The organism is Caballeronia sp. NCF2, from assembly GCF_023631205.1.
Taxonomy (GTDB): Bacteria; Pseudomonadota; Gammaproteobacteria; order Burkholderiales; family Burkholderiaceae; genus Caballeronia; species Caballeronia zhejiangensis.
This window is the reverse complement of record NZ_JALQDN010000067.1, coordinates 55,941-113,611: the sequence shown is the minus strand read 5'-3', so window position 1 is coordinate 113,611 and position 57,671 is coordinate 55,941. Positions and strand designations below refer to the sequence as shown.

The window sequence follows — 57,671 nt, the reverse complement described above, 5'->3', positions numbered from 1 at the left end:
TTTACTTGCACGGCGACCGGCCTGCCGCCTCCGCGCTGTACGCGGCGCTGACGCGCCAAGTCGAATCGATCAGCCTGCGCCTGCCTACAGTGCGCGATGGCGAGTTGCAACCGCTCGAAGACGTGCGCTTCGAAGCGGCAGGCTTTGGTCCGTCCGCGCGGCTGTGGCCGGTCACGGAGCCCGAGCGTGACCGCGGGCTGGATCGCGAACAGACGCTGTTGGAATACTTCGTGTTCCCGCAGAAATTCAACTTCGTCGATCTATGCGGCTTCGATGCGTCGATGCTGCCGATGGGTGAATCGCAAATGACCTTCGAGATCGAACTGAACGCTCGCGTGCCTGGCGACTATCCGGTCAGTCGCGACAGCTTTCGTCTCTTCTGCACGCCCGTGATCAATCTGTTCGAAGTGGACGCGTTGCCGCTGCGGCCGACAGACCGGCATGACCGCGAGCATCGCGTACGTCTGCAGCAGGATGTGGCGGGGCACGTCGAGCCGTATCACGTGCTCGCGGTGACGGCGGCCGATCCGGAAGACAGCGCGCGCCACGCCTACGGCGCATTCACGAGCTTCCGCCATCGCGGCTGGACGCTGCGCTACGAGAAGCCTGAGCGGTATTTCCATACCTCGATGCGCTTTGGCGTAACCGGCCGCGAACTCTGGGTGACGCTTTCCGGTTCGCTCTGGGAGCGCTTCCATGCGGATGCCCGACACGATGAGAATCGTCCAAAGCCGGACGGCTACCTGACGGTTCGCGCGCTCGCGAACAACGGACGCCTGCCGCGCATGGCGCTGTCCGAGGCGACGATCAACGAGACCGTGTCGGGTTTTACCGGCATCGCTTCCGTGCGCAATCTGACAGCGCCGACTTTGCCGCTCTATCCTCCGCGCTATCACCCGGAGTACGACTGGCGCGTGCTCGGGCACTACACGGCAGGCGGCGCGAATGAGTTGAACATGATCGGGATGGGCGGCGTGGTGGTGCTCCGTGAGGCGCTGGAGCTCTACGACTGGTCACACGACGAAAGCATCGCGCGACGCATCGATGCGATTCGAGACGTGCGGCTGTCCGAGCATGAAAGCGTGGGAAAGGGGCATATGCGCTTCGAGATTCGCGTTCACGTTCGGCTCGATGCGAGTGCGTTTGACGGACCCGGCGATGCGACGCTCTTCGGCGATGTGCTGAGCCGCTTCGTTGGCCGCTATGCAAGCTTCCATCACGCGACGCGGCTCGTGCTGAATATCGACGGCAAGGACACGCTTTTTCCGCTCATGGAATTCGAGGGTGCGCCTTTCTAATAGCCGCATCGCTCAGGGTTTTCCTGTATCCCTCCACGCCACAGCAACCCCAACCCAATGCCATACTCCCCGGAATAAACTTCCACGGAGCATCCGGTTTTGTTCGATCTCACGTCGCTGGCTCTCTTTCTGCGCGCCGTCGAAATGGGCAGCCTGTCCAAGGCGGCGCAGCAATCGCATATGTCGCTATCGACGGCGAGCCGGCGCATCGCGCTGCTCGAACATCACTTTCGCGTGGGGCTTCTGAATCGCACGTCGGCGGGTGTCGAGCCCACGCCGGCCGGCGAAGCGCTCGCGCGTCACGCCACGGAACTGCTGCTCAGGACCGACGCGATCTATAGCGAGCTATCCGATTACACCAAAGGCTCCGTCGGCCGCGTGCGCGTGTTCGCCAATATCTCCGCGATCAGCCAGGACTTGCCCGATCATCTGCGTGCGTTCTCCCAGCGCTATCAGGACATCAAACTGCATATCAGCGAATTGCGCAGCATGGACATTCTTCAGGCGCTGCGCGAAGGGCGCGCGGATGTCGGCGTGGTGACGTCGCAGAGCGGCATGGAAGGCATTCGCCTCGCGCCGTATTGCACGGATCGCATCAGCGTCGTCGTGCCCGAAGATCACGTTCTGCAAGGCGATCAGATCGATTTCGCCGCGCTGCTCGAGCACGATATCGTCGGTCTGGACGATAAGGCCGAAGTCACGCGCATGCTCGTCAAGGAAGCCGCGCTCGCGGGCCGCGCGATCCGCTTTCGCGTACAGGTGCAGAGCTTCGAAGGCATGTGCAGGCTGATCGCAGCGGGGCAGGGCGTCGGCGTGTTGCCCGAAGGCGCGGTGCGGCTCTTTCGCGAACCCATGCGTCTGCGCTTCATTCGCCTGACGAATCCGTGGGCCGAGCGCGTGATGTCGGTCGGCATACGCGTGGGCGCGGCGCCTTTGCCCGCGCGCAGGCTCTTCGATTATCTGAGCGGACTCGCGCCCGCATCGCTCGTCGCGCCCGGCGGGGAACGCGCCGCAAGCTGAGCCCTTGCGGATATTCGAAGACTCCCGTTTCCGGATTCGCACTTCCGCAGCAACAACGCCTCCGCTAGATTTCCCCTCAGATCAAACGTCGAAAACGAGGAGACAGAGCGCAATGGCAACGACACATCACATCGCCGTCATTCCGGGCGATGGCATCGGCAAGGAAGTCATGGTCGAAGGGCTGCGCGTGCTGAAGGCCGCCGCCGCGCGCTACGACATCGCGCTCGATTTCGACGAGTTCGCATCATGGTGCACCGAGCATTACGTGCAGCACGGCACGATGATGCCCGCCGACTGGGACAAGCAGATCGGCAAGCACGACGCGATCTTCTTCGGCGCGGTCGGCACGCCCGACATCGTGCCGGACCATACGGCGGTGTGGGAATCGATCATCAGGATTCGCCGCGAGTTCGATCAATACGTGAACCTGCGTCCCGTGCGGCTGATGCCCGGCGTGCCTTCGCCGCTCGCCAATCGCAAGCCCGGCGACATCGACTTTCTGGTCGTGCGCGAGAACACCGAAGGCGAGTATTCGTCGGTCGGCGGACGCATGTTCGAAGGCACGGAGCGCGAGTTCGCGACGCAGCAGGCGGTCTTCACGCGCACGGGCGTCGATCGCATTCTCGACTTCGCGTTCAAGCTCGCGCAGAGCCGTCCGAAGCAGCAGCTCACCGCCGCGACCAAATCGAACGGCATCTCCATCACGATGCCGTACTGGGACGAGCGCCTTGCCGAAGCGGCGAAGCGCTATCCGGACATCGCGACGAACAAGTTTCACATCGACATTCTGTGCGCCCATTTCGTGCAGCATCCTGACCGTTTCGATGTCGTGGTCGCGTCGAATCTCTTCGGCGACATTCTTTCCGATCTCGGTCCCGCATGCACGGGCACCATCGGCATCGCGCCTTCGGCGAACCTGAATCCCGAGCGGCGCTTTCCATCGCTCTTCGAGCCGGTACATGGATCGGCACCCGATATCGCGGGCAAGGGCATCGCCAATCCGATCGGGCAGATCTGGTCGGCCGCGCTGATGCTCCAGCATCTCGGACGCGGCGACGCGCGCTACGAAGCGGCGGCTAAGACCATCCTGTCGGCCATCGAAAGCGTGCTCGAAAACGGCCCGCGCACGCCCGACATGGGCGGCACGGCGAACACCATCGAAGTCGGCAAGGCGATCGCCGAAGCCGTCACCGAACATGCACTGATCACGGAGTAAGCATGGAATACCGTCACTTCATCGGCAACGCGTGGAAAGCGGGCGACAACGGCGAATCGCTCGATGTCATCGATCCGAGCACCGGCGAGCCGTTCGCGGCGATTGCACGCGGCAACGCCGCCGATATCGCCACGGCTGTCCACGCAGCGCGCAGCGCAATGGGCGATGCGCTCGACGGTCCGTGGGCGAAGCTCTCGCCTGTCGAGCGCTCGAACCTGCTGTTCGCCTATGCGAACGCCGTTCTCGAACACGCCGACGAACTCGCGCAACTCGAAGCGCGCGACACCGGCAAGGCGCTCAAGACCGCGCGCACCGATGCGGCCGTGCTCGCGCGCTATCTGCAGTATTACGCGGGTTGCGTCGACAAGCTGCACGGCGAAACGCTGCCCTATACGACCGGCTTTACCGTGCTGACGGTACGCGAGCCGATCGGCGTGACGGGCCACATCATTCCGTGGAATTACCCGATGCAGATCTACGGCCGCAGCGTCGGCGCGTCGCTCGCGGCGGGCAACGCGTGCGTCGTGAAGCCCGCGGAGGACGCGAGCCTGTCGATCCTGCGGCTCGCAGAAATCGCCGCCGACGTCGGCTTTCCGGCTGGCGCGATCAACGTCGTCACCGGACTCGGCAGCGAGGCGGGCGCGGCGCTGTCGGCGAACGAAGGCATCGGTCATGTCTCGTTCACCGGCTCGACCGCGACGGGCGCGCTCGTCGGACGCACGGCGGCGGAACGTCATTGCCCGAGCGTGCTCGAACTCGGCGGCAAGTCACCGCAACTCGTTTTCGACGATGCCGATCTCGACGAAGCCGTGCCCGTGATCCAGAACGCGATCGTGCAGAACGCCGGACAAACGTGTTCGGCGGGCAGCCGTCTGCTGGTTCAGCGCGGCATCTACGAAACCGTGATCGAACGTCTCGCGCAGCGTTTCGAAGCGCTGCGTTCCGGGCCGCCCGCGATGGACCTCGACATGGGTCCGCTCGTCAACGCGAAGCAACATGCGCGTGTGCGCAGCATCGTCGAGCAGGCGGAAGGCGAAGGCATACGCGTCGCGGCGCGCGGCAAGATCGTCGTGGAAGCGTCGCGCAATGGCTTCTTCCAGGAAGCGGTGCTGTTTCGCGACGTGCCGCCGCAAAGCCGGCTCGCGCAGGAGGAAGTCTTCGGCCCGGTGCTCGCGGTAATGCCCTTCGACGACGAAGCCGAAGCCGTGAAGCTCGCCAATGGCACGAACTACGGTCTCGTCGCGGGCGTGTGGACGCGCGACGGTTCGCGCGGCCTGCGACTCGCGCGCAAGCTGCAGGCGGGCCAGGTGTTCATCAACAACTATGGCGCGGGCGGCGGCGTCGAGTTGCCGTTCGGCGGCGTGAAGGCGAGCGGGCATGGACGCGAGAAGGGCTTCGAAGCGCTGTACGGCTTCACGAGCCTGAAGACCATCGCGATCAGGCACGGCTGAGTCTCGCGCGGGTTCACATCATCATGGCGACTCTCAACATCATCGGCGCGGGGCGGGTCGGCGCGACGCTCGGCAATCTGATCGTCGCGAACCGCGTGCTCGATATCGGCGATGTATGCGACAGCGATCTCGCGCATGCGCATGAAGCGGTCGATTTCATCGGCGCGGGCCGCGCGCTCGACGACATCGCCGCGATGCATCCCGCCGATATCTGGCTGCTCTCGGTGCCCGATGCACGCATCGCGGACGTAGCGCAAGCGCTTGCGGCGCATCGCAAGCATGATGCGCCGACGATTGCCGTGCATTGCAGCGGCGCGCTCGACGCCGACACGCTCGCGCCCTTGCGCGCGCTCGGCTGGAGCGTGGCGAGCGCGCATCCGATGCTGAGCTTCGCGAAGCCCGGCACGGCCGTGTTCCAGTTCGAAGGCACGCCATGCGGACTCGAAGGCGATCGCGCCGCCCGCGATGCATGGAGCGAGATTCTCGCGGCCATCGGCGCGCGCTGCTTCGATATCGAGCCGGGCAGCAAGGCGCTTTATCACGCGGCGGCGGTCGTCGCATCGAACTTTCTGCCGATACTGGCGGCGATGTCCGTCGAGATGTGGCAGGCGGCCGGCATTCCGCAAGCGCTCATCGAAGACATGATGCACACGCTCACGCGCAATGCCGCCACCAACGTCGTTTCGCTCGGGCCGAAGGATGCGTTGACCGGTCCGGCGGCGCGCGGCGATCGCGCGGTCGTGGAAGTGCAATCGCAGGCGATCGGCGCGTGGGACACGGTATCGCGCGATGCCTACGACGCGCTCTCGACGCTCGCCACGCGCCTCGCGCTGACGGGCAAGGTGCGAGGGTAATTGACGCGATCAAACAGCGAAATCCGTCGAACTCGATGACTCACGCCACGCGTCCGTTTCGGCTTCGACATGCGCGTTCTTCTCCGCGATGGGCTTTAGCGTATCGGTGCCGAGCGCGAGGCGCAGCGGCGGCGTTTGCGCATCGGCGAGCGTGATGAGCGGCGTGCGGTCATTGATCAGGGGATATCGCCGCAAGCCACAGCGCCTGTTGCAGAGCGTCGAACCGGCGCTTGCGATGCTCACGTCTGCCATCGCGGATGCGAAGAGCGCGCAGGAAGACATCGCCCGGCCGTTGCGCATCAGCGCGCCGAAAGCGCTCGGTATTTTTTTCGCGGTCGCGCATATCCGCGAAGGACGTCTCGTACCCTTGCTCACGCGTCAAATGACGCAGCGCGAATCGATCTACATCTACTATCGGCATCGAACGGAGCGGCCGCTTCGCGTGCGAACGTTCATCGACTTCACGATCGCAAAGCTCGCGGGAAACGCCGATTTCTGCCTTACGCCGACGCAATTGCGCGCGCTAGCGAAATGAACGGCCCGATTCCCTGCGATATCGCGAAGCGCCGATTAGAATCCATCTTGCCTTTGCATCCTCCATTTCACGCAAGCTACCGGAGCCACGCAATGAAGATGATCAATGCGCTCAGATTTGCCGCCGTTGCATCAGCGATAGCCTTTTCCGTCAACGTATGGTCGCAGACCAGCGATGCGGGATCGACCCAGTCCGCGACGCCTTCGGCGAGCGCGGGAAGCTCCAAATCGACGGCGCGCAAAGCCAACCGCGCGCTCAGCAAGAAGGTGTCTCAGGCATTGCAAAAAGGCGGCATCGACACGAACGGCATGAATGTGATCGCCAAGAACGGCGCGATCACGCTCGCCGGTCACGCAGCCGATGGCGAGCAGATCGACCAGGCGGCGTCGATCGCGAAAGGCGTGGACGGCGTGAAGTCGGTGAAGAATGTTCTGACGATTCAGGAAGGCGGGCAGTAACACACTGCTTCTGAGCGCGCGCTCGCGCATGTCATGAACTCGTTCCTGGATGTCGGCGATCGCGAACGGCAACGCCTGCCGTTTCGCGAATCGCTGCTCGCGATGCTCGGCATCGCGTTCGTCACGATGCTCGTCGCGCTCGATCAGACCATCGTCGGGACCGCGATGCCGCGCATCGTCGCCGAACTCAAGGGCTTCGATCTGTACGCGTGGGTCGCGACGTCGTACATGCTCGCGTCCGTCATCACGATTCCGATCTTCGGGCGGCTCGGCGACCTTTACGGACGAAAGCCGTTTCTGCTCGCGGCGATCGTGCTGTTCACGCTGGCGTCGGTGCTGTGCGGATTCGCCGACAGCATGCTGTTCCTGGTGATTGCGCGCGGCGTGCAGGGCATCGGCGGCGGCATTCTGCTCGGCACGGTGTTCGCCGCCGTCGCCGATCTCTTTCCCGATCCGAAGCTGCGTCTGCGCTGGCTCGTGCTCGTCACGTCGACGTTCGGCGTCGCCAACGTGATCGGCCCGACGCTCGGCGGCATGCTCACGCAGATGCGCGGCTGGCGGCTCGTGTTTTTCGTCAACGTGCCAATCGGCATCGTCTCGCTAATGTTCGTGCTGATGTTCGTGCCGAACCTGCATCATGCGAAGACGCGTGGACGGATTCAGCTCGACTGGCTCGGCGCGTGCGTCGTCGCGGTGACGCTCGGCGCATTGCAACTGCTGATCGAACTGCTGCCGAAAGAAGGCGTCTCGCGCACGACGATCGTGCTTGCGCTCGTCACGCTCCTGTTCGGCGCGACACTGTACTTCTGGGAAAAGCGCATGGGCTATCCCGTCGTGCCCGTCGACGTGCTGATGGACCGCAAGCTCGCCGCGCTTTTCGCGATCTCCGTGCTCGGCGGCTTCGCGCTCTTCTCGATGGCCTTCTACATTCCGCTGCTGTTTCAGGGCGGCTATGGCATGTCGCCGCACGATTCGGGCATGCTCATCACGCCGCTGCTGCTCGGCACGACCGTCGGCAGCATGATCAACAACCGCATCGTCACGCGCATCCCGCGTGCGAACGTGCTGATGTATGCGGGCTTCGCGCTTTCCGTGGCCGGCTGTCTCGCGCTCGTCTCGCTCGATGGTCACGAACCGCATGCCGTCTGGATGGCGTGCATGGGCGCGAGCGGACTCGGTCTCGGGCTCGTCGCGACGAATCTCACCATCTGCTCGCAACAGATCGTCGCGCGCGAGCAGATCGGCGCGGTCACGGCGTTGCTGCAATCGCTGCGCATTTTCGGCGGCATGCTGGGCACCGCGATCACCGGCGCGCTGCTCGGGCATCTCTATGCGCAAAACGTGCATCGTCCGCTCGATTCGTATCAGGCGACGCAGTGGCTCAAATCGTTCGCGAGCCCGGACCTGCTGATCGACCGTGCGGAACAGTCTGCGCTGATCGAACGCCTCGTCGCGGCGGGCCAAGCGGCCGATGCGATGACGATGATGCACTCGGCGCGCATTGCGCTCGTCGCGTCGATTCACGTCGGGCTCGTGGTCGCCGCGATGGCGGCGTTCGTCGGCCTCTGTCTCGCGTGGTTCGTGCCTGCGGTGCGCGTCGATTATGGCGATGCGAAAGGACAAAGCGCGTGACGTTTGCCGAACGACCATGCGAGAGTCCGATTATGACAAGAGGATGTCGGGCCAAACGGTGTCAGCGTTTGCCGCCGAGCGCCTTCACAATGTGTCTCGTCGGCTCGCTGGTCGCGAGTCGTGAAATTTCCGACATATGAACCCAGCGGCAGCGAGAGATTTCATTGCTCGCGCGCGGCTTTGCGTTCTTCGGCACATCGCAGAAGAAGACGTGATGATGCTTCTGCCTTCCACGATGCTGAAACAGGAATTTCGCCGACTTGCCCGCGAGACGCGTTTCTTCCTTGAGTTCGCGAAGCGCGGCGTCCGAAAGATGCTCGCCTCGCTTGAGCATGCCGCCGGGCAGCGCCCACTTGGTGCGACGTCGCGCCACCAGAAGTATCCGGTTGCCCTTCCGACAAATGACGGTGGCTCGCTTCCTCAAACCGACTCCGTTATCTATAAGCTATGTCCTGTCAACGGACCCAGTGTACCCAACCGTTTTTTCATTGTGGAGCATCCGATGACAGCGGCATTTTCCGTATTGCGCATGAAGCAAGACATGTTCCGCTCGCCCCGCGCAGCGGGTATGCATGTTGCGTAACCGGGTCATTCGGTAACAGGGAGCGATCATGGACGATCGAACGCGCATCACGGCCGAAGCCAGATTCGGCGATCTCGCGTCGCCGCTGATCGACGAGGCGATGCAGCACGCTGCCACGCTCGACGGAAACACGGACCCGGAAGTGCTTCACAAGCTGCGTGTTGCGTTGCGCAGGCTGCGCACTTTGTTCTGGGCATACCGGCCTTTGCTGGACGAAGAATTCGATACGCGTCAGCGCGCGCTGTTCAGGTATCTCGCGACATCGGCGGGCAGCGCGCGGGACTGGGACATTCTGATCGAATTGCTGCATGAACTCGATGTCGAAGGATTCGACGAAACGGTGAAGGCGCATCGGGCTAACGTGCTCGCGACGAGCATCGAAAATCTCGCCAACGCGGACATGAAGCATGTGCTGCTGAGCGGATTGAAGGAAGCGAATCATCAGCTCAACACGGGACCGCAACGCGTGCCGGTCGAACGGTTCGCGAAGAAGCGCATCGGCGCGGCGCGCAGTCAGCTGAAGAAGCGCATCAAGCGGGCGTTGCGCGCGAAACAGTCAGACTATGCTGCGTATCACGAAGTGCGCAAGGCGGGAAAGAAGGTGCGTTATCTGATCGAGTTTTTCGAGCCGGATATCCCGGCGAAACTGCGCGCCGAGGTGAAGAGCCTCAAGCGGCTTCAAAAGCGCTTCGGCGCGTTGAACGATGTCGTTGCGAGCCGCGATTTGCTTTCGAATTCACGAGGCGAATTCGCCGACGATGCCAGCGAAAAGCACGCGTTACGTGCGCTGAAGGCGGAGCAGAAACATCGCTTCAAAGCTGCGAGAAAAGCGATTCGTTGATATCGTCGTGATCGCATATTGGCCGAAAGGATGTTGTCATCATGGCGCGCAACGAATACGTTGTCTTCAAGGGCACGGTCAAGCTAGGCGTCCCCTTTCTTCAGGGCTATAAGGGCGATCCGCATTACGTGATCGTCAGCGAGGACGCGAACGGCAAGCCATTCGACATCGTCACCAACGTGAAATCCGATAGCTCGCTGACGGGGCCAGCGGGTTATCTCGTGCTGTATGTCTGGAATCGATACTTCGATCATCCGATGACGGCCGATCTCGACAAGCTGTCGGCGGGTGTGTCGACAGCGAACTTCCCGAAGCTCGATTACGTGCACGATTCGCGACTCGTCGATCTCGACGCGATGCGCCCGATCCCGCTCGACACCAAGGACGAGAAGAACGATATCAATGCGCTTCTCAACGAGATGCTGCAACTGGACATGTCGGCGAACGGCGTCGATTACGTCTATGAAACGCCGAGCTATAGCGACGATCGCCTCGGATGGAAGCCGACGAAAGACGTGACCGTCTATGGCTTTGGCTTCCTGTTCGAGCCGGGGAAGGACGGCCTGCACGAGACGCATATGAATCAGGGCAACCCGAAGCCGGGCAAGGGCACGCATGTCAAGGACCACTCGAACGAGAACGGCGTGTTTCAGGACGGCGCGGTCATGATCGAAGTGGACGGCAAGTTTCAGGCGCTGTTCGTCGCGTTCCAGACGCAGCTCGTGCCGACGGACAGCCGTGGCCGCCCGATACCGGGCCAGTCGCATCCCATTCTGCATGGCAAGACGTGATCGATCGCGCGGGAAACGCGCAGGTTGACGTACGCGCGACGAGGGCTTTGAGCCGATTCGCGCGATGACAGGCACAATACGATGAATCCCCATCCGGATTCGCCCGCAGAGGCCGCCGGCCTTCGCTCATTCGTCGTTGTCATGAACCACGCTCATCCTTCGAAGAATTCCCCGCAATTCCTGCTGTTTCTGGTTTGCCTGTTCGCGTCGGCGGGGCAGCTCGCCATCGATATCTACGTGCCCGCGTTGCCCGCGATGGCGCGTTACTTCGCCACGTCGCCCCAGGCGATCCAGTCGAGCGTCTCCGGCTACATGGCGGCGTATGCGATCGGTCAACTGGTCTTCGGCCCCATCGCCGATGCGTACGGGCGCAAAAAAGTGCTGGCGTTCGGGCTCGTCGTCTTCACGCTCGGCTGCTTACTGTCGCTCGCGGCGACGAACCTCGAAACCTTCCTGCTCGCGCGGTGCCTGCAAGGCTTCGGCATCGCGGCGACCAACCTGCTCGCGAAGGCGATCATCACCGATTCGTTCAAGGGCCTGGCGCTGCTGCACGCGTTCACCTATATGTCGATCGCGTGGGGGCTCGCGCCGATCGTCGCGCCCGTGATCGGCGCGCACTTGCAGGAATGGTTCGGCTGGAAGTCGTGCCTCGTCTTTCTGCTCATCTATTCGATCGTGATGTGGACGCTCATATGGCGCTATCGCGAGACCTTGCAGAAGCCGGTGCATCTCGCGCCGCGCACGCTGTTCACGAATGCGGGCAAGGTGTTGTCGAGCCGCGTTTTCCAGAGCTGTTTTCTCGCGCAAGGGCTGTGCTACAGCATCCTGCTCGTATTCAACATCGTCGGCCCCTTCATGGTGCAGAACACGCTGCACAAGCCGCCGACGTACTTCGGCTATCTCGCGCTCGCCATCGGCATGATGTATTTCCTCGGCGGGCTGTCGAACCGCGTGCATGGCGCGCGTCTGCCGAGCGCGGAGCAACGGCTGCGCATCGGCGCGCGCGTGATGGCGGGCGCATCGGTCGTCATGCTGCTGCTCTCGCTGACGGTCGGCCTCACCGTATGGACGTTGTCCGCGCCGGTGCTCGTGATGGGCTTCTGCGCCGGCGCGATGTACCCGACGCTGATGGCAAAGGGCAATTCGCTCTTTCCGCATATCGCGGGCCTTACCGCGGCGATTCTCGGCTGCTCGCTCTTGCTCGTGTCGTCGGTGATGATGGGTCTCGCGGGCTTCGTGTCGGTGCAGATTCTCGCGCCCCTCGCGGCGTTCTTCGTGATTCTCGCGTTCACCGTCGTCGCGATGGTGACGTTGCTGCTGCGCCATCTGGAGCAGTCGCAGGCCACGGGCACCGTGCGGGAAGGCGTCGACGCAGCCTGATGCGCCAAAGCGGTGCGGCCTGCAATGCATTGCAGAAAAGCTTGTTTGTCCAAGTCTTTTTGAAGGCTTAGATTCGAGCTGTTCATGCATCGAGGAGGCGAGCCATGCCGCACTTCCTGACTCACTACTGGCAGGCGCTTTCGGGCCCTTCGCAGCGTGCGCGTGAGCGTTCGGCCAACGACGCTCACGCCGCGAGCGAAACCACGCGCGCCGAGCAGCTCGAGCACATTTCCGTCTACGCGCGCGCGGGATATTTCAACATGGGCTATACCGTGGATGCGTTTCAGTTGCCCGGAGAATCGCCGCTGCACTGAAGCGCACGAACGAGGCTCACCGCGCGGCGCGCATCGACAGGCCGGCCAGCAGCCGTTGCAACTCGTCGATATTGAAAGGCTTCGCGAGTATGGTGAAGCCGGTGCGGCGCGCCTCGTCGAGCTGATCGGCGTAACCCGTCATCAGCGTGACCGGCTGATTCGGGCGCGTCGACTTGATCCATTCCGCGAGCTTGATGCCGTCGTAGCTACCGGGCATCTGGATGTCGGATAGCACGAGATCGAATTCATCGCCGGCTTCGAGCATCTGTCTCGCGGCATCGCCTGACGATGCGTGGCGCGCTTGCCAGCCGAGCACGTCGATCACGGCGCACAGGCCCGCCGCGACTTCCTCGTTGTCTTCGACGATCAGCACGGTGGACGATGGCGCTTCGCGATCGACGATCTCCACAGGCGGCGCATCCGCAGGCGCATCGACTTCGCCGGTCCAGTGCGGCAGATAGATGTCGACTGTCGTGCCGAAGCCCCATGCAGAATTCACGCGCGCCGTGCCGCCCGCCTGCTCGGACATCGCGAGCACTTGCGCGAGTCCGAGCCCAGTCCCGGCGCCCGCGCCCTTGGTGGTGAAAAGCGGTTCGAACGCTTGTTTTGCGACGTCGGTGCGCATGCCGACGCCGCTGTCCTTGCACGAGATCACGACGTATTCGCCGGCGCCGAGACCTTCATGCGTCGACGTATAACGCACGTTGTTGCACTCGATGCGAAAGTCGCCGCCGTGAGGCATCGCGTCCTTCGCATTCACGGCGATGTTGATGAGCGCCGAGGTCAGCTCCGTCGCATCGACGCGCACGGTCCACGTCGATGGCGGCACGCGCGAGCCGAACGTGACCTTGTCGCCCACCGACGCGCGCACGAGCGGCTCGGAGTCCATCATCCAGCGATCGAGGCGGATGACCTGCATCTGAAGCGGCTGACGTCGCGCGACGCTCAACAGGCGGCGTGCGAGCGATTGCGCATTCTTCGATGCGCGCTCCACCGCCGCGACTTCCTTTTCGAGGCCGTTGAAGCCCTTGCGCCGTGCCAGTTCCATGTTCGACGTGACGACCATCAGCAGGTTATTGAAGTCGTGCGCGACGCTCGCGACGAGATTGCCGAGCGCGCCCATGCGTTGAAGCCGCCGCGTGGCCGCGACGGCCGAGCGGCGCAGCGCAAGTTCGCCGCGCCAGTTGTGCCATGCCGCTTCTTCCGCTTTGAGGCGTCGCAGCGAGAAGCCGATCAGCACCCACAGCGCGATGCACGGAATCAGTGCGATCGACGCGATCGATACATCGCGCCGCCACCATGCGAGGCGCACGTCATGAATCGAAAAGCCCGCCGCCGCGTAGACGGGATAGTCGCCGACACGCCGCCACGCCGCGAGCTTTTCATCGTTGTCGAGCGGCGATATGTAACGCATCAGACCCGTGGGCTTGCCTTGCGCGAATGCGCTCGCCAGCACCGAATGGCGATCGGGCGCATTGGGCGCGGACGCCGGCGGAAAACGCGCGAGCACGGCGCCGTCGTCGCGATGTAGCGCGAGCGTGAGCGCGGGATCGCTCACAATGAGTTCGCGATAGAAATCGAACAGATAATCGCGCCGCACGGCAATCGCGATTTCGCCGAGAAAGCGGCCGTCTTTCGCATAGCGTGCGCTCAGCGTGTTGACGATGTCCGTGTTCTTCACGCGCCCGCGCTCGGGCATGGAAACATGAAAGCTCGAATGCGTATCGCGCGTCGCGATGAAATCCGCACGATCGCTGACGGACACATCGGGCGCGGGAAAAAAGCGGCTGCTGAGCACGAGCCTGCCGCGACTGTCGAGCACGGAGAGCGCCGCGATCTGTTCATGAGCCGCCGCGAGACGCGCGAGCTTGTCGTGCAGCTCCGACTGGCTGCGCGCGATGAAATCCGCGTCGCCGCTGCCGAGCATCTCGTCGATGCGCGAGATCAGTTCGCGGTTGATGCTGAAAACGGTGTTGGCCTTTTCGTCGACGATACGCACGAGCCGTTCGAGCGACTCGCCGGTTTCGGCGAATGTGCGTCCGTAAGTGTAGTAACCGTACAGGCAGAAAAATGCGAAGGGAATGACGATCGACGCAACGAGTGCAGCGAAGAGCCGTCTGCGCGCCGCGCGAAAGTCGAGCGGTGGCAGAGAGGGCAGGGTCTCTGCGGTGCCTGAAGCGGAGTGTTCTTCAGATTCGTTCATGGCGCGTTGCAAGGCGTGCGCGAGCGCCGAAACGCTCGTTTCGATGGTAGCACGCAGGTCTGTCATCGCCATGCATGAGTGCGCATCGGTCGTCGCGCAATCAGGCTGTGGTATAAGCACCGCATGCGCGCGCCCGCTCGCGGCGCGCAACGAACGTAACAGGAGCATGCAGTGAGAAGGACCGCCGAAAACAAGCTAAAGGTGGTCGCAGTGCGGGTCGATCCACAATTCGAACAACGGCTGCGACTTCTGGCGGAAGTGACGGGGCGCAAGCAATCGTTCTTCCTCCAGCAGATGATCGAGAACGGCATCGGCGCAATGGAAGAAACCTGGTTGCCGCCGGACGTGCTCGAACAAGTGAGGAGCGGTGCGTTGCCGCCGTTGCAGCAGGATCGCGTCTCGACCGCGGACCTCTTCGGCGATCAGGCCGATGAATGATCGATGATGGCGACGCCCCGATCGCGCTTCATCGCGCATGACGCGACATGCGAAGACGATGTGCTCGCGCGCATCGTCTTCGGTGCGGCGAGCGGCGGGCCGTGCATCGAAAGCGGTGTGCCGACGCTGCGCCTCGCGATGTGCGACGACTCTCACGACGGCTTCGCCGAAATCTGGACAGGCAACGGGCCGATCCACAGCGGACGCTTCAATGATCTCGTCTTCGCGCACGACGACGAGTTTCTCTTTTGCGCGGGCTTCATCGCGTCGTCCGGCCGCTATACCGAAGCCACGCGACAAGCCTATGGCGATGCGTTCGCGCTCGTCGGCGAGCGGGACTTCCCGAAGATTTTCCGCATGTGGAATTTCATCCCGCACATCAACGGGGCGAATCGGGAAGGGCTCGAGGTGTATCGCGATTTCTGCCGTGGACGCGCCATCGCGTTCGAGCAGGATTACACGGGCGCATCGGGTATGCCGGCGGCGACCGGCATCGGCACGTCGGGCGATGGCGTCGGCTTCTATTTTCTGGCGTGCCGCGCAAATTCGCCGCGGCATATCGAGAACTCGCGACAGACGCCCGCGTATGAATATCCGCAGCGATACGGTCCGAAGTCGCCGAGCTTCGCGCGCGGCACCTTGTTGGACGATACGTTGTACGTCTCGGGCACCGCGAGCATTCTCGGACACGAGACCGTGCACGAAGGCGATCTCGACAAGCAATGGCATGTCGCGATCGGCAATATCGCGCATCTGATCGGGATCGAGAATCTCGAAGCGCAGGACGTGAGCGGCGGCTATACGCTGCGCGACCTCGATCAGATCAAGGTGTATTACCGTCATGCGGCGGACTTGCCGCGCGTGATGAAACTCGCGCAGACCGCGTTTCATGCGGATGCGAACATCCGCTATGTCAAGGCCGATATCTGCCGCGCCGATTTGCTCGTCGAGATCGAGGGCATTGCTTCATATCGTCGTCGATCAGACTGACGCCGATTGCCTGAGCGTCTTCACGAGGAGGCTATACAGGCCGTCCACCGCTTTGGAGCCGCGCGAATCGCGACTGCGATAGACAGCGACTTCCATCGGTTCGAGCGGACCCAGGCCTTCATCGTTGCCCAGAATGCGGAGATGGTCCGGCGCGCTGCATTGCGTCAGCACCGCGACCGCGAGACCGCTTTCGACGGCGGCAATCTGCCCGGCCAGACTCGAACTGTTGTAGACCACCTTGTAGCGGCGGCCTTGCTGCGCGAGCGAATGAATCGCGCTGCGCCGCGCGAGGCTCGCGCTTTCATAGACGGCGATCGGCAACGGATCGCGTCTCCATAATTCGAATTGCGCCGCGCCGACCCAGACCATCGGCTCATGGAACAGCAGCGTGCCGCGCCGGCCGTGATCGCGCGATACGAGTGCGATATCAAGCTCGCTATTCGCGATGCGCGGAATCAGCGATGTCGATTGCTCGCAGATCAACTCGATCTCGACGCCGCTGTGCCGCGGCGCAAAGCGCTTCAGCACGGGTGTCAGATATTTGGCCGCGTAGTCGTCGGGCACGCCGAGGCGCACGCGGCCGGTGAGTTGCTCGCCCTGAAGCGCGACCTGCGCCTCGGCATGCAGATCGAGAATGCGCCGTGCATAGCCGAGCAGCGTTTGCCCGTCGTGAGTCAGTTCGAGCGCGCGCGAGCCGCGTTCGATGAGCCGCAATCCGAGCGCGCTTTCGAGCTTCTTCAATTGCATGCTCACCGCCGATTGCGAACGATGCACTTCGCCCGCCGCGCTCGACAGCGAACCCGCATCGACGACGGCGACGAAGCACTTGAGCCAGTCCATCTGCAAGTCGTGTTGTTTCATGGGTCTGATCGGCGATTTCGAAAATCGAATGGATGATCTTCGAATTATGCGCTTTTCGTTCTATCGATCGCGGCACACACTTGGGGCATGAACACGAACGCGTCATCCTCTTCCCGTACAACCGCGCGCAGTGAAGCACGATCTGCGGCAGGCGCGTTGCCCTTTATCGTCGGCTGCGCGCTGCTCGGCACGATCGGTGTTTTCCTGCACGAAGCGAATGCCGATCCGCTGACCGCGACATGGTTTCGCTGCGCTTTCGGGCTTCTGGGCATGAGCGCGTGGCTCATCTCGCGCGGACAGACCCGCTTTCTGCGCCTCACGCGCAGCAACGTTCTTTGGGTGCTCGCGGCGAGCCTGCTGATGGTGTCGAGCTGGGCGCTCTTCTTCAGCGCGGTCGAGCGCATATCGGCGGGCGTCGCCATCGTTCTGTTTCATGTGCAGCCGATGTGGGTGCTGCTATTCGCATCGTTGTGGCTCAAAGAGACGATCGGCGGGCAGCGCGTCATGGCCATGGCAGTCGCGATGTGCGGACTCGTGCTCGCGACGGGCATCGCCGGACACGCGTCGGACGGCTCTTTGCAGCCCGCGTACTGGACGGGCGTGGCCGCATGTCTGGCCGGTTCGCTGTGCATGGCGGGCGTGACGATCAACGCGCGACGGCTGCGCAATCTGCCTGCGGGCGTGCTCGCGTGGTGGCAGTGCGCCATCGGCACGCTGTTGTTATGGATCTGGCCGATGCAGCACGGGTGGCCCGCATGGGGCATGTCGTGGGCGTGGCTCGCGGGCCTCGGGCTGATTCACACGGGCTTCGCGTACACACTGATGTATATCGGCATGGCGCGGCTCGACACCGCGCGCGTCGCCGTGCTTCAGTTCGTCTACCCGGCGGTGGCCATCGTCATCGACTGGCTGGTTTTCGATCAGCGTTTGAGCGGCGCGCAGATGACGGGCATTGCGTTGATGTCGGTGGCGATAGGCTTTGCGGAGCGCGTCCGCAAGGCGTGACGCAGATGCTTCAATGACGCCCGCGCCCCGCCATTCGCGCGCGGTCGAGCATGAACTCGATGAACGCCAGCGTCGCGCGCGTGTGATGCCGGTTCGGCATGTAGAGCATGTACATGTGCGTGCCGAAGATGCTGAGCCGCCATTCGTCGAGCGCGGTGACGATCGCGCCGCGCCGCATGTCTTCCGACACGACGTAATCCGGCACGATGCCGACGCCGAGACCCGCGAGGATCGCATCGCGCAAAAACAGGAAGTTCTCGGAGATGAGGCTCGGTTCGAGGAGCACTTCGTGACGTTCATCGTCGAGATAGGCGGCGACGCGCGTCTGCTTGCCGACGACCGTCGCGGTGATCACCGGCACGACGCCCAGTTGCCCCAGCCGCGTGGGCATGCCGTGCGTTTCGGCATACGCGGACGATGCACACGCGACGTACCGCACCGGCCCCATGTCGCGCGCAACGAGACTCGGCGGCGGCTCGGGCATCACGCGCACGGCGATATCGACTTCGTCGCGCAGCAGGTCTTCGACGCGGTTTTCGAACATCACGTCGAGCACGATATCCGGGTACTCGCGCTTGAACGCGATCAGCCATTCCGACATCACGAGCTGTCCATAACCGCTCGGCACCGATAACCTCACGCGCCCCTGCAATCCTTGCCCGAGCGTCGATACCGATTCCTGCGCCGCGAAAAGCGCGTTGCGGATCGAACGGCCGTGCTCATAGAGCTTGAGGCCGAGCTCGGTCGGCTCGACGCGTCGCGTGGTTCGCCGCACGAGCTGCAGGCCGACGGACTTTTCGAGCTGATTCAGGTGATAGCTGACATTCGCGCGCGTCATCTTGAGGCGGCGCGCCGCTTCGCTCAGATTGCCCGCATCGAGGATTTCGACCAGCAGCGTCAGTTCGTTGACGTCCACGGTATGGTTCGATTGTCAAAAGAGATTTGACAGTCTGTCAATCGAGCCTGTGATTGTCAAGGATGCCTGTCCCCGCGAGAATGCTTCCACGTAAAACAGGAACATCGACTCAGGAGACTTCATCCATGACGCTTTCGAGCGCGCCCGAAACCGCATCCGCCGTTCAACACGAATTGCGCGGCAGCGTTATTGTCGTGACGATCGATCATGCGCCCGTCAACGCACTCAACGCTGCCGTGCGGCGCGGTCTCATCGATGCAATCGAAGCCGCCGATGCAGATGCCTCCGTGCGCGCGGTGCTGATCGTCGGCGCGGGCCGGAACTTCATCGCGGGCGCGGACATTCGCGAGTTCGGCAAGCCCGCCGTGCCGCCGTCGTTGCCGGAGGTGTGCAACCGCATCGAGCGTTGCGCGAAGCCCGTCGTCGCGGCGATACACGGCGCGGCGCTTGGCGGCGGACTCGAAGTCGCGCTGGCGTCGCATTACCGGATCGCGGTCGCCGGCGCGAAGCTCGGCCTGCCCGAAGTGCAACTGGGACTCTTGCCGGGCGCGGGCGGCACGCAGCGCTCGGCGCGTCTGATCGGCGCACAGGCCGCGTTGTCGATGATGTTGAGTGGCCGTCACATCGGCGCGGAGGAAGCGCTGCGTCTGGGTCTCGTCGACCGCGTCGGCCAGAGCGACGACGTGTTCGCCGAAGGCCTGGCTTTCGCGCACGAACTCATCGCGACGAAGGCCGCGCCGCGCCGCACGAAGAACGCGCGCGGACTCGCGGACAAGGAAGCGAGCGTGGCAGCGATCGCCGCCGCGCGCGCCGAGACGCAGAAGAAGTCGCGCGGATTGCTGTCGCCGCTGAAGATCGTCGATTGCGTGGAAGCGGCGTTGAATCTGCCCTTCGACGAAGGCTTGCGCTTCGAACGCGAGCAATTCCTCGAATGCCGCGAGAGCCCGCAACGCGCGGGTCTCGTGCATGCGTTCTTCGTCGAACGCGAAACGCAGAAGTCGCCCGAAACGCGCGACGCACAGCCGCGCGCGCTCGATCGCATCGGTGTGATCGGCGGCGGCACGATGGGTGCGGGCATCGCCGTCGCGCTGCTCGACGCGGGTCTCGCGGTGACGATGATCGAGCGCGACGAAGCCTCGCTCGAACGCGGAAGCGCGCATGTCGAGAAGGTGTACGACGCGCTGATCGCGAAGGGCCGCCTGACGCACGAATCGAAAACACGCGCGCTGCAACGCTTTCATGGCGACACGAAATACGACGCGCTCGCCGATGCCGATCTCGTCATCGAAGCCGTGTTCGAGGACATGGCCGCGAAGAAGGCCGTGTTCGCGCAACTCGATCGCGTGTGCAAGCCGGGCGCGGTGCTCGCGACGAACACGTCGTATCTCGACATCGACGAGATCGCGGCGAGCATCTCGCGTCCGCAGGACGTGCTCGGGCTGCACTTCTTTTCGCCCGCGAACATCATGAAGCTGCTCGAAGTGGTCGTGCCCGCGCGCGTGAGCGCCGATGTCGTTGCGACCGGTTTCGAACTCGCGAAGAAGCTGAAGAAGGTGGCGGTGCGTGCGGGCGTGTGCGATGGATTCATCGGCAATCGCATGCTCGCGGTGTATCGCGCGGCGGCGGATCATCTGATGGAAGACGGCGCGTCGCCGTATCAGATCGATCGGGCCGTGCGCGACTTCGGCTTTCCGATGGGACCGTATCAGGTCATCGATCTGGCTGGCGGCGATATCGGCTGGGCCGCGAGAAAGCGCCGCGCCGCGACGCGCGATCCGAACGCGCGTTACGTGCGTATCGGCGATGAACTGTGCGAGCGCGGCTGGTTCGGCCAGAAAACGGGACGCGGTTTCTATCGTTACGAAGACGGTGCGCGCACGGGCACGCCGGATGCGGAAGTCGAGTCGATCATCGATGCCGAGCGCGAGCGTGCGGGCGTCAAGCCGCGACCATTCACCGATGAGCAGATCGTGCGCCGCTACCTGGCCGCGATGATCAACGAGGGCGCGAATATCGTGCACGAAGGCATTGCGCAACGTCCGCTCGATGTCGATGCCACGTTGATGCACGGCTTCGGTTTCCCGCGCTATCGCGGTGGCCCGATGCATTATGCCGATACCGTGGGTCTCGACAACGTGCTCGCAGATATCCGCGCATTCGCGCAGGAAGATCCGCTCTTCTGGCGCGCGTCGCCGTTGATCGTCGATCTCGTGGCGCGCGGGAGGAATTTCGCGAGCCTGAATCAGACGGCCTGACGCGTGGCCTTTCAATCACTCATGGAATCGCAGTCATGGACCTGACATTCAACGCAGACGAAGAAGCCTTTCGCGCCGAAGTCCTAGCGTTTCTGCGCACATCGCTGCCAGAGCATGTTGCGCAGAAGGCGCGCACGGGCGAGCGCCTGACGCGCGACGACATGGCGCAATGGCACGCCACGCTCAACGCGAAGGGCTGGCTCGCGAATCACTGGCCGAAGGAGTATGGCGGCCCGGGCTGGACCGCGGTGCAGAAGTTCATCTTCGAGAACGAATGTGCGATTGCGGGCGCGCCGCGCATCGTGCCTTTCGGTGTGAACATGCTCGGGCCGGTGCTCATCAAATACGGGAGCGAGGCGCAGAAGCGTCACTGGCTGCCGCGTATTCTCGATGGCTCGGACTGGTGGTGTCAGGGCTATTCGGAGCCGGGCGCGGGTTCCGATCTCGCATCGGTGCGTACGACAGCCGTTCGCACGATGGAGAACGGCAGCGAGTATTACATCGTCAACGGACAAAAGACGTGGACCACGCTCGCGCACTTCGCGAACATGATCTTCTGTCTCGTACGGACGTCGCAGGATGCGCGCAAGCAGGAAGGCATCAGCTTTCTGCTCATCGACATGAATACGCCGGGCGTCGACGTGCGTCCGATCATCACGCTCGACGGCGAGCACGAAGTCAACGAAGTGTTCTTCACGGACGTGCGCGTGCCCGTTGCGAATCTCGTCGGAGAGGAGAACAAGGGCTGGACGTATGCGAAGTATCTGCTGACCTACGAGCGCACGAACATCGCGGGCGTGGGCTTTTCAGTGGCCGCGCTGAGCCGGCTGAAGGCTGTTGCGGGCAAGGTGCAATGCAACGGCCGCGCGCTCATCGACGATCCTTTGTTCGCCGCGCGTCTCGCGCGTGTCGAGATCGATCTGGAGAACATGAAGACGACGAACCTGCGCGTGATCGCGGCGGTCGCGGGCGGCGGCGCGCCAGGCGCGGAAAGCTCGATGCTGAAGATTCGCGGCACGGAGATTCGCCAGGAAATCTCTTCGCTGATGCGTCGCGCGATGGGTCCGTACGCGCAGCCGTTGATAGACGAAGCATTCGAAGATGACAAGGATGCCGAAACATTGGATGCGGCGTCGGAGTACTTCAACAATCGCAAGCTGTCGATCTTCGGCGGCTCAAACGAAATACAGAAGAACATCATCTCGAAGATGATCCTCGGTCTTTAAAGGACGCGCACGATGAATTTCCAGCACACGGAAGACCGGCGGATGCTCGCGGATTCGCTGAACCGCTTCATCGCCGAGCAATATGGCTTCGATGTGCGCGACAGGATCGCGCGTTCGCAAGAGGGCTTCAGCCGCGATATGTGGCGACGGTTTTGCGAGCTTGGCATCGTCGGCGCGTTCTTCGATGAATCGATCGGCGGCTTCGGTGGCGACGGGTTCGATGTGTCCGTCGTGTTCGAAGCGCTCGGTCGCGGGCTCGTCGTCGAACCGTTTCTCGATACGTTGATCGTCGGGCGCGCACTTGTTTTCGCGGGCGATGAGCGGCAGCGCGAGATCGTTGCGAGCATGATCGACGGGACGGCGATCGCAGCATTCGCGCATGACGAACCCGGCTCGCACTACGAGCTTGCACGCGTGAACACGCGCGCGACCCGGCATGGCGATGGATGGATGCTCAACGGCGCGAAGGGCGTCGTGCAGCAGGGCGAACATGCGGACGTGCTGCTCGTGTCGGCGCGCACGTCGGGCAACGAGTACGACGAAGCGGGCATTTCGCTCTTTATCGTGCCGCGCGATGTGCAGGGCGTGAAGATGCGCGGCTATCGCAAGATCGATGGCGGACGCGTGGCGGAAGTATCGCTCGAAAATGTGACGCTCGATGCCAATGCGCTCGTCGGCAATGAAGGCGATGCCTACGCGACGCTCACGCATGCGATCGGATATGGTCTCGTCGCGCTCGTGTCGGAAGCGGTCGGCGCGATGGATGTCGCGAAGGAGCACACGCTCGAATATTTGCGCACGCGTAAGCAGTTCGGCGTGCCGATCGGCGCGTTTCAGGCGTTGCAGCATCGCATGGCCGATGTGCTGCTCGAGATCGAGCAGGCGCGTTCCGCTGCGATCAATGCGGCGGCGGCGGTCGGCGCATCGGGTGTTGCGCGCGAGCGAGCGTTGTCGGCGGCGAAGCATTCGGTCGGGCGCATCGGCACGCTCGTCGCGGAAGAGTCCATTCAGATGCATGGCGGCATCGGCATGACGTGGGAGCTGCCGCTTGCTCATTACGCGAAGCGGCTCGTGATGATCGATCATCAATTGGGCGATGAGGATCATCATCTCGCGCGGTATATCGCGCTGGGGCGGGGGGCGCTTCGCTGAAGCTTCACTACTTCAAGCCGGGATCATACAAATAGGAGACAATGACGCCCTAGCTCGCAACCCAAGGACCATGCAGAGCAACAGATAAACTCGCGAGCCAGGTTCCCGGACCTCCAGACAGTGGCAACCGAAAATATCTACAACCCGCGTCTCAACGCACCCGCCCCGGCACGCGCGCGAAGCTCGACGCCGAACGTCATCGTGCTGTGCGGCACGCTCATCGCGCTTCTCATGGTGGCGCTTTGCGCGCTGGTCCTGTATCAGGGCCGGGTCGATGCGCTCGATCGCGCGCGCGACACGTCCCGCAATCTCGCGTTGCTCGCCGAGCGCGACATCGAGCGCAATTTCGAACTCTACGAACTGTCGCTGCAAGCGGTCGTCGAAGGCGTCGAACGCGACGACGTAATGAGCCTTCCGCCCCGCCTGCGCAACGACGTGCTTTTCGACCGGGCGGCCACAGCGCGCGATCTCGGGTCGATCCTCGTGCTCGACGAGAACGGCAAGATCATCATCGATTCGGGCAGCCTCGTGCCCCGGCCGGGCGATTTCGCGGATCGCGGCTATTTCACGGTCCAACGCGACCGGCCAGACGCCGGGCTTTACATCAGCGGCCCGTATGCGTCGCGATTGCGCGGCGGCGCGCCCAGCATCGCGTTGAGCCGCAGACTCTCGCGTCCCGATGGGTCCTTCGCGGGCGTCGCGATGCTCGCCATCAACCTCGAATACTTCCGCAATCTTTTCGCGGGGCTTTCGCTCGGGCCGCACGGCGCGGTGTCGCTCGTCAATCACGACGGCCTGATGATCATGCGTCAGCCGTTCGATCCGCGCGTGATCGGCCGCGACATCAGCCAGGCCGATACCTTCAAGAAATTTCGGGCGGCGGAGCAGGGCAGCTTCAGCGAAACATCGTCGATCGACGGGAGGCGCCGCCTCTACTACTTCCGCAACTTACCGAATCTGCCGCTCATCATCATGGTGGCCGAAGGAGAAGAGGACATCTACGCGGCATGGCGGCGGCGCGCGATCATCATCGGCTCGTCGATGAGCGTGCTCGCTATCGGATTCATCGCGTTGTCGTTCGTGCTCGCCGCGCAATTCAGGCGGCGCATGCGCGCGGAGTCGGAGCTACAGTTGCTCGCGCGCACCGATGGACTCACCGGGCTGCACAATCGCCGCACGCTGGGCGAGATTCTCGATCAGGAATGGCGCAGGGCGCGCCGCACGCGCAGTCTCTTTTCGCTGCTGTTCGTCGATATCGACCGCTTCAAGGCCTTCAACGATGCCTACGGCCATCAGGCCGGCGACGACGCGCTCGCGGCCGTCGCACGCTGCATCGGCGACAACATACGGCGGCCCGTCGATACCGCCGCGCGCTACGGCGGCGAGGAGTTCGTCGTCGTATTGCCCGACACGCCCGCCGACGGCGCCGCGAAAATCGCCGAGAAGATTCGCGCGGCCATCAGCGATCTGTCGATCGAGCACGCGGGCAGCGAGTTCGGCCGCGTCACGGCGAGCATCGGTCTCGCGAGCTGGCGGCCGGAACGCGACGACGACGTAAGCGCGCTCATTCGCGCGGCCGACGAGGCGCTCTACGATGCGAAAGCGCGCGGGCGCAACCGCATCATGCAGGCAAGTTTCGTCTGAGACGGTGGACGAAAGTTCGTCGCGCAACGGCCGGGCATGTGCGTGCACGCAAAATGCTTGTTTTGCCGTAAGCTCTCGACGCCGCGCGGGCCGCCCGCCCACGACGCGACCGACCCGAACCCTTCCGATGACCCAAACGCCCGATCCCGAAGCCCGCCGCCTCGCCACGCTGGCGCGCTACCACACGCTCTTCAACGCGATCGATGACGGCTTTTGCATCATCGAATTCATCGATGGCCCGCACGGACCGCTCAGCGATTATCTGCACGTCGAGGCCAATCCGGGATACGAGCGGCACTCGGGCATTCGCGACATCGTCGGCAAGACCTTGCGCGAGATCGATCCGACCGATGCCGACGGCTGGGTCGAAATCTACGGCGACGTTCTGCGCACCGGCGCGACCGCGCGTTTCGAGCGCTACTTTCTATCGGCGGGGCGGCATATCGAGGTGTCGGCGTCGCGCGTCGAACCGCCCAGCCTGCGGCAAGTGTCGATCCTCTTTCGCGACATCTCCGCGCGCAAGAAAGCGGAGGAGGAACGCGATCGCGCGATCGCGTCGCTGCGCGCGTTCAACGAAACGCTGGAGCAGCGCGTCGCCGAGCGCACGGCGGAATTGATGCGCGCGGAAGAACAACTCCGTCAGGCGCAGAAGATGGAAGCGGTCGGTCAGTTGACGGGCGGCCTCGCGCACGACTTCAACAATCTGCTGGCGGGCGTGTCGGGCTCGCTGCAGTTGCTCGGCATTCGGCTGAGCCAGGGACGGATCGCGGAGGTCGACAAATACGTCGTCGCGGCGCAAGGCGCGGTGCGGCGCGCGGCGGCGCTGACGCATCGGCTGCTGGCGTTTTCGCGGCGGCAAACGCTCGATCCGCGTCCCACGGACGTCAACGCGCTCGTCAACGGCATGACCGAACTGATCCAGCGCACGGTCGGCCCGGGCATCAAGGTGGAGTCTGTCGGCGCGACGGGCCTGTGGCCCGCGCTCGTCGATTCGGGACAACTGGAAAACGCGCTGCTCAACCTGTGCATCAATGCACGAGACGCGATGCCCGATGGCGGGCGCATCACCATCGAAACGGCCAACAAGTGGATCGACCACCGCGCGGCCCAAAGCCACGACATGCCCGAAGGCCAGTTCCTGTCGCTGTGCGTGACGGATACCGGCACCGGCATGACGCCCGATGTCATCGCGAATGCGTTCGATCCGTTCTTCACGACCAAGCCGATCGGCATGGGCACGGGCCTCGGTCTATCGATGATCTACGGCTTCGCGAAGCAATCGGGCGGCCAGGTTCGGATCTATTCCGAAGTCGGGCAGGGCACGACGGTCTGCATCTATCTGCCGCGCTTCTATGGCGGTGTCGATGACGATGCCGCCGATCAATCCGCATCGCCGATCTCCGGCGCGGAGTCGGGCGAAACCGTGCTCGTCGTCGACGATGAACCGAGCGTTCGCATGCTTATCGTCGATGTGCTGGAAGAGGCCGGCTACGCGGTGATCGAAGCCGCCGACAGCATCGCGGGCCTCAAGCTGTTGCAGTCGAATGTGCGGATCGATCTGCTCATCAGCGATGTCGGCTTGCCCGGCGGCATGAACGGACGCCAGATGGCCGATGCGGCGCGCGAGGCGCGTCCCGATCTGAAAGTGCTCTTCATCACCGGCTATGCGGAGAATTCGGTGATCGGCAATGGACGCCTGGAGCCCGGCATGCAAGTGCTGACCAAGCCGTTCGCGATCGAAACGCTGGCCGCGCGCGTGCGCCAGCTCGTCGACGAGTAAGGACGCCCGCGCGCTACTGCGCCTCGCCGCCCGCCATCGACTCGATGATGCTCTCGAGTTGCGCGCTCATCGGCATGTCGAGGCTTTTTCCCGACGGCAGACGTTGCAGGAACCAGCGCTTGTATTGACGCTCGATTTCGCCATCGGCGGCGAGGTTCTGGAACGTATCCTTCACGACTTGCGCAAGCTGGGGATCGTCCCTGCGATACATGATGCCGTACGGGTCATACGACAAATAATCGCCGATCACCTGATACGCGCCGCCCTTCGCCGCGTTCTCCGCGATGAGGCCGTAGAGCAGCACGTCGTCGGTGGCGAAGGCATCGGCCTCGCCGTTCGCGACGCGCGCGAAGCCTTCCGCGTGATCCGGCACGATCTGCAACTGCAGGCCGAGCGCGAACTTCCGGTCGAGATCGCGCAGCGCCTTCTCGTTCGTCGTGCCCGCCGTCACTGCGACCTTCTTGCCCGCGAGATCGCGAAACGAGCGGATCGGCGACCCTTTCCTGACCATCACCTTGGTGCCGGCCACGAAGAAGATCGGCGAAAAGGCCACGCGTTTCTGCCGCTCGACGTTGCTCGTCGTCGAGCCGCATTCGAGATCGACACGGCCATCGACGACCGCTTCGATGCGATTCTCCGGCGTCACGGGCACCCACCGGATGTTCAGGTTCTTGTGCACCGCATTGCCGATCGCGGCGACGATCGACTTGCAGAGTTCGATCGAATAGCCGATCGGCTCCTTGCGCGCGTTCAGATACGAGAACGGCACCGAGGCATCGCGATAGCCGATCGCGATCGTGCCCGTGTCGCGCGCCTTGGCGAGCGTGCCGGTCAGCGTCGCGGGCGCGTAGGCGTCGTTGTCGGGCGGCGGTGTCTGCACGTCGTCGGCCGCGCGCGCGTTCGGAGCGATCGCGATCAGGCTGGCCGCAGCCAGCGCCGACCAGAAGCGCTGCGTCTTCATGGCTCGTCTCCGTCAGACCTGCGCGGGATGCGCGAGCGACGCGTCCTGTTCGGCCTCGATGCGCGCCGCATTCTTCGCCGCCTCCGATTCCGTCAGCAGCTCGCCTTCCCACTTCGCGACGACCGCGCTCGCGATCGAATTGCCGACGGCGTTGGTCGCCGAGCGCCCCATGTCGAGGAAGGTATCGACGCCGAGAATCAGCAGCAGTCCCGCCTCGGGAATGTTGAAGTGATTGAGCGTGGCCGCGATGACGACCAGCGACGCGCGCGGCACGCCGGCCATGCCTTTCGATGTCAGCATGAGGATCAGCAGCATCGTGATCTGCGTGCTGATCGGCAGATGAATGCCGTACGCCTGCGCGATGAAGAGCGTCGCGAACGTGCAATACATCATCGAGCCGTCGAGGTTGAAGGAGTAGCCCATCGGCATCACGAAGCTGGAGATCTTGCGCTTCACGCCGAAACGATCGAGCGCGTCGAGGATCTTCGGATACGCGGCCTCCGAGCTCGCCGTCGCGAACGAAAGCATGAACGCTTCCTTGATGAGCGACAGCAGCTTGAACACGCGCCGCCGCAGAAACAGGAAGCCCGCGAGCACGAGCAGGCCCCACAGCAGAAAGAGGCTGATATAGAAGTCGGCCATGAAGACCGCGAACTTCAGAAGGATCGTCAGCCCGTTGACCGCGACGGTCGCGGCCATCGCGGCGAGCACGGCGAGCGGCGCGAGCTTCATCACGTAGCCGGTGATCTTGAGCATGACGTGCGATAGCTGATCGATCGCGGCGAGCAGGATCTTGCCGCGTTCGCCGAGCGCGGCGAGCGCGACGCCGAAGAACATCGAGAACACGACGATCTGCAGGATCTCGTTGTTGGTCATCGCTTCGGCAAACGAGCGCGGCACCATGTGACTGACGAAGTCTTTCAGCGTGAACTTCGATGTCGCGAGATTCGCCGATGCGCCGATGTCGGGAAGCGGCAAGCCGAGGTTATCGCCGGGCTTGAGCAAGTTCGACATCACGAGGCCGAGCAGCAGCGAAATGAGCGACGCGGTGAGGAACCAGCCGAGCGCCTTGGCGAACACGCGTCCGACCGAGGCGGCGTCGCCCATGTGCGCGATGCCGACGACCAGTGTGGAGAACACGAGCGGCCCGATCAGCATCTTGATGAGGCGCAGGAACACGTCGGACACGAGGGAGATGTAGCCGGCGATCTCCGTGGCGGTCTTCTTGTCGGGAAAGCTCGTGAAGATCATGTAGCCAACCACTATGCCGATGACCATCGCGCCGAGAATCCAGATGGCTGCGGAGTTCTTCTTCATGTCCAGGCCTCCATTGACTGCATATCGAACGAATGCAATGGCGAATTTCGGATGGATCAGGCGATGCAAAAACGAACGCGGCGCCGCTCAGTATAGAGCGGCGCCGCGGCGTGTGTCCGCGAACACTCGAAATGTTAGCGGCGTAGTTCCATCTTTGCCGGAACTCAGCCCGGCGTGCGCTCCGAAACCGCTTCGCGGCGCGCGTTGTAGGACGGCGCGCTGCCGTCGTCGGGCAGCGTCGAGCCTTGCGCCGCCGCGAGCAGTCTTTCGACGGACGGGCCCATCGCGTCCGTGAAGGTCTTCGGATGCACGCCGATACCCAGCACCAGCACGGCCATCGCGCCGAACAGCACGAGTTCGCGCTTGCCGAGATCGCGCAGACCGGCGACGCGCTCGTTCTTCACCGCGCCGAAAATCACACGCTTGACCATCCACAGCGTATAGGCCGCGCTCAGGATCAGCGACGTGGCCGCAGCCGCGCCGATCCAGAAGTTCAGGCGGATCGCGCCCATCAACACTAGAAACTCGCCGACGAAACCCGAGGTGCCCGGCAGGCCGACATTGGCCATCGCGAACAGCATCGCGCAGACCGCGAAGCGGGGCATCGTGTTGGCGACGCCGCCGTAGGCATCGATCGAGCCATTTTTCGTGCGCTCGACGAGCACGCCGGTGCACAGCAGCATCGCGCCGGACACGATGCCGTACGACAGCATCTGCACGACCGCGCCTTCGGTGCCGAGGCGGTCGAAGGTAAAGAGGCCGAGCGTCACGAGACCCATGTGCGCGACTGCCGAGTAGGCAAGCAGCTTGCGCATGTCCGTCTGCGCGAGCGCGACGAGGCTGCCGTAGATCACCGCGACGAGCGACAGCGCGATCATCGCCGGGGCGAAGAAGTGCGCTGCGTCGGGCACGATCGGCAACACGTAGCGCAACATGCCGTAGCCGCCGATCTTCAGCATGCCGAGCAGCACCGCCGCGCCCGTCGGGCCTTCCGAGTTCACGTCGGGCAGCCACGTATGGACGGGCCACATCGGCACCTTGACCGAAAACGCCGCGAGGAAGCAGACGAAGACGACGATCTGCGGCGTGAAGCCGAGCTTCAGGTTGCGCCATGCGTCGATATCGAAGGTATGCGCCTGCGTCCACAGATAAACGAGCGCGGCCAGCATTGCAAGCGAGCCGAGCAGCGAGAAAAAGAAGAAGCGAATCGCCGCGTACACGCGCCGCTCGCCGCCCCACGTGCCGATCAGCAGATACAGCGGAATCAGCGAAGCCTCGAAGAACACGAAGAACAGCATGCCATCCAGCGACGCGAACACGCCCTGCATGCAGCCCGACAGCACGAGGAACGCGCCGTAGTATTGCGCGACCTGCTTCGTGACCGAGCGCCACGACGCGACGAAGATGATGAGCGTGGTGACGGCCGTCAGCACCGTGAACCACAGCGAAATGCCGTCGACGCCCAGATGGTACGAAATGCCGAACTGCGGCAGCCACTCGACGCGCTCGACGAACTGCATCGCGCTGGACGACGCGTCGAAGCGGGAGAGCAGCGGCACGACGGGCAAAAGGCTGAGAATCGCGCCGAACAGGGCGACGGCGCGCGAGAGCGTCGCGGATGCGCTGAACGTCAGCACGAAGATGCCCGACACCACTGGAATCCAGATAAGAAAACTGAGAACTGACGGCAGATGCATAGCTCGGTCGAAATCGGGCGCAAAGCACGGCCAGCACGCGAAGAAACGTGCTCGCTGGAAAGGCGCTGACAGTGGAATGTAAGGCAGGACGAGTGCGCGGAGGCTTGAATCCGGCGCGCAGCCCGAATGACTTAGGCGTATTCCTAAGGGTTAACGAGGATAACTCAAAAGAATAGTTTTTTGTGCATTGCGGCGTATCAAATTCATTGCGCCGAACGGCCTTGACTTTTTTACCGATTCCGGCTCCGCGGCACGTCGACGTGAATGAATCGTTCGTTCGCTTCGGGCTTGCCCTGATTTGCCGGAAGCCGCGTGGCCCTTAGCCTAGAACGCAAGGAAGGAGACAAGCATGAAGAAAACATTCAAGGCCGTCGTCTTTGCGCTCGTCGCGTATCTCGTCGCCGATCGCGCCATGCTCCACGCGCAGGGACGCGACCTGGCCGCGTCGTCGTGCGCGCAGAGCGCGGCGCAGATCGAATTCGACGCCCTGAGCAAGGGCTTCAGCCACGCCGCCGCGAGCAGCCAGCGCGACGCGTTCCGGTCGCAATGCCTCGTGTCGGGCCGCGCCGAGTCCGGCACGGCCGTCGCAATGCGCTGAAACGGCGTCAGTTCAGCTTCACGGTAGGCCGCACGCGCTCGCGCAGCCATTGGCTCGCGGCGTACATCAGCGCCCGCTTGACGCCCGTCAGCCCCATGATGTGCCGGCGATACAGATGCCGGTAGCACGACGCCGCGAACCATCCGTCGATGAACAGCGGCCGGCGCAGCAACTCGCTCATCAGCGCGCCCGCCGCGCCTGCGCGTCCGAAGGAGACGAGCGTGCCCTGATCGCGGTACGCGAAGAGCGGCACGGCGCGTTCGTCGAGGCGGCGCGCGAGGGCATCGGCGAGATAGACGGCCTGCTGAAACGCGGCCTGCGCGCGCGGCGGCACGAGCGCGTCGCCTTTCGCTGCGGCGCACGCGGCGCAGTCGCCCATCGCGTAGATGCCTGAGCCGGGTTCGACCTGCAAGGTTGCATCGACGATCACCTGTCCCAGCCGGTTCAGCGGCAATCCTTCCAGCGTGCGCAACACCGGCGCGCCTTCCACGCCCGCGGCCCAGATCGTGATGTCGCTTGTGAGCGTTTCGCCATCCGCGGTCGATACGGCCTGCTCGTCCACCGAACGCACGCGGCAACCCAGCCGCACTTCCACGCCGAGCTTGGCGAGCACGTCCTGAGCGCGCGTCGAAATGCGTTCGGGCAGCGCGGGCAGCACGCGCGGCGCGCCTTCCAGCAGACGAATGCGGATGTCGCTGGCCGGGTCGATCGACGCGAGGTGATACTCGCGCAGCATTTCCGCCGATCCGCGCAGCGCGGCGGCCAGTTCGACGCCCGTCGCGCCGCCGCCGATCACCGTCACCGAAACCGGCGTGCGCGCCGCGCCGGGCGTCGCCTGCCGCGCATGACTCGAACGCAGAAGGCTCGACAACAGACGCCGCCGGAACGTTTCCGCCTGCTCCACCGTTTCGAGCGTCAGCGCATGCTGCGCCGCGCCGGGAATCGAGAAGAAGTTCGTCACGCTGCCGAGCGCGAGCACGAGCGAATCGAAGGCGAGCGTTCGCTTCGGCAGGAGCGGACGTCCGTCGATATCGGTCGTCTCGTCGATGACGATCTCGCGGCGTCCACGATCGATGTTCGCGAGCGCGCCCTGCTCGAAGCGAAAGTGATTCCACTTCGCGTGCGCGGCGTAATCGATCTGATGACTCGATGCATCGATCTGTCCCGACGCCACTTCATGCAGAAGCGGCTTCCAGAAGTGCGTCGGAAAGCGGTCGATGAGGATCACGTCGGCGCGCCGCCGCTTGCCGACGCTATTGCCGAGACGCGTCGCGAGTTCCAGCCCGGCGGCGCCGCCGCCGACGATCACGATGCGATGAGGCGAATCGACCTGCCGTTGCGCGTAAGGATTCAACATCATGGCTCTCCCGGAAGTGCTGTGTGGATGCTTGACGACCTCGTTGGGAAAAATATAAGGTCCCGAAAACATATGCGCTATTTAGTATTTATCGCCGACTCATAAGTTTTCACTAATGTTAAAGACCACGACCTTCCGTCAGTTGCGCACGCTGCAGACCGTCGCGCGCGTGGGCAGCATCTCGGGCGCCGCCGATGAACTGCATCTCACGCAGCCGGCGGTCTCGTTGCAAATCTCGTTGCTCGGCGAAGCCGCGGGCACGCCGCTTTTGCGCCGCGTCGGCCGCGAAGTGCAGCTCACGGCTGCGGGCGAAGTAATGGCGCGTTACGCGAACGAAATCCTGAGCCTTTGGAACGAAGCGGGCGAAGAAGTGGCGGCGTTGCGCGGCGAACTGGGCGGCACGTTGCGCATCGGTGCGATCACGACGGCGGAATATCTCGTGCCGCCGCTGCTCGTGCGCTTCACGAAGGAGCGGCCCGGCGTGAAGCTGCAGTTTCGCATCGGCAATCGCGATGACATCGTCCGCATGCTCGCGACGAATGAAATCGATCTCGCGATCATGGGACGGCAGCCGCGCGAACTGCGCACGAGCGCCGCCGCATTCGCGAAGCATCCGATGGCGTTCGTCGCCGCGCCTTCGCATCCGCTGATGCGCGCGAAGCGCCTGCGTCTGACCGATCTCGAATCGGCGAATCTGCTCGTCAGAGAGCGCGGCTCGGGCACGCGCGTCGCGATCGAAGGGCTGTTCAAGGAAGCGGGTCTGAAGCTGCATGCCGCGTCCGAGTTATCGAGCAATGAAGCGATCAAGCAGCTCGTCGAAGCGGGACTCGGCGTGGCGTTTCTTTCGCTGCACGCGTGCGCGCTCGAAATGCAGGCGGGCTTGCTCGCGACGCTTCCCGTGCCTTCGACGCCGATCGAGCGCGCTTGGCATGTCGTGCATATGTCGGAGCGACGCCTGCCTCAGGTCGCGAATGCGTTCAGGGAATTCTTGATTCAGTCGGGAGCGGCCGTCGCGGGCCTGACTGCGCCGCCGGAAACGCACAAGCTGCGTTCGACGCGCAGAGAGAAGAAAACAGAAGTCGTTGCGGATGCAACTGGTGCCCAGGTCGGGACTCGAACCCGAACGCCTCGCGGCGCTACCCCCTCAAGATAGTGCGTCTACCAATTCCGCCACCTGGGCAAGGGGACCGAATTGTAGCGGGAAAATCGGGAAATGCGAAGGGCTTCGATCATCGCGTGCATCGTCGCGACGCTACTACAATATTCGGCAAAGCAACGGTCTCGTCGGATTCGCCTGAATAATCACATCGGTTCGCCCATACGGGAGCGTCCATGTTCGGCAACAGCTTGCGTTTCGAAGTGGGACCCGACTGGCAAGTCAACGTCGCCACCGATAGCTGGCTCATCGCGACGCTTCTCGTGATCGCCATGCTGCTGGCGATTTTCCTCGCGAGCGTCATCTGCTACTACCTGACGCGCTGGATCATGCTCGTGATCGTCAACCGGCTCGCACGCAAGGAAGGGCGCAAGTGGCTGATCGCGGCGGAGCGACATCGCGTGTTTCATCGGCTTGCGCCGCTCGTGCCTGCCGCTATCGTCTATGCCGCGGCGCCGTTGCTCACGGGGCTCACGTTTCCGGTGATCCCGGCGCTCGGCAAGCCGCTCGCCATACTCGCGGCCTGCTACATGGTCTACACGATGGTGCGCGCGGCGCTTGCATTGCGCGACAGCATCGACGAGCGCTATAGCCACTTTCCTTCGGCGAGCGAGCGGCCCATCAAGAGCTTTCTGCAGATCGCCACGATCGTCGTGTATCTCGTCGCGCTGATCGCGGTCGTTTCGCTGCTGCTCGAGCGTTCGCCCGTTTATCTGCTCACCGGTCTCTCCGCGATCACGGCGCTGCTCATCATCATTTTTCGCGACTCGCTGCTGGGCTTCGTCGCCAGCATCCAGCTCGCCGCGTACGACATGCTGCGCGTGGGCGACTGGATCGAAGTGCCCGGATATGTAGCCGATGGCATCGTCATCGATATTGCCTTGAACACGATCAAGGTGCGCAACTTCGACAACACCGTCGTCATGTTGCCGAGCCAACTGCTGCTGACGAACAGCGTGAAGAACTGGCGCGGCATGGTCGCGTCGGGCGCGCGACGCTTGCGGCATGCGATTCACTTCGACGTGGACACGATCCGCTATCCCGACGACGCGTTGCTCGCGCAATTGCACGCAGCGATAGAACAGCCGCTCGTGACCGTCGAAGGCGAGCGCCGCACGAACCTCGGTTTGTATCGGCACTATCTCAGCGGATATTTGCGCGCGCACCCGGCCGTGCGTCGCGACATGCCGCTCGTGATTCGCCACGTCCAGTCCACGACGGCGGTCGTGGCACTGGAGATCTGCGTGTTCATCGACGAGATTCGCTGGGAGCGCTACGAGGCGTTGCTATCGGACATGCTCGATCACGCTTATGGCGTCGTGCCGTTTTTCGGCCTGCGCTGCTGGCAGCGCGAGCGTTCGGTGTCCGCGCCCTCAGGAAGGTGATCGAGCCATGCTTGCGTGATCGGCGCGGTGCTTGGGCACCGCTTTCAGCGGCGCGAGCACGCGACGCGCATCGTCGAGTTCCTTCCTCATTTCGTCGATGAGCCATTGCGCCACCGCGCGGGTGCTTTCCGACGGATTCGACGAGCGATGTTCGAGCACGTAATTGCAGCCCGTTTCGATGTATCGGTCCCACGCGGGAATGACCTTGCCCTCGTTCAACGGCGCCGCGATCGCGAGCAGCCAGCCGAGCACGACGCCTTGTCCGAGCATCGCGCATTGCACGGCGAGTCCGGGATCGGTGTGATGCACCGCTTCGCCGATGCCCTTGTCGGACAGCCCCGTCGCACGATGAAAATCCGCCCAGGAAAGCGTGGTCACGTCGAGATGAATATAGGCGTGACCTTCGATGCTCGCCGGCGTATCGAGCGGGCCGAATTCGGCGCGATAGTTCGGACTACAGACAGGGACGATGATCTCCGGACAAAGAAGAAGCGGTTCCTTCTCCGAACCCGGACCATGCAGCCGGATGCCGAGGTCCGCATCTTCGAGCGGTCCGTAGAGCCGCCCGGCCATCACTTGCAAGCGCAGATTGATGGAAGGAAACGCGCGGCGAAACCCCGCATAACGCGGCAAGAGCCACAACGCGGCGAAGCCGCTCGCGAGCGACAGCGTGACGATCTCGCCTTGCGCATGATCGCGCTTGAGTTCATCGATGGTGTCGCCGATCTGCCCGAAACCCGATGCAACGGCGCGCTGCAATGTTGCGCCGCGATCGGTCAGGGTAAGCCCTAGCTTCGTGCGATCGAAGAGCCTGAAGCCGAGCGCGTCTTCGAGACGCGCCACCATGCGGCTCACGGCGACGGGCGTCACGTTGAGTTCGCCGGCCGCCTTGGTGAAGCTCAAGAGCCGCGCGGAAGTTTCGAAGACGAGCAGTGCCTGAAGGGACGGAAGTCGCAGACTCATACAACACCATGTTAAGGGGCGTGCATCCATTTGTAATTTGACGGCGCATATTGACCTCCTTACCTTGAGTCCGACGCTTACTTCTTCTCGCAGGCCATGACCACTGCTTCGTCGGACCCGTTGCTTCAGCCCTTTGCCCTCAGGCATCTCGTACTCAGAAACCGTGTGATGAGCACGAGTCACGCGAGCCGTCTCACGCGTGATGAATTCCCTCAGGAGGTTTATCAACGGTATCACGAGGAAAAGGCGAAAGGGGGTATCGCGCTGACGATGTTCGGCGGCTCGTCGAACGTCAGTCTCGACAGTCCCAATACGTTCCAGCAGATCAACGTCTCGACCGATGCCGTGGTGCCGCATCTGCGGCGCTTTTCCGATCGCGTCCATACGCACGGCGCCGCGCTCATGTGCCAGATCACACATCTCGGGCGGCGCGGCGATGCATACACGGAACCGTGGCTGCCGATGATCGCGCCATCGGCCGTGCGCGAAACGCTGCATCGGGCGATGCCGCAGGCTATCCACGATGCCGACATCAAACGCGTGATCCGCGACTTCGGCCTTGCGGCGAAGCGCTGCCGCGATGGCGGTCTGGACGGCATCGAAACGCATGCGGGCGGGCATCTCATCGGCCAGTTCATGGACCCGACCGTGAACCTGCGCACCGATAAATACGGCGGTTCGACGGCGAATCGCGTGCGCTTCGCAATCGAGGTTCACGAAGAAATACGCAAGCAGGTGGGCGACGATTTCATCGTCGGCTTTCGCTTCGCGCTCGAAGACGGATGCAGCTTCGAGGAAGGGCTGGAGATGTCGCGCATCCTGCAGAGCACGGGTCTGTTCGATTTCTTCAACGTCACGTTCGGGCGCATGGACACGAAGATGTCGCTCGCGGTCAACTCGATGCCGGGCATGTTCGTGCCGTCTGCACCGTGGCTGCCCAAAGCGGCCGCGTTCAAGCGCGCGGTCGATCTGCCCGTCTTCCACGCAGCGAAGATCGCCGATCTCGCCACGGCGCGTTATGCGATACGCGAAGGTCTGCTCGACATGGTCGGCATGACGCGCGCGCATATCGCGGAGCCGCATCTCGTGAAGCTCGTCGAAGCAGGCAAGGAGGATGAAGCGAGGCCGTGCGTCGGCGCATCGTTCTGCCGCAACTATCGCGCGACGTGCATTCATAACCCGGCGACGTCGCGCGAGACGTATCTCACGCATGACATACCGGAGGCCGCGCAGAAGAAGCGCGTGCTCGTCGTCGGCGCGGGACCTGCGGGCCTCGAAGCCGCGCGCATCTGCGCGACGCGCGGCCATGACGTCACCGTGCTCGAGGCGAACTCGGAGGCGGGCGGACAGATGTTGCTCGCGGCGACGGGAAGCTGGCGGCGCGATCTTATCGGCATCGTCGACTGGCGCGTGGCGCAACTCGACAAGCTCGCTGTCGATGTGCGCTACAACCACTACGCCGAGTTGAGCGACGTGCTCGATCATGGCGCGGATGTGGTCATCGTCGCGACGGGCGGCCTGCCGAATCTCGATGCGTTGCCGGGCGGCGAGCTCTGCAAGTCCGTCTTCGATGCGCTCACCGAAACGCCGCCGCGCGAAGGCAGCGTGCTCGTCTACGACGGCACGGGCCGGCATAACGCGTATCTCTGCGCCGAGCGTTATGTCGATGCGGGCCTTGCTGTATCGCTCGCGCTCATCGACAGCGTGCCCGCGCAGGAAACCGGCGGACGCGGCGACGATCAGGTCTGGATGCGCAATATCGCGCGCTGGGATGTGCCGGTCCGCACGAACATCGAATTGATCGAAGTGAGCGCGACCGATGGCGGCAAGCGCCGCGCCGTGTTCCGTCATCATCTGACGAACGAGCTCGTCGAGATGGAAGCGGAGCATGTCGTGGTCGAGCGCGGCATGCTCGCGGTCGAGGATCTCTTCGAAGCGGCGCGCATGTATTCGGCCAATGACGGCTACACCGATCTCGAAGCATTCGCGACAGGCAAGCCGCAACCCGAAGCGAAGGAACGCGAGGAAGGACAGTTCCACTTGTACCGCATCGGCGATGCCAGCGCGTCGCGCGATATCCATACGGCCATCTATGACGCCTATCGGCTGTGCATGGCGCTGTGAAGGCAGGTTGCATCTCATCCGTTGAAACGACAATGAACGAGCGAGGCTCACATGACATTGCCGAAGGACTTCGTAGTTGCCGATCCGAGCCGCCGCAAGGCGATCAAAACGCTTGCCGCGGCGGGTGCGGCGACGCTGATCTTGCCGGGCGCATCGTCGCTTGCATTCGCCGGGAACGAGCCCGCGCCGCAACGCGGCGGACGCATCCGCGTGGCGCTCGCGAATCAGTCGCTGATGGACTCGCTCGATCCCGCGAAGGGAACGCATACCGGCGATTACGCTCGCGCGTACATGTTCTATAGCGGCCTCACCGAACTGGACGCCGACTTCAAGACGCAGAACGCGCTCGCGGAGAAGCTCGAATCCGACGACTTCACGACTTGGACTGTCACACTGCGGCCCAACGTGCATTTCCACGACGGCAAGCCGCTGACATCCGACGATGTCGTGTTCTCGTTGATGCGCCACAAGGACCCGGCGACCGGCTCGAAAGCGAAATCGATAGCGGATGGCATCAGCTCGGTGAAGGCGGCGGGACCGTTGAAAGTCGAGATCACGCTGACCGAGCCGAACGTCGATCTTCCCGCGCTGCTCGCGATTCCGCATCTCGTGATTGTCGCCGCGAACACGACCGATTTTTCGAAGGGCAACGGCACGGGACCGTTCACATGCAAAGAGTTCACGCCAGCGCAACGCTGCATCGGCGCGCGCAATGCGAACTTCTGGAAGCCGGGGCGTCCGTATCTGGATGAAGTGGAGATCATCGGCATTGGCGATGATGCAGCGCGCACCAATGCGCTGCTCGCGGGCGATGTGCAGCTCATCTCGCCACTGCCCGCGCGCGATGTCGACCGCGTGAAGCAGACCGGCAAGGTGACCGTGCTCGAAAGTCCGTCGCAACTCTATTCCGATCTCGCGCTGCGGCAGGACATGCTGCCGACAAAGAGCGCGGACTTCAACGAAGGCATCAAGTATCTGCATGATCGCCAGCGCATCGTGAACGTGATGTTGCGCGGACACGGCACGCTCGCGAACGATCATCCGGTGCCCGAGTGGCATCCATACTTCATGAAGGGATTGCCTCAGCGCACGTTCGATCCGGACAAGGCGCAGTTCCACTTCAAGAAGGCCGGCACGCCGGGCGCGCGTGCGGAGATCATCGCGCCGCCATCCGTCGAGACCGCGCTCGATTCCGCGATGCTGATCCAGCAGGCGGCGAAACAGGCGGGCGTCGACATCAACGTGCGCCGCGTGCCCGCCGATGGTTACTGGACGACCTACTGGATGAAGTATCCGATGACCTACGGCTCGATCCTGCCGCGCCCGACGCTCGATCTGCTGTACACGCAGTTCTTTCGCTCGAACGCGAACTGGAACGAGTCCGGCTGGAAGAACGAGCAGTTCGATCAACTGTTGATACAGGCGCGCCGCGAACGCGACGAAGCGAAGCGCAAGCAGATGTACGGCGACATGCAGACCATCGTCTACGAGAAGAACAGTCTCGTGATTCCGGCCTTCATCAACTTCATCGACGCGCAAAGCTCGAACTTGCGCGGCTTGAAGGGGACGCCGTCAGGACGCGTGATGGGCTATCGGTTCGCGGAGTTCGCGTGGCTCGCGAAGGCGTGACGATCGATTACCACACGGCCTGGCTCGTCAGCGCAAATTGCGTGAACGTCGCATCGGTGGATGGCTTGCCGTTGAGCGCCATCTGCTCGATGGTATCGACGAGCGGCAGGCCGAGTCCTTCCAGCCACGAGCAAAGGCCGTAACGCAAGGGCGTATCGATGCGCACGAACATGCCCGCGTTCAGCGCGAGCCAATAGCTGATCAGCGCTTTGGCGCGGCTCTGGTCCGCCGACTCGGGCGCGACGACCGGGCCGATCACGTGACCATCGCCGAAACGTCGGAAGAGTGCGAAGCCGATCAGTTCGCCATCGCGATCGAGTGCGATGCCGCTCGCGACATCGAGCAATTGCGGCATGAGTTCCGTGCGATCCAGCCCGCTTGCGCGCGATGCCAGCGCGGCAAGACGCGGCGTATCCTTCGCGCCGATCGGACGGAGCCGTTCGCCCGGCGGCAGCGAAACGAGCGGCGGCTGAAAGGCCGCGCCCTGATGTTGATGAATGGTGTCGATGGTTTCGAAGCCGCGTTCCACGCAAAGCGGCTTGCCTTCGTTCGATGCGTGGATCAGCAGCATGCGCGGACCGAGCTTCGCACGCAGGCGGTCGAGCAGTCCGCGCCCGATGCCGCGCCGCTGATGTTCCGGCGACACGATGAACATGCCGAGCGTCGCCGCATCCGCGCCGAACTGAAACGCGAGCGCCGTACCGACGAGCGCACCGTTCTGATCGACCGCCGCGAAGCCGCTGCCGATACGCGCCGCGAAACGCCAATCGTCCGCGCGATGCCGCCATTTCACGGACGCGGACAACGCGTGCGCTGCAGGAAGGTCGTCGAGCGTGAAAGCCCGGTATTCGACCACTTCGTTATTGTTCGAGTCAGGCACGCGGCCTCCTCAGTTTGAAGACATTTACCGTGACTTTGACACCGCGCAGCGCGCATGGCTAGGACGATCTTCCTGTCCCGCACGGCGCGAGATTCCGCCGCGTGGTGCAACGCAAAACCGCAGGTTATCGCGGCAAGAACGCGCGCGCTGTGCTGAATCGGCAATTTTGTCGGCGAAATATGCCGGCGCGCTGGCCCTACGATGGAGTCATGTCAACGCAACATGCCGAGGAGGACTCACGCATATGGACCGGTTCGATCCTGCCAGCATCGTCATCAGAAGCGGGCACTTCATCGGCGGCGAACTGATCGATGCGGGCGCGTCGCGTATCGAGGTAACGCGTCCGTCGGATGGCGTCGCGTATGCCTCGGTGCCCGTCGCCGATGACGCGATGATCGACTACGCCGTGCAGAACGCCTACAGCGCGTTCAAAAAGAGCGACTGGGCCCGCCGCGCGCCACGCGAGCGCGCACGCGTGCTGCGCAGGTTCGCCGATCTCGTCGCTGCCGACGCTGCGAATCTCGCGCCGCTCGAAGCGATCGGCTCGACGCGCCCGGTGCGCGACGCATACAACTGGGACGTGCCGTTCACCGCCGAGAGCATTCGCTTCTATGCGGAGCTTGCCGACAAGATCGGCGGCGATGTTGCGGCAACGGATCATCGACATCTCGGCATGACGATCGCGGAGCCGTATGGCGTGATCGGCGCGATTGCTCCGTGGAACTTTCCGCTCGTGATGGGCATATGGAAGACCGCGCCCGCGCTCGCGGCGGGCAACGCGGTCGTGCTGAAGCCTTCGGAGATGACGCCGTTCAGCGCGTTGCGTCTCGCCGAGCTCGCGCTCGAAGCGGGCGTGCCGCCGGGCATCTTCAACGTCGTTCAGGGCGATGGCCGCACCACCGGCGATGCGCTCGTGCGTCATCCCCGGATCGGCAAAGTGACGTTCACCGGATCGACGCACACCGGCGCCGCGATCATGGCCGCATGCGCGCAAAGCGGCACGAAGCCGGTCACGCTGGAACTGGGCGGCAAGAGCCCGCAGATCGTGTTCGCCGACGCACCGCGCATCGATGAGGTCGCACGTCGCATCGCGGGCGCCATCACGGGGAATGCGGGGCAAGTGTGCGTCGCGGGATCGAGGCTGCTCGTGCAGCGCGGCATCGCCGAAGAACTGACGGATCGCATCGCGCAAGCATTCGGCGAACTGAAAGCCGGCGCGACCTGGGCTGCGGGCACGACCTTGCCGCCGATCATTTCGGAGCCGCAGGCGCAGCGCATCGATGCGATCGTTCAGCGCAGCATCGCGAACGGCGCGACCGTGCGTTGCGGCGGAAAGCGTGCCGGTGCCGCGACGCCCGGCGCGTTCTATTCGCCAACGTTGCTGTGCGACGTCACGCAGGAGAGCGACGCCGTGCGCAATGAAATCTTCGGCCCGGTGCTCACCGTGCAGTCGTTCGACACCGAAGAAGAAGCGTTGGAACTCGCAGCGCATCCGGACTACGGCCTTGCTGCGGGCGTGCATACCGCGGACATCGGTCGCGCGTTGCGCATGGTACGCGGCATCGAAGCGGGCACGGTATGGGTGAATCGCTATGGACGTACCAGCGATTTCGTGATTCCGACGGGCGGCTACAAGCGCTCGGGCATTGGCAAGGATCTCGGACGGCAGGCTTACGAAGCGAATCTGCGCTTCAAGAGCGTGCTCATCGATACGGAAGTCTGAAGCGCACGATCGTTCCAAACGTGCGCCGCATTTTCTGCTGTGGCGACGCCTCAAAACGCATGACTTGTATCGTCGCGAGGCACGCATTCAACGCCATCAGTCATTTTTGCCTTGTTTAAATTTTCTCGACACTTCGCTGTTTCTTGTTTCAACCAACACACGACAGGACTGACATCATGATCGATTTCGAGCCGAAGTACATCACGTTCGACTGCTACGGCACGCTGACGAAATTCCGCATGGCCGACATGACCCGCGAGATGTACGCAGACCGCCTGCAGGGCGACGACCTCGAACAATTCGTCAAGTTCTTCGCGGGCTATCGCCGCGATGAAGTGCTCGGCGCGTGGAAGCCGTATCGCGACGTGATCGTCAATTCGGTGCGCCGCGCGTGCGAGCGCATGAACGTCGAATTCAACGAAGCCGAAGCCGAAAAATACTACCTCGCCGTGCCGACGTGGGGCCCGCATCCGGATGTGCCGGAAGGTCTCTCGCGTCTCGCGAAGAAGTACAAGCTCGTGATTCTGTCGAACGCATCGGACGATCAGATTCAGAGCAACGTCGACAAGCTCGGCGCGCCGTTTCATCGCGTGTTCACGGCGCAGCAGGCGCAGTCGTACAAGCCGCGCATGCAGGGCTTCGAGTACATGTTCGATCAATTGAACTGCAATCCGGAAGACGTGCTGCATGTGTCGTCGAGCCTGCGCTACGACCTGATGACCGCGCACGACATGGGCATCAAGCACAAGGCGTTCGTGAAGCGCGGCCACGAGCCGGGCACGCCGTACTACGAGTATTACGAAGTGGACACCATCGGCGATCTCGCCGGTCAACTCGGTCTGTAATCGAAGCCACTTCACGCGAGCAATGCCGATGAAACTCGACTCCTACTGGCTCGATACCACGCCTTCGATCATCTCGACGTGCGAAGGCCCGGCGGATGGCCAGGCCGATGTCGCCGTGATCGGCGGCGGGTTCACGGGTTTGTCGGCGGCGCTCGCGTTGGCGAAGCGCGGCGCGTCGGTCGTCGTGCTCGATGCCGGGCGCATGGGCGGCGGCGCGTCGGGACGCAACGGCGGTCAATGCAATACGGGCGTCGCGCAGGATTATGCGGCGCTGCGCTCGCAACTCGGCGTGGAGCGCGCGCAAGGCTGTTATCGCGCGTATGCGGCGGCGGTGAGCACGGTCGAACGTTTGATCCGCGAAGAAAACATCGATTGCGACTATCTCGCGTCGGGCAAGCTGAAGCTCGCCGCGAAGCCGCATCATCTCGAACATATCGCGACGACCGCCGAGTTGATCCGGCGCGAAGTCGATCCGGATATCGATGTGCTCGATCGCGAGCAGGTCCGCAATGAAGTGCAGTCCGATGCCTTTCACGGCGGGCTGTTGCAACGTCACGGCGGACAGATGCATATGGGCAAGTTCGCCGTCGGCCTCGCGAATGCAGCGGCGAGGCAAGGCGCGCGTCTCTATGAGCACGCTGAAGTCACGGCGATCGCGAAGGAAGGCGGCGCCTATCGAATCGATTCGAAGCGCGGCACGTTGCGCGCAAGGCAAGTGCTGATCGCGACAGGGCCTTCGAAGCATGGACCGTTCGCGTGGTATCGGCGCAGGCTTGCACCGGTCGGCTCGTTCATCATCGTGACGGAGCCGCTGCCAGCGGAACAACTGAAGCAACTGTTGCCGCAGCGCCGCTCGTACACGACGAGCCGCCTGATGCACAACTATTTTCGCGTGACGCCCGATTCACGTTTGCTGCTCGGCGGACGCGCGCGCTTCACCGCGTCGGAACGTCCATCGGACGCGAAGAGCGGACGCATTCTGCAGGCGAATCTCGCAGCGATTTTCCCGAGTCTCGCCAGTGCGCGCATCGACTATTGCTGGGGCGGTCTCGTCGATATCACCGCGGATCGCCTGCCACGCGCGGGCCAGCACGATGGCATCTATTTCTCGATGGGCTACAGCGGCCACGGCACGCAGATGTCGACGCACATGGGCCAGATCATGGCCGACGTGATGAACGGCAACGCCGATGCGAACCCGTGGCGCGATTTCGACTGGCCCGCGATTCCGGGCCATACGGGCAAGCCGTGGTTCCTGCCGCTCGTCGGCGCGTATTACTCGATCAAAGACGTTTTCTATTGAAGCATCGAAAGCAAAGACAGACGGCCTTCATCCAATAACCAAGCCGTCGAACATTCACAGTCCCTATCGCGGAGAAGTTCATGAGCATCGACAAATCGCCTGAAGCACTCGTTCACGCCGATGCCGGCAAACGCCTGGAAGAACTGACGCGCCGTGGCGCGTCCCGGCGCAATGTCCTTCGCGCGATGGCCGCGGGCGGACTCATGTCAATGACGGGCGCGGGTCTGCTCACCGCGAGCGGCGCGGCTTTCGCGCAGGACAAGCCGAAGCAGGGCGGACGCATTCGCGTGGCGACGCAGTCGTCGTCAGCCGCCGATACGCTCGATCCGGCGAAGGGCGCGCTCGGCACGGACTACGCGCGCGGCTTCATGTTCTACAGCGGCCTGACCGAACTCGACAATCATCTCGGCGCGAAGATGGCGCTCGCCGAATCGCTCGAAACGAAAGACGCGACCGTGTGGGTCGTGAAGCTGCGCAGCGGCGTGCAGTTCCACGATGGCAAATCGCTCGCGCCGCAGGACGTCATCTATTCGCTGATGCGCCATAAGGATCCGGCGGTCGGCTCGAAGGCGAAGACGCTCGCCGATCAGTTCAAGGAAATCAAGGCGACCGGCCCGAACGAGCTCACGATCACGCTGACGGGCGCGAACGCGGACCTGCCCGTGATTCTCGCGGACTCGCACTTCCTCGTCATCAAGGACGGCACGACGGACTTCAAGACGGCGGTCGGCACGGGCCCGTTCAAGCTGAAGGAGTTCTCGCCGGGCGTGCGTACCGTCGGCGTGCGCAACGAGAAGTACTGGAAGCCGGGCATGCCGCATCTGGACGAAGTGGAGCTGATCGGCATCGCGGACGAACCCGCGCGCGTGAACGCGCTGATGTCCGGCGACGTGCAGCTCATCAATGCAGTGAGCGCGCGCTCGACCGAGCGGATCAAGGGCACGCCGGGCTTCGCGGTGCTGGAAACGAAGACGGGCCAGTACACCGACCTCATCATGCGCGACGATGGCGGCATCACCGGCAATGCGGATTTCCGCCGCGGCATGATGTACCTGATGGATCGCGAGCAGATGCGCAAGACGATCTTCCGCGGCTATGGCGCGATCGGCAACGATCAGCCTATCGATCCGAGCAACAAGTACTACATGTCGGGTCTGCCGCAACGCGGCTTCGATCCGGACAAGGCGAAGTTCCACTTTCAGAAGGCGAAGCTCGGCAGCACGCCGATCCAACTGTACGCATCGCCGGCGGCGGAAGGTTCCGTGGAGATGGCCGTGCTGATGCAGCAGGTCGCGCCGCAAGCGGGCATCAATCTGCAAGTGACGCGCGTGCCGTCGGATGGTTACTGGTCGAATCACTGGATGAAGCATCCGCTCGGCTTCGGCAACATCAACGCGCGCCCGAGTGCGGACGTGATCTTCACGCAGTTCTTCAAATCCGATGCGCCATGGAACGAAGCGAACTGGAAGAGCCCGCAGTTCGACCAGATGCTCGTCGCCGCGCGTGGCGAACCGGACGATGCGAAGCGCAAGAAGATTTACGGCGACATGCAGGAGCTCGTGCATACGGACGGCGGCATCGGCATTCCGATGTTCCAGAGTTCGCTCGACGCGCATACGACGAAGCTGAAGGGCTTGGGCGGCATTCCGCTCGCGGGCCTGATGGGCTGGATGTTCGCGGAGAACGTGTGGCTCGAGGCATGAGCATGCTTTGAAGCGGGATGTGCGCCATCTTCCGATGGCGCGCGCAGTCAAACCTTCAACGAGAGAGAGGCGTTTATCCGATGAAAGCTCATGCGCAACGACTCGTCGCCGCGCGCCTCGGCCTCGCGCTGCTCACGCTGCTAATCGTGTCGATGGTGGTGTTCGGCATCACCGGTCTCTTGCCGGGCGATGCCGCGCAACAGGCGCTCGGTCAGGCGGCGACGCCCGAACAGGTGGCGGCGCTGCGGCATCAGTTCGGCCTCGATCAGCCTGCCGTCACGCGTTATCTGCAATGGCTTCTGCATGTGGTGACGGGCAACTTCGGCACGTCGCTGTCGAACAATCTGCCGGTCAGTGAACTCATCTCGACGCGTCTGCCGAATTCGCTCGTGCTCGCGGGATTGACCGCGCTGGTGTCGGTGCCGATCGCGTTGTTCATCGGCATTCTCTCGGCGATGTATCGCGGCTCGCTCGTCGATCGCGTGCTCAACGTGCTCACGCTTTCGACCGTGGCGGTGCCCGAGTTTCTCGTCGCGACCATCGCGGTGCTGATCTTCGCGGTGAAGCTGCGCTGGCTGCCGGCGTTGTCGTATCTGTCGGATGTATCGTCGTTCGGCGCGCTCGTGCGGACCTATGCGATGCCAGTGATGACGCTCTGCTGCGTGATCGTCGCGCAGATGGCGCGCATGACGCGCGCGGCGGTGCTCGATCAGCTCAACGCTTCGTATGTGGAGATGGCGGTCCTGAAAGGCGCCTCGCCCATGCGCGTCGTGTTACGGCATGTATTGCCGAACACCATCGGGCCGATTGCAAATGCGGTTGCGCTCTCGCTTTCGTATCTGTTCGGCGGCGTGGTGATCGTCGAATCGATCTTCAACTATCCCGGTCTCGCGAGCCTCATGGTCGACGCCGTCACCAATCGCGACATGCCGCTCGTGCAGGGCTGCGTGATGGTGTTCTGCGCGGCTTATCTCGCGCTCGTGCTCATCGCCGATCTGGCTCAGATCGTCTCCAACCCGAGGCTGCGTCAACGATGAATCGGAACGTCACTTCTCACGCCACAACCGTGCTATACGATCAGCCGCCCGCCGATGCCCCGCAGGAGCAAGCGCCCGTCGTCGTCAGGCGCGGCCTCATGAGCCGCCTCGTCAACCGCTTTTCGGTGCTGGGTCTCATCGGTCTGTTCATCGTCGTGTTCTGGCTCGTGGTCGCGTTCGTCGGGCCGGTTGTCGCGCCTTATAAAGGCGGCGCGTTCACATCGACGGAAGTGTTCGGCTCGTATAGCGCGGCACATCTGCTCGGCACCGACTATCTCGGCCGCGACATGCTGAGCCGCATTCTTTACGGCACGCAGTACACGGTCGGCCTCGCGCTCGCCGCGACGGTGGCCGCGAGCGTCATCGGCACGTTCTTCGGTCTCGTGGCCGCCGTGTCGGGACGCTGGGTCGATGAAGTGCTGAGCCGCCTGTTCGATGCGCTCATTTCGATCCCGAGCAAGATTCTTGCGCTCGTCGTGATTGCCGCATTCGGCTCGTCCATTCCGATGCTGATGATGGTCGCCGCACTCGCCTATATCCCCGGTGCCTTCCGCATCTCGCGCTCCCTCGCGGTGAACATCATGACGCTCGAATACGTGCAGGTCGCGAAGGCGCGCGGCGAGAAGCTCTTCTATATCGCACGCGTCGAAGTGCTGCCCAACATGATTCACCCGATGCTCGCGGACTTCGGCCTGCGCTTCGTGTTCATCGTGCTGCTGCTTTCGGGCCTGAGCTTTCTCGGTCTCGGCGTGCAGCCGCCGAACGCGGACTGGGGCTCGCTCGTGCGCGAGAACATCGGCGGGCTGGCGGAAGGCGCGCCCGCGGTGCTGATGCCGGCAGTCGCGATCGCGACGCTGACTGTAGGCGTGAATCTGCTCATCGACAGTTTGCGTCGTCATGGCGCGCGTTCGCATGGAGGCGGCCAATGACATCGAACACAGGCACGAACATGATCGAAGTGAAAGGCTTGCGCGTCGTCGCTGGCGCGGCGCCGGATCCCGTCGTCGAGATCGTGAAGGGCGTCGACTTCGCGGTGAAGAAGGGAGAAGTGCTCGCGCTGATCGGCGAGTCGGGCTCGGGCAAGACGACCATCGCGCTCGCGCTGCTCGGTCATGCGCGCGGCGGTTGTTCTATCGCGGGCGGCTCGGTGAAGATAGGCGATACCGATGTGTTGTCGCTCGACGCGAAGGGCCGTCGCGCATTGCGTTCGCGCACCGTCGCGTATGTCGCGCAGAGCGCATCGGCGGGCTTCAATCCGGCGCGCACGATCATGGATCAGGTCACGGAACCCGCGCTGCTGCACAAACTCATGACGCCCGCTGTCGCGCGTGAGAAAGCGATCAGCCTGTTTCGTTCGCTCGCGTTGCCGAGTCCCGAGACCATCGGCGATCGTTATCCGCATCAGGTGTCGGGCGGCCAGTTGCAGCGCTTGATGGCGGCAATGGCGCTGATCACCGATCCCGCCGTCGTCGTGTTCGATGAACCGACCACCGCGCTCGACGTGACCACGCAGATCGAAGTGCTCGCCGCATTCAAGGGCGTGGTGCGCGAGCTGGGCACGACGGCCGTGTATGTGTCGCACGATCTCGCGGTCGTCGCGCAGATGGCGGATCGCATCGTCGTGTTGAACGGTGGACGCGTGCGCGAGAACGGCGCGACCGCGCAAGTGCTCGACGCGCCGGCCGACGAGTACACGCGCCAGTTGCTCGCGGCAACGCGCCGTCCCGAAGTGGAACGCGCAACGCCCGACGATGCGCGCAAAGTCCCGCTGCTCGAAATCCGCAATCTGAGCGCGGGCTATGGACGCATAGATGCGAACGGCGTGCCCGCCGTGCGCGTGCTCGATGATGTGAGCCTGAAGATCGCGCGCGGCAGCACGCTTGGCGTGATCGGCGAATCGGGCTCGGGAAAGACGACGCTCGCGCGCGTGATCGCGGGTCTCGTCGATCGCGCGCACGGCGACGTGCTGCTCGACGGCAAGTCGTTGCCAGCGAAACTATCGGAACGCACGCTGGATCAATATCGTCGCGTGCAGATCGTGTTTCAGAACGCCGATACCGCGTTGAACCCGAGCCGCACCATTGCCGATATTCTCGCGCGGCCCATGAACTTCTATCACGGTCTGCGGGGCGCGGCCGCGCAAAAGCGCATGCTGGAGCTGCTCGATCTCGTGAAGCTGCCTGCATCGATCGCGAAGCGTCAGCCGGGCGGCCTGTCGGGAGGGCAGAAGCAGCGTGTGAATCTTGCGCGCGCGCTCGCGGCGAATCCCGAGCTCATTCTCTGCGATGAAGTGACGTCCGCGCTCGATACGGTCGTCGGCGCGGCGATTCTCGATCTGCTCGCCGAGCTGCGTCGCGAACTGAATGTGTCGTACATGTTCATCAGCCACGACATCTCGACCGTGCGCGCCATCTGCGATGAAGTCATCGTGCTGTATGCGGGCCAGTGCGTCGAAGCGGGCCAGCGCGATGCGCTTTCGCATCCGCCGTATCACCCTTATACGGGCTTGCTCGTCGATTCGGTTCCTGCGTTGCGTCCCGGCTGGCTCGATTCACGTCGTGCGATGGCGCTCGGCGCATTGCCCGCGCTCGGTCCGGAAAGCGATGCGCCCGAGTTGTGCAGCTTCCGTTCGCGCTGTGCGGCGCGCATCGACGGCAAGTGCAACGTGACGCCGCCCGCGAAGAAGACTTTGCCTTCGGGCGCGCACATCCTGTGTCATCACAGCGCCGACGATCTCGCCCGCATGCAGTCGATGGAAACGGTGACGGCATGAGCGGACGCTTCGTGAGAGTCGCCGAGAAAGGACGCAGGACGTTCGAGATCGTCATCGACGGCAAGCGCGCGCTCGCAGCCGAAGGCGACACGCTGATGGTCGCGCTGCTCACATCGCAGGAAGCATTGCGCGACTCCGAGTTCGGCGATGGCCGCCGCGCGGGCTTCTGCGTAATGGGCGCATGCCAGGACTGCTGGGTGTGGACCGCTAACGGCGAGCGCGTGCGCGCGTGCACGACGCAGGCGGCCGAAGGCATGTCGATCGTCACGCGTCTTGCAGAAGCGCAGGAGGGCGTATGGCCGCGACTGTGATCGTGATCGGCGCAGGACCGGCCGGCGTGCGTGCGGCGCAGGCGCTCGTCGAAGCGGGCTTGCGTCCCGTCGTTATCGATGAAGGCAGACGCGACGGCGGGCAGATCTATCGTCGTCAGCCGGAAGGATTCAAGCGCACGTACGAGACCTTGTACGGTACGGAAACAGCGCGCGCGCGTGCATTGCACGATGCGTTCGATGCGTTGCGCCCGAAGATCGACTACGTGCCCGATACGCTCGTCTGGAACATCGAGCCGAATGCACTGCACACGGTGAGCGGCACGCGTCATCGCAAGCTCGCGTTCGATGCGCTCATCATTTGCAGCGGCGCGACCGATCGGCTGATGCCTGTTCCCGGCTGGCATCACGCGGGCGCGTATAGCCTCGGCGGCGCGCAGGTCGCGCTCAAATCGCAGGGCTGCGCGATCGGTTCGCGCGTCGTGATGATGGGCACCGGTCCCTTGCTCTATCTCGTCGCCGCGCAATACGTGAAGGCGGGCGCGACAGTAAGTGCGGTGCTCGATACATCGACGTTCGCGCAGCGTCTGCGCGCGTTGCCGCAACTGCTCGCGATTCCATCGGCGTTAAGGAAGGGCGTTGCGTTGATGCGCGTGCTGAAAGATGCGCGCGTGCCGGTTCATCGCGGCATCACGCCGGTCGAGATTCGAGGCACGCCCGAGCATGGCGTGCAAGGCGTGCGCGTCAGGCAAGCCGATGGCGCGATGCTGCAAGTCGGATGCGATGCCGTCGCGCTCGGCTATCACTTGCGCCCTGAAACACAGCTCGCCGATCTCGCGGGCTGCGAGTTCCGCTTCGATCAGGCGTTGCAACAGTGGCTTCCCATCGCCGATGTGGATGGCCGCAGCAACGTGAAAGGCATCTATCTTGCCGGCGATGGCGCGCGCGTGCGCGGCGCGGATGCCGCCGAGCGCGCGGGACGTCTTGCGGCGCTCGCGGCGTTGAAGGACATCGGCATGACGTGCAGCGAAGACGAAGCCAACAAGTTGCGCTTGCAACTAAATCGCTTCACGCGTTTTGCTTCCGGCTTGCGCACCGCGTTTCCGTGGCCCGCGCGCTTTGCCGCCGCCTTGCCGGATGAAACCATCGTGTGCCGATGTGAAGCGATAACGGCAGGCGACCTGAGGCGCGTCGTGAACGACATGGGCGCAAAGGAAGCGAATCGCGCGAAGGCTTTTTCGCGCGTTGGCATGGGCCGATGCCAGGGCCGCTTCTGCGCACATGCGGGCGCGGAAGTCATTGCAGCCGAAGCACGCGTGCCGCTGGAAGCGGTCGGCCGCTTGCGCGGGCAAGCACCGGTGAAACCTCTGCCCATGGCGCTCGCGCCGCACAAAGATCTGGAGACCAGCGAATGAACGAGCGCGCCGATGTGATCGTGATCGGCGGGGGCATCGTCGGCACGACGACCGCTTTCTTTTTGCGCCGTCGCAAGCGTTCGGTGATCCTGCTCGAACGCGGCTTGACCGGACAACAGGCGAGCGGCGTGAACTTCGGCGGCGTGCGTCGCCAAGGCCGCGCGCTGGAGCAACTCGCAATGTCGAATCGCGCGCTGCAAACGTGGCGGCGTTCCCGCGAACTGCTCGGCGAAGATGTCGAGTTCTTGCCATCGGGGCATACCCGCGTGTGCTATCACGCGCATGACGCGGAATACTTTCATCGCTATGCCGCCGATGCGCGCGCTTACGACCTCGATCTCGAAGTGCTCGAAGGCGCGGCCATGTTCGAGCGCTTTCCTTTTCTGGGCCGCGACGTGATCGCCGCATCCATCTCGCCGCTCGACGGCCACGCGAATCCGCGTCTTGCCGCGCCCGCGTTCGGGCGTGCTGCCGCGCGGCTCGGCGCGCGCGTCGTCGAGAACACGGAAGTGGTGCGCGTAGAAAAGGAAGCGGGCGGCTTTCGCGTGGAAAGCGCGGCGGGCGATGTGTATCGCGCGGAGCAAGTGCTGATTTGCGCGGGCGCGTGGGCCAATACGCTATCGACGCAATTCGGCGAACCCGTGCCGCTCGTCGCGCGCGGCCCGCAAATGGCGGTGACCGAACCCGTGCCTTACGTGTTCAAGGCTTCGATGGGCGTGTACACGTCGATCAAGGAAGAGAGCGTATATTTCCGGCAAGTGGAGCGGGGCAATATCGTGCTCGGGGGCGGACCGCCCGGACCCGCGGACGCAGACACGCGACGCGCTTCCGTCCTGCCCGAGAACACCGTCGCGCAACTGGCGCAGTTCCGCCGCATGGTGCCCGCGATGCGCCCGCTGCATGTGATTCGCGTGTGGAGCGGTGTGGAAAGCTATCTGCCGGATTCGGAGCCGGTGATCGGTCCGAGTTCGAAAGCCGATGGCCTGTTCTACGCGTTCGGCTTCAGCGGATCGGGCTTTCAGATCGGACCGGGCGTGGGCGAGACGCTTGCCGAATTGCTCGATGCGGGCAGCACGCCGATCGATCTTTCTTCGTTTTCCATCAGACGATTTCAGCGCGCTTCGTCGACGCGCGCGCAATCGCTTACTTCCGAGACTTCGCCATGAGCCAAGCCAATCTGGTCGACGCGCTCGCCTACATCGAAGCCAATTTCGACAAGACCGTGAGCCTCGCGCAACTCGCGGATCTTTCGGCGCTGAGCGTGTCGCGCTTCGCGACCGTGTTTCGCGAGCAATTCGGACTTTCGCCGTACAAGTACCTGTGCGAGTTGCGCGTGCGGCGCGCGCAGACGTTATTGCTCGCGGGCGTGCCAGGATCGGTCGTCGCGACGGAAGTGGGCTTCTTCGATCAGAGTCATCTGGCGCGGCATTTCAAGCGCCTGTGCGGCATGACGCCGAGCGCGTTCGTCGAGCGCGCGCGCAGAAAAGCGCGCTCAACCGAGCTCGATGCCGGTCTGGGCAAGCGCGTCACGCAAGCCCAGCCGCGGGTATTTGCTTTCGACGGAGCGCATGTCGCTTAGCGCTTCCTGGATGATCCATTCGCGCACGCTGGCGACGATGGGCCGCATCGACTTGTTCGGCGGCGTGAGCAGACAGCAACGCCGGCTCGTGACCACCAGTTCTTCTTCGGCAGGCACGAGCGCGCCTTGCGCGAGCCAGTGCGACGTCACGTTGAGCCATCCGAGCGCGATGCCTTGTCCGAGCAACGCCGCCTGCACGACGATCGCGTAATCGTTGAAACGCAACATGCCTGCTGCATGGCGCTCCTTTGAAGCGAACGCATGAAAACGCTCGTGCCAGCCGCGTTCTTCATCGTCCATCACGATGACGGTATCGCCATGCGCGCGCGCCGCATCGGTCTCTGCGAGTTCGTGATAACGCGGATTGCAAAGCGGCAAGAGCATCTCGGGCATCACGAGCACCGCGTGCTCGTCGATCTCTTCGTCGTGAACAAAGCGCATGCCGAGATCGACATCAACGAGCGGCCCGCCGATGCGCCCCGATATCAATTGAAACCGCAGATCGACCGATGGAAACGCCTGATTCAGACGGCTCATGCGCGGCATGAGCCAATGCGTGGTGAAGCCGGTCGATACGGAAAGCGTGACGGTCTCGATGCCCGTCGCGCGCGCCTCGATTTCGCGGATCGCACTTTCGATGCCGCTGAAGCCTTCGGAAATCTTGCGATAAAGAATCTCGCCGCTCTCCGTGAGTTCGATGCCGCCGCGCACGCGCTCGAAAAGCCGCACGCCGATATGGTCCTCCATGCGCGCGAGCATGCGGCTCACCGCGGGCTGACTCACATAAAGCTCCTGCGCGGCGCGCGTGAAATTACCGCAGCGCGCGGCCGCTTCGAATACGAAAAGCGCATTGGCGCTCGGCAGTTTCTTGCGAAGGTTTGGCATGACTTCATGTTATGCCCGATCCAACAATTTTGGAATTGCCGTCAAAAACATCGCGACTTAGTATTTTCCCAACCCCTCTATTTCCGACGAGACGAACGACATGGACGCACGCGCTAAAACGGGAGTGTCGATCAGGTCCGCGACGAAGCGCTATGGCGCGGTGACGGCGCTCGATGACGTATCGCTCGATATCGCGCCGGGCGAATTCGTCTCGCTGCTCGGGCCTTCTGGCTCGGGCAAGACGACGCTGCTCGGCATTCTCGGCGGCTTCGTGCAGCCGAGCTCGGGCAGCGTGTGGGTCGGCGAGCGTGACATTACATTTGCGCCACCGCACAAGCGCGATATCGGCATCGTGTTTCAGAACTACGCGCTCTTTCCGCACATGACGGTAGGCGAGAACGTCGCGTTCTCGCTGCGTGCGCGGCGCGAGCCGAAATCGACATGGGCGAAGCGCGTCGCCGAAGCACTCGCCATGGTCGAACTCAAAGGTTATGAAAGCCGCAGCATCCATCAGCTTTCAGGCGGACAGAAGCAACGCGTGGCGCTTGCCCGCGCAATGGTGTTTCAACCGCAACTCATTCTGATGGACGAGCCGTTGTCCGCGCTCGACAAGCAACTGCGCGAGACCATGCAAATCGAATTGCGCAGGCTGCATCGGCAGCTCGGGGCGACCATCGTCAACGTGACGCACGACCAGCGCGAAGCACTCACGATGAGCGATCGCGTCGCCGTGTTGAAGGACGGCAGGCTCGTGCAGATCGACACACCCGAGCGCCTGTACGACCGTCCTTGCGATGCGTTCGTCGCGAGCTTCATCGGCGAAGCGACGATGCTCGATGTCACGCGCGCCGGCGACGATGCCGTGCGTCTCGGCGATACGATTCTGCGCACCGCGCATCCATTGCCGCGCGGCGAGAAGCTATTGCTCGCGGTGCAAACGGAAAAGCTCGTCATCGACGGCGAGAACCGTCATGCGGATGCGAACCGTCTTTCATGCCGCGTGACCGAAGTGCTCTATCAAGGCGAGAGCCTGCGCGTGTTCGCCGCGCTCGCCGACGGCACGGCGATCAGTCTTCGGCAACCCGGCAGCCACGACGCGCGCAAGCGCATCCCCGAGCCGGGCGCATCGATGACGGTCGCGCTCGATCCGCAAGACACGATCGTCGTGTCGGCCTGATTTCTTCTCACCGCCTGTGCACGGGCGATTTCGACTGCAAACGTAGATACGCAACCCGTAAAGGATGACGCAATGAATCTCACCGATTTCAAGGTCCTGACCTTCGATGTCGTCGGCACGCTGATCAACTTCGAAAAGGGCGTGCTCGATTCCGTGCGCCGGCTGGGCGGAGCGAAGGCAAAGGACCTGACCGACGATCAGATCTTCGAGCCGTACATGGAAGGGCGCGCGAAGTATCCGGGCAGATCGAGTCATGAAATGGCGAACGTGTATCTGCATCTCGCGAGCAAACTCGGCGTGCCCGACGATGCGCAATCCGCCGCGGCATTCCAGCGCGATGTGCTCGAATGGCCCGCATTCGAAGACTCGGTGGCGGCATTGAAGCGTCTGCGCAAGCACTTTCGTCTTGTCGCGATGACCAACGCGGATCGCGTTGCGTTGTCGGCCTATGCTCACACGCTCGGCAATCCGTTCGACGATACCGTCTGCTGCGATGAGACCGGCGTCGCCAAACCCGATCCGCAATTCTTTGCCTATAACCGTGGACGTCAGGCGGCGTTCGGCTATAAGTTCGAAGAGATCCTGCATACGGCGCAGAGCCAGTATCACGACATCGGCATCGCAACGAAGCTCGGTTATTCGACATGCTGGATCGAGCGGCGCCAGGGCATGAAGGGCTTCGGCGCGACACCCGTGCCCGAGAGCGTGACGACGCCGACGTGGAAGTTCGCGACGCTCGCCGCGCTCGCGGATGCCGTCGACGACGAACTCCGCGCCGCCGCCTGACCATGCGCGCCCCGACGACACCGCAGCGCCCGCAACCGGACTCGTTGTGGCGGGCGATAGCCGCGCCGATGAGCACCGGCGCACCGCTCGCACGCGATATCGATGTCGAAGTGGCGATCATCGGCGCGGGCTATTCGGGCTTGAGCGCCGCGTATGCGCTGCAAAAGCGCGGCGTCGAATGCGCGGTGCTGGATGCGAATCCGATCGGCTGGGGCGCAAGCGGACGCAATGGCGGCGTGGTGTCGTCGAAGTTTCGTCTCTCGTTTCCGACGATCGCGAGCACGCATGGCATCGATGTCGCGAAGCGCATGCATCGGCTCGCGCACCATGGCGTGCGCACCGTCGAGGCGTTCGTCGACGAGTTCAAGCTCGAACGCGCGCGCTTCGAACATACGGGCAGCCTGCGTTGCGCGCATACGGAACGTGCGCTCGCATCGATATGCGCCGAGGCGGACTGGATTCGCACGACGCTCAACGATACGTCCATGAGCGTGCAATCTCGTGCTGAAGTCGAACATGAGACAGGCTCGAAGGGCTTCGTCGGCGGCGTGTTGAGCGCGGACGCGGGCACGATCCTGCCGCTCGAATACGTGCGCGGCATCGCGGCCGGTCTGATCGTGCGCGGCGTGCCGATCTACGAAGCGACGCCTGTCATCGACATGTCGCGCGAACAGGACGGCCGCGTGCTGTTGAAGGCGCCCGGCGGCACGGTGCGCGCGAAGCAGGTCATCGTCGCGACGAACGCCTATTCGAATCTGACCGAGGCAACCGCTTCATATCATCGCGAGCTCGTGCCGTTCAGAAGCGCGATGATCGCGACCGCGCCCTTATCTCCGGAACTCGATGCGCAGTTGATGGTGAACCGCCGCAGCTACACCGAAACGCGCCGCATGATGAAGTGGTTCCGCAAGGTCGATGGCCGCATGTTGTTCGGCGGCCGCGACGCGTTCGGCAAGGAAGGCGAGCCGACCGGCTTCGATGCGCTGCAACGCGCGATGGTCGCGCTCTTTCCGCAATTGAAGGACGTGCCGGTGGAATTTCGCTGGTCGGGTTATGTCGGGATGACCTTCAACGCATTGCCGCACGTGGGCCGCAGCGACGATGCGACCACGTTCTGTCTCGGCTATAACGGCGCGGGTGTCGCGATGGCCAGCCTGATCGGTCAGCATGCCGCTGCGCTTGCGCTCGGTGAGAAGCCCGAACTCGCGCTGCTCGCGCAAGACGGCTTGCGGCCCGTACCGTTTCATGCGTTGCGCGCGCCGGGTG

At 63.4% G+C, this 57,671-nt stretch carries 48 protein-coding genes, 1 tRNA gene and 3 pseudogenes (2 of these 52 cut by a window edge); 39 read left to right on the top strand and 13 right to left on the bottom strand.

What is annotated here, in order from left to right; all coding sequences use genetic code 11:
• The 5 genes from tssF to NCS02_RS27185 form a co-directional block, all read left to right on the top strand.
• Positions 1-1,298: the 3' portion of a type VI secretion system baseplate subunit TssF gene (gene tssF / locus NCS02_RS27205; protein WP_350029903.1), read on the top strand. The gene continues 391 nt to the left of window position 1, outside the view; 1,298 of the gene's 1,689 nt are visible here — the last part of the coding sequence; its start codon lies beyond the left edge, outside the window; its stop codon occupies positions 1,296-1,298.
• 99 nt (positions 1,299-1,397) lie between these two features.
• Positions 1,398-2,318, top strand: coding sequence for a LysR family transcriptional regulator (locus NCS02_RS27200; RefSeq protein WP_250479289.1), 921 nt, complete (start codon positions 1,398-1,400; stop codon positions 2,316-2,318).
• Positions 2,319-2,430: 112 nt separating this feature from the next.
• Positions 2,431-3,534, top strand: a complete 1,104-nt coding sequence (locus NCS02_RS27195) for a tartrate dehydrogenase (protein ID WP_250520138.1) — start codon at positions 2,431-2,433, stop codon at positions 3,532-3,534.
• A 2-nt stretch (positions 3,535-3,536) separates the two neighbouring features.
• Positions 3,537-4,985: an aldehyde dehydrogenase family protein gene (locus NCS02_RS27190; protein WP_250441552.1), complete on the top strand. Its 1,449-nt coding sequence runs from the start codon at positions 3,537-3,539 to the stop codon at positions 4,983-4,985.
• Positions 4,986-5,008: 23 nt separating this feature from the next.
• Entirely contained in the window at positions 5,009-5,839 is an 831-nt protein-coding gene (locus NCS02_RS27185) for a Rossmann-like and DUF2520 domain-containing protein (protein ID WP_008347056.1), read from the top strand.
• A 9-nt stretch (positions 5,840-5,848) separates the two neighbouring features.
• On the opposite strand, the pseudogene NCS02_RS27180 reads toward NCS02_RS27185, so the two are convergent.
• Positions 5,849-6,004 (bottom strand): annotated as a pseudogene (locus NCS02_RS27180) (short-chain dehydrogenase/reductase); the annotation flags it as partial.
• Between the two features lie 151 nt (positions 6,005-6,155).
• Here NCS02_RS27180 and NCS02_RS27175 point away from each other — a divergent pair.
• The 3 genes and pseudogenes from NCS02_RS27175 to NCS02_RS27165 form a co-directional block, all read left to right on the top strand.
• Positions 6,156-6,374 (top strand): annotated as a pseudogene (locus NCS02_RS27175) (LysR family transcriptional regulator); the annotation flags it as partial.
• Positions 6,375-6,466: 92 nt separating this feature from the next.
• Positions 6,467-6,832 (top strand): BON domain-containing protein, encoded by a 366-nt coding sequence (locus tag NCS02_RS27170; protein ID WP_250437445.1) that lies wholly within the window; start codon positions 6,467-6,469, stop codon positions 6,830-6,832.
• 33 nt (positions 6,833-6,865) lie between these two features.
• Complete coding sequence (locus NCS02_RS27165) at positions 6,866-8,464, top strand: MFS transporter (protein ID WP_250520137.1); 1,599 nt, start codon at positions 6,866-6,868, stop codon at positions 8,462-8,464.
• A 61-nt stretch (positions 8,465-8,525) separates the two neighbouring features.
• On the opposite strand, the gene NCS02_RS27160 is transcribed toward NCS02_RS27165, so the two are convergent.
• Positions 8,526-8,888: an NUDIX hydrolase gene (locus NCS02_RS27160; RefSeq protein ID WP_175981399.1), complete on the bottom strand. Its 363-nt coding sequence runs from the start codon at positions 8,886-8,888 to the stop codon at positions 8,526-8,528.
• 187 nt (positions 8,889-9,075) lie between these two features.
• Between NCS02_RS27160 and NCS02_RS27155 the strand changes: the two genes are divergently transcribed.
• The 4 genes from NCS02_RS27155 to NCS02_RS27140 all read left to right on the top strand — a co-directional run bounded on the left by NCS02_RS27155 (position 9,076) and on the right by NCS02_RS27140 (position 12,373).
• The gene (locus tag NCS02_RS27155; RefSeq protein ID WP_008347044.1) at positions 9,076-9,888 is read left to right on the top strand and encodes a CHAD domain-containing protein; all 813 of its coding nucleotides are present in this window, start codon (positions 9,076-9,078) and stop codon (positions 9,886-9,888) included.
• Positions 9,889-9,929: 41 nt separating this feature from the next.
• Positions 9,930-10,679 carry a DUF2278 family protein gene (locus NCS02_RS27150; protein WP_034470221.1) on the top strand — a complete coding sequence of 250 codons (750 nt, stop codon included), beginning with the start codon at positions 9,930-9,932 and terminating at the stop codon, positions 10,677-10,679.
• Positions 10,680-10,820: 141 nt separating this feature from the next.
• Positions 10,821-12,059, top strand: a complete 1,239-nt coding sequence (locus NCS02_RS27145; RefSeq protein WP_250520136.1) for a multidrug effflux MFS transporter — start codon at positions 10,821-10,823, stop codon at positions 12,057-12,059.
• Between the two features lie 104 nt (positions 12,060-12,163).
• On the top strand, positions 12,164-12,373 hold the full coding sequence (locus tag NCS02_RS27140) for a hypothetical protein (RefSeq protein ID WP_008347038.1): 210 nt from the start codon (positions 12,164-12,166) through the stop codon (positions 12,371-12,373).
• 16 nt (positions 12,374-12,389) lie between these two features.
• Here the strand turns inward: NCS02_RS27140 and NCS02_RS27135 are convergent, their stop codons facing one another.
• On the bottom strand, positions 12,390-14,576 hold the full coding sequence (locus NCS02_RS27135; protein ID WP_250520135.1) for a hybrid sensor histidine kinase/response regulator family protein: 2,187 nt from the start codon (positions 14,574-14,576) through the stop codon (positions 12,390-12,392).
• A gap of 171 nt (positions 14,577-14,747) precedes the next feature.
• Between NCS02_RS27135 and NCS02_RS27130 the strand changes: the two genes are divergently transcribed.
• Positions 14,748-15,014, top strand: coding sequence for a YlcI/YnfO family protein (locus NCS02_RS27130; RefSeq protein ID WP_033536447.1), 267 nt, complete (start codon positions 14,748-14,750; stop codon positions 15,012-15,014).
• Between the two features lie 3 nt (positions 15,015-15,017).
• The gene (locus NCS02_RS27125; protein ID WP_250520134.1) at positions 15,018-16,004 is read left to right on the top strand and encodes an FkbO/Hyg5 family chorismatase; all 987 of its coding nucleotides are present in this window, start codon (positions 15,018-15,020) and stop codon (positions 16,002-16,004) included.
• On the opposite strand, the gene NCS02_RS27120 is transcribed toward NCS02_RS27125, so the two are convergent.
• Positions 15,996-16,865 (bottom strand): LysR family transcriptional regulator, encoded by an 870-nt coding sequence (locus NCS02_RS27120; RefSeq protein WP_008347029.1) that lies wholly within the window; start codon positions 16,863-16,865, stop codon positions 15,996-15,998. The two genes, NCS02_RS27125 and NCS02_RS27120, sit on opposite strands and share 9 nt — an antisense overlap.
• 156 nt (positions 16,866-17,021) lie before the next feature.
• Here NCS02_RS27120 and NCS02_RS27115 point away from each other — a divergent pair, with 156 nt between their 5' ends.
• Positions 17,022-17,870 (top strand): DMT family transporter, encoded by an 849-nt coding sequence (locus tag NCS02_RS27115; protein WP_250520133.1) that lies wholly within the window; start codon positions 17,022-17,024, stop codon positions 17,868-17,870.
• Between the two features lie 10 nt (positions 17,871-17,880).
• Here the strand turns inward: NCS02_RS27115 and NCS02_RS27110 are convergent, their stop codons facing one another.
• The gene (locus NCS02_RS27110) at positions 17,881-18,786 is read right to left on the bottom strand and encodes a LysR family transcriptional regulator (protein WP_250520132.1); all 906 of its coding nucleotides are present in this window, start codon (positions 18,784-18,786) and stop codon (positions 17,881-17,883) included.
• A gap of 125 nt (positions 18,787-18,911) precedes the next feature.
• Here NCS02_RS27110 and NCS02_RS27105 point away from each other — a divergent pair, with 125 nt between their 5' ends.
• From NCS02_RS27105 to NCS02_RS27085, 5 genes are all read left to right on the top strand, one after another.
• Positions 18,912-21,041, top strand: a complete 2,130-nt coding sequence (locus NCS02_RS27105) for a 3-hydroxyacyl-CoA dehydrogenase NAD-binding domain-containing protein (RefSeq protein ID WP_250520131.1) — start codon at positions 18,912-18,914, stop codon at positions 21,039-21,041.
• Between the two features lie 35 nt (positions 21,042-21,076).
• Positions 21,077-22,267 (top strand): acyl-CoA dehydrogenase family protein, encoded by a 1,191-nt coding sequence (locus tag NCS02_RS27100; protein ID WP_250458269.1) that lies wholly within the window; start codon positions 21,077-21,079, stop codon positions 22,265-22,267.
• A 12-nt stretch (positions 22,268-22,279) separates the two neighbouring features.
• The gene (locus tag NCS02_RS27095) at positions 22,280-23,419 is read left to right on the top strand and encodes an acyl-CoA dehydrogenase family protein (RefSeq protein WP_250520130.1); all 1,140 of its coding nucleotides are present in this window, start codon (positions 22,280-22,282) and stop codon (positions 23,417-23,419) included.
• A 120-nt stretch (positions 23,420-23,539) separates the two neighbouring features.
• A complete protein-coding gene (locus NCS02_RS27090) occupies positions 23,540-25,063 on the top strand; it encodes a sensor domain-containing diguanylate cyclase (protein ID WP_250520129.1) in 1,524 nt (507 codons plus the stop codon).
• A 127-nt stretch (positions 25,064-25,190) separates the two neighbouring features.
• A complete protein-coding gene (locus NCS02_RS27085) occupies positions 25,191-26,843 on the top strand; it encodes an ATP-binding protein (protein WP_008347018.1) in 1,653 nt (550 codons plus the stop codon).
• Positions 26,844-26,856: 13 nt separating this feature from the next.
• Here the strand turns inward: NCS02_RS27085 and NCS02_RS27080 are convergent, their stop codons facing one another.
• From NCS02_RS27080 to NCS02_RS27070, 3 genes are all read right to left on the bottom strand, one after another.
• The gene (locus NCS02_RS27080; protein ID WP_008347016.1) at positions 26,857-27,804 is read right to left on the bottom strand and encodes an amino acid ABC transporter substrate-binding protein; all 948 of its coding nucleotides are present in this window, start codon (positions 27,802-27,804) and stop codon (positions 26,857-26,859) included.
• A gap of 12 nt (positions 27,805-27,816) precedes the next feature.
• Positions 27,817-29,121 carry a dicarboxylate/amino acid:cation symporter gene (locus NCS02_RS27075; RefSeq protein WP_008347015.1) on the bottom strand — a complete coding sequence of 435 codons (1,305 nt, stop codon included), beginning with the start codon at positions 29,119-29,121 and terminating at the stop codon, positions 27,817-27,819.
• Positions 29,122-29,285: 164 nt separating this feature from the next.
• Complete coding sequence (locus NCS02_RS27070) at positions 29,286-30,818, bottom strand: complex I subunit 4 family protein (RefSeq protein ID WP_250520128.1); 1,533 nt, start codon at positions 30,816-30,818, stop codon at positions 29,286-29,288.
• Positions 30,819-31,167: 349 nt separating this feature from the next.
• Between NCS02_RS27070 and NCS02_RS27065 the strand changes: the two genes are divergently transcribed.
• Entirely contained in the window at positions 31,168-31,416 is a 249-nt protein-coding gene (locus NCS02_RS27065) for an adhesin (protein WP_175981421.1), read from the top strand.
• A 7-nt stretch (positions 31,417-31,423) separates the two neighbouring features.
• On the opposite strand, the gene NCS02_RS27060 is transcribed toward NCS02_RS27065, so the two are convergent.
• Positions 31,424-32,776: an NAD(P)/FAD-dependent oxidoreductase gene (locus tag NCS02_RS27060; protein ID WP_250520127.1), complete on the bottom strand. Its 1,353-nt coding sequence runs from the start codon at positions 32,774-32,776 to the stop codon at positions 31,424-31,426.
• Between the two features lie 112 nt (positions 32,777-32,888).
• Between NCS02_RS27060 and NCS02_RS27055 the strand changes: the two are divergent.
• Positions 32,889-33,818 (top strand): annotated as a pseudogene (locus tag NCS02_RS27055) (LysR family transcriptional regulator); the annotation flags it as partial.
• 50 nt (positions 33,819-33,868) lie between these two features.
• On the opposite strand, the gene NCS02_RS27050 reads toward NCS02_RS27055, so the two are convergent.
• Positions 33,869-33,953 (bottom strand) — tRNA-Leu (locus NCS02_RS27050).
• A gap of 152 nt (positions 33,954-34,105) precedes the next feature.
• Here NCS02_RS27050 and NCS02_RS27045 point away from each other — a divergent pair.
• Complete coding sequence (locus NCS02_RS27045; RefSeq protein WP_034470218.1) at positions 34,106-35,314, top strand: mechanosensitive ion channel family protein; 1,209 nt, start codon at positions 34,106-34,108, stop codon at positions 35,312-35,314.
• On the opposite strand, the gene NCS02_RS27040 is transcribed toward NCS02_RS27045, so the two are convergent.
• Positions 35,303-36,277 carry a LysR family transcriptional regulator gene (locus tag NCS02_RS27040; RefSeq protein WP_250520126.1) on the bottom strand — a complete coding sequence of 325 codons (975 nt, stop codon included), beginning with the start codon at positions 36,275-36,277 and terminating at the stop codon, positions 35,303-35,305. The two genes, NCS02_RS27045 and NCS02_RS27040, sit on opposite strands and share 12 nt — an antisense overlap.
• A gap of 96 nt (positions 36,278-36,373) precedes the next feature.
• Here NCS02_RS27040 and NCS02_RS27035 point away from each other — a divergent pair, with 96 nt between their 5' ends.
• Both NCS02_RS27035 and NCS02_RS27030 read left to right on the top strand, forming a co-directional pair.
• Positions 36,374-38,401 (top strand): oxidoreductase, encoded by a 2,028-nt coding sequence (locus tag NCS02_RS27035; RefSeq protein ID WP_502800903.1) that lies wholly within the window; start codon positions 36,374-36,376, stop codon positions 38,399-38,401.
• A 51-nt stretch (positions 38,402-38,452) separates the two neighbouring features.
• Entirely contained in the window at positions 38,453-40,030 is a 1,578-nt protein-coding gene (locus tag NCS02_RS27030; RefSeq protein WP_250520124.1) for an ABC transporter substrate-binding protein, read from the top strand.
• 7 nt (positions 40,031-40,037) lie between these two features.
• Here NCS02_RS27030 and NCS02_RS27025 read toward each other — a convergent pair whose 3' ends face one another.
• Positions 40,038-40,910 (bottom strand): GNAT family N-acetyltransferase, encoded by an 873-nt coding sequence (locus tag NCS02_RS27025; protein WP_250520123.1) that lies wholly within the window; start codon positions 40,908-40,910, stop codon positions 40,038-40,040.
• Between the two features lie 244 nt (positions 40,911-41,154).
• Between NCS02_RS27025 and NCS02_RS27020 the strand changes: the two genes are divergently transcribed.
• The 11 genes from NCS02_RS27020 to NCS02_RS26970 all read left to right on the top strand — a co-directional run bounded on the left by NCS02_RS27020 (position 41,155) and on the right by NCS02_RS26970 (position 53,557).
• Positions 41,155-42,633 carry an aldehyde dehydrogenase family protein gene (locus NCS02_RS27020; RefSeq protein ID WP_250520122.1) on the top strand — a complete coding sequence of 493 codons (1,479 nt, stop codon included), beginning with the start codon at positions 41,155-41,157 and terminating at the stop codon, positions 42,631-42,633.
• 176 nt (positions 42,634-42,809) lie between these two features.
• Complete coding sequence (locus NCS02_RS27015) at positions 42,810-43,478, top strand: haloacid dehalogenase type II (protein ID WP_008346995.1); 669 nt, start codon at positions 42,810-42,812, stop codon at positions 43,476-43,478.
• A 28-nt stretch (positions 43,479-43,506) separates the two neighbouring features.
• Positions 43,507-44,781: an NAD(P)/FAD-dependent oxidoreductase gene (locus NCS02_RS27010; protein ID WP_250520121.1), complete on the top strand. Its 1,275-nt coding sequence runs from the start codon at positions 43,507-43,509 to the stop codon at positions 44,779-44,781.
• 80 nt (positions 44,782-44,861) lie between these two features.
• A complete protein-coding gene (locus tag NCS02_RS27005; RefSeq protein ID WP_250520120.1) occupies positions 44,862-46,484 on the top strand; it encodes an ABC transporter substrate-binding protein in 1,623 nt (540 codons plus the stop codon).
• Between the two features lie 80 nt (positions 46,485-46,564).
• Complete coding sequence (locus NCS02_RS27000; RefSeq protein WP_008346990.1) at positions 46,565-47,521, top strand: ABC transporter permease; 957 nt, start codon at positions 46,565-46,567, stop codon at positions 47,519-47,521.
• A complete protein-coding gene (locus NCS02_RS26995; RefSeq protein WP_175981439.1) occupies positions 47,518-48,450 on the top strand; it encodes an ABC transporter permease in 933 nt (310 codons plus the stop codon). The genes NCS02_RS27000 and NCS02_RS26995 overlap by 4 nt, the downstream gene beginning before the upstream one ends.
• Positions 48,447-50,294 (top strand): ABC transporter ATP-binding protein, encoded by a 1,848-nt coding sequence (locus NCS02_RS26990; protein ID WP_250520119.1) that lies wholly within the window; start codon positions 48,447-48,449, stop codon positions 50,292-50,294. The genes NCS02_RS26995 and NCS02_RS26990 overlap by 4 nt, the downstream gene beginning before the upstream one ends.
• Complete coding sequence (locus NCS02_RS26985) at positions 50,291-50,605, top strand: (2Fe-2S)-binding protein (protein WP_008346985.1); 315 nt, start codon at positions 50,291-50,293, stop codon at positions 50,603-50,605. The genes NCS02_RS26990 and NCS02_RS26985 overlap by 4 nt, the downstream gene beginning before the upstream one ends.
• The gene (locus NCS02_RS26980; RefSeq protein WP_250520118.1) at positions 50,590-51,978 is read left to right on the top strand and encodes an FAD/NAD(P)-dependent oxidoreductase; all 1,389 of its coding nucleotides are present in this window, start codon (positions 50,590-50,592) and stop codon (positions 51,976-51,978) included. Before NCS02_RS26985 ends, NCS02_RS26980 begins: the two co-directional genes overlap by 16 nt.
• Entirely contained in the window at positions 51,975-53,144 is a 1,170-nt protein-coding gene (locus tag NCS02_RS26975; RefSeq protein ID WP_250520117.1) for an NAD(P)/FAD-dependent oxidoreductase, read from the top strand. Before NCS02_RS26980 ends, NCS02_RS26975 begins: the two co-directional genes overlap by 4 nt.
• Positions 53,141-53,557 (top strand): helix-turn-helix domain-containing protein, encoded by a 417-nt coding sequence (locus NCS02_RS26970; RefSeq protein ID WP_250520116.1) that lies wholly within the window; start codon positions 53,141-53,143, stop codon positions 53,555-53,557. The genes NCS02_RS26975 and NCS02_RS26970 overlap by 4 nt, the downstream gene beginning before the upstream one ends.
• Here NCS02_RS26970 and NCS02_RS26965 read toward each other — a convergent pair.
• Positions 53,471-54,442, bottom strand: coding sequence for a LysR family transcriptional regulator (locus tag NCS02_RS26965; protein WP_008346980.1), 972 nt, complete (start codon positions 54,440-54,442; stop codon positions 53,471-53,473). The genes NCS02_RS26970 and NCS02_RS26965 overlap by 87 nt on opposite strands.
• Before the next feature lie 100 nt (positions 54,443-54,542).
• On the opposite strand from NCS02_RS26965, the gene NCS02_RS26960 reads away from it, so the two are divergent.
• The 3 genes from NCS02_RS26960 to NCS02_RS26950 form a co-directional block, all read left to right on the top strand.
• Positions 54,543-55,619, top strand: a complete 1,077-nt coding sequence (locus NCS02_RS26960; RefSeq protein ID WP_008346979.1) for an ABC transporter ATP-binding protein — start codon at positions 54,543-54,545, stop codon at positions 55,617-55,619.
• A gap of 72 nt (positions 55,620-55,691) precedes the next feature.
• The gene (locus tag NCS02_RS26955) at positions 55,692-56,405 is read left to right on the top strand and encodes an HAD-IA family hydrolase (RefSeq protein WP_250520115.1); all 714 of its coding nucleotides are present in this window, start codon (positions 55,692-55,694) and stop codon (positions 56,403-56,405) included.
• Positions 56,406-56,407: 2 nt separating this feature from the next.
• A protein-coding gene (locus tag NCS02_RS26950; RefSeq protein WP_250523368.1) for an NAD(P)/FAD-dependent oxidoreductase crosses the window boundary here: on the top strand, positions 56,408-57,671 show its 5' portion. Its footprint extends 50 nt past the window's final position; only the first 1,264 of its 1,314 coding nucleotides appear in the window; the start codon lies at positions 56,408-56,410; the stop codon falls past the right edge of the window.

Bases quoted from the DNA above. Each gene is read 5' to 3' on its own strand.
- NCS02_RS27015 (WP_008346995.1), top strand. From the start codon at position 42,810: ATGATCGATTTCGAGCCGAAGTACATCACGTTCGACTGCTACGGCACG.
- NCS02_RS27165 (WP_250520137.1), top strand. From the start codon at position 6,866: ATGAACTCGTTCCTGGATGTCGGCGATCGCGAACGGCAACGCCTGCCG.
- NCS02_RS27070 (WP_250520128.1), bottom strand. From the start codon at position 30,818: ATGCATCTGCCGTCAGTTCTCAGTTTTCTTATCTGGATTCCAGTGGTG.
- NCS02_RS26970 (WP_250520116.1), top strand. From the start codon at position 53,141: ATGAGCCAAGCCAATCTGGTCGACGCGCTCGCCTACATCGAAGCCAAT.
- NCS02_RS27125 (WP_250520134.1), top strand. From the start codon at position 15,018: ATGATGGCGACGCCCCGATCGCGCTTCATCGCGCATGACGCGACATGC.
- NCS02_RS27045 (WP_034470218.1), top strand. From the start codon at position 34,106: ATGTTCGGCAACAGCTTGCGTTTCGAAGTGGGACCCGACTGGCAAGTC.
- NCS02_RS26975 (WP_250520117.1), top strand. From the start codon at position 51,975: ATGAACGAGCGCGCCGATGTGATCGTGATCGGCGGGGGCATCGTCGGC.
- NCS02_RS27100 (WP_250458269.1), top strand. From the start codon at position 21,077: ATGGACCTGACATTCAACGCAGACGAAGAAGCCTTTCGCGCCGAAGTC.
- NCS02_RS27075 (WP_008347015.1), bottom strand. From the start codon at position 29,121: ATGAAGAAGAACTCCGCAGCCATCTGGATTCTCGGCGCGATGGTCATC.
- NCS02_RS27065 (WP_175981421.1), top strand. From the start codon at position 31,168: ATGAAGAAAACATTCAAGGCCGTCGTCTTTGCGCTCGTCGCGTATCTC.
- NCS02_RS27085 (WP_008347018.1), top strand. From the start codon at position 25,191: ATGACCCAAACGCCCGATCCCGAAGCCCGCCGCCTCGCCACGCTGGCG.
- NCS02_RS27010 (WP_250520121.1), top strand. From the start codon at position 43,507: ATGAAACTCGACTCCTACTGGCTCGATACCACGCCTTCGATCATCTCG.
- NCS02_RS27080 (WP_008347016.1), bottom strand. From the start codon at position 27,804: ATGAAGACGCAGCGCTTCTGGTCGGCGCTGGCTGCGGCCAGCCTGATC.
- NCS02_RS27145 (WP_250520136.1), top strand. From the start codon at position 10,821: ATGAACCACGCTCATCCTTCGAAGAATTCCCCGCAATTCCTGCTGTTT.
- NCS02_RS27170 (WP_250437445.1), top strand. From the start codon at position 6,467: ATGAAGATGATCAATGCGCTCAGATTTGCCGCCGTTGCATCAGCGATA.
- NCS02_RS27135 (WP_250520135.1), bottom strand. From the start codon at position 14,576: ATGAACGAATCTGAAGAACACTCCGCTTCAGGCACCGCAGAGACCCTG.
- NCS02_RS26965 (WP_008346980.1), bottom strand. From the start codon at position 54,442: ATGCCAAACCTTCGCAAGAAACTGCCGAGCGCCAATGCGCTTTTCGTA.
- NCS02_RS27155 (WP_008347044.1), top strand. From the start codon at position 9,076: ATGGACGATCGAACGCGCATCACGGCCGAAGCCAGATTCGGCGATCTC.
- NCS02_RS27190 (WP_250441552.1), top strand. From the start codon at position 3,537: ATGGAATACCGTCACTTCATCGGCAACGCGTGGAAAGCGGGCGACAAC.
- NCS02_RS26990 (WP_250520119.1), top strand. From the start codon at position 48,447: ATGACATCGAACACAGGCACGAACATGATCGAAGTGAAAGGCTTGCGC.
- NCS02_RS27140 (WP_008347038.1), top strand. From the start codon at position 12,164: ATGCCGCACTTCCTGACTCACTACTGGCAGGCGCTTTCGGGCCCTTCG.
- NCS02_RS27185 (WP_008347056.1), top strand. From the start codon at position 5,009: ATGGCGACTCTCAACATCATCGGCGCGGGGCGGGTCGGCGCGACGCTC.
- NCS02_RS27040 (WP_250520126.1), bottom strand. From the start codon at position 36,277: ATGAGTCTGCGACTTCCGTCCCTTCAGGCACTGCTCGTCTTCGAAACT.
- NCS02_RS27035 (WP_502800903.1), top strand. From the start codon at position 36,374: ATGACCACTGCTTCGTCGGACCCGTTGCTTCAGCCCTTTGCCCTCAGG.
- NCS02_RS27105 (WP_250520131.1), top strand. From the start codon at position 18,912: ATGACGCTTTCGAGCGCGCCCGAAACCGCATCCGCCGTTCAACACGAA.
- NCS02_RS26960 (WP_008346979.1), top strand. From the start codon at position 54,543: ATGGACGCACGCGCTAAAACGGGAGTGTCGATCAGGTCCGCGACGAAG.
- NCS02_RS27005 (WP_250520120.1), top strand. From the start codon at position 44,862: ATGAGCATCGACAAATCGCCTGAAGCACTCGTTCACGCCGATGCCGGC.
- NCS02_RS27095 (WP_250520130.1), top strand. From the start codon at position 22,280: ATGAATTTCCAGCACACGGAAGACCGGCGGATGCTCGCGGATTCGCTG.
- NCS02_RS27020 (WP_250520122.1), top strand. From the start codon at position 41,155: ATGGACCGGTTCGATCCTGCCAGCATCGTCATCAGAAGCGGGCACTTC.
- NCS02_RS27060 (WP_250520127.1), bottom strand. From the start codon at position 32,776: ATGATGTTGAATCCTTACGCGCAACGGCAGGTCGATTCGCCTCATCGC.
- NCS02_RS27195 (WP_250520138.1), top strand. From the start codon at position 2,431: ATGGCAACGACACATCACATCGCCGTCATTCCGGGCGATGGCATCGGC.
- NCS02_RS26995 (WP_175981439.1), top strand. From the start codon at position 47,518: ATGAATCGGAACGTCACTTCTCACGCCACAACCGTGCTATACGATCAG.
- NCS02_RS27030 (WP_250520124.1), top strand. From the start codon at position 38,453: ATGACATTGCCGAAGGACTTCGTAGTTGCCGATCCGAGCCGCCGCAAG.
- NCS02_RS27150 (WP_034470221.1), top strand. From the start codon at position 9,930: ATGGCGCGCAACGAATACGTTGTCTTCAAGGGCACGGTCAAGCTAGGC.
- NCS02_RS27120 (WP_008347029.1), bottom strand. From the start codon at position 16,865: ATGAAACAACACGACTTGCAGATGGACTGGCTCAAGTGCTTCGTCGCC.
- NCS02_RS26980 (WP_250520118.1), top strand. From the start codon at position 50,590: ATGGCCGCGACTGTGATCGTGATCGGCGCAGGACCGGCCGGCGTGCGT.
- NCS02_RS26955 (WP_250520115.1), top strand. From the start codon at position 55,692: ATGAATCTCACCGATTTCAAGGTCCTGACCTTCGATGTCGTCGGCACG.
- NCS02_RS26985 (WP_008346985.1), top strand. From the start codon at position 50,291: ATGAGCGGACGCTTCGTGAGAGTCGCCGAGAAAGGACGCAGGACGTTC.
- NCS02_RS27000 (WP_008346990.1), top strand. From the start codon at position 46,565: ATGAAAGCTCATGCGCAACGACTCGTCGCCGCGCGCCTCGGCCTCGCG.